The organism is Psychrobacter sp. Arc9 (genome assembly GCF_041431295.1).
Classification (GTDB): domain Bacteria; phylum Pseudomonadota; class Gammaproteobacteria; order Pseudomonadales; family Moraxellaceae; genus Psychrobacter.
The window spans coordinates 57,672-115,342 of record NZ_JASMRK010000005.1; the positions used below are offsets into that span (position 1 = coordinate 57,672).

A 57,671-nucleotide genomic window follows, 5' to 3' on the forward strand; every position below is an offset into this window, starting at 1 on the left:
CCCATGACTCGTCAAACCATCCAAACTGATAAAGCACCTGCAGCAGTCGGCACCTATTCTCAAGCTGTAAAAGTCGGCAATACTGTCTATATCTCAGGTCAGCTTGGTTTTGATCCTGACACGATGGAGCTAAAAGAAGGTTTTAAAGCACAGGCTGAGCAAGTATTTGAAAACATTAAAGCTATCTGTGAAGCAGCTGGTGGCAGTCTAAATGACGTGGTCAAATTCAATGTATCTTTGACTGACTTGAGTGATTTTGCTGTCTTGAATGAAGTGTTTGTCGCCAATCTAAGCGAGCCATATCCTGCCCGCGCTGCCGTCCAAGTAGCTGCCTTGCCTAAAGGTGGCGTGGTAGAAATTGAGTCTATTCTTTATATCGAATAAGATGATATTTGATGCTTAATATTAGGTGCTCATTATTAAGCGCTCATTATTAAGTGCTCATTTTAGCAACAGCCTATAAGTCATATCACAATAAGCTTAGCATCATGCTAAGCTTATTGGTCTCCGTTCTATTATTCTGATCTCATATTCACCTAATAAGACTGCGAAGCCGTTTATGTTGGTACAAGTTGCTCTGCCCGTTCCCCTTTATCGGGTGTTTGACTATAGATTACCAGCTGATATGCTTGCTTTGCCAAACAGTGCGATACCGCAAATCGGCAGCCGTGTTGAGGTTTCATTTGGTCGTCAGACTCTGATTGGTATTGTGATTGCTCATATTTCACAAGACGATAGCAGCGTACCTGTTAATAAAATTAAACCCATTAATAAATGTCTAGATGCTGAGCCGATTTTGGACTCGGACATGCTCAAGCTTGCCTATTGGTTAGCCCGCTATTACCACTATCCGCTTGGCGACGTGTTAGCAGTTATCCTGCCAAGCCTTGTCCGTCAAGGCAAACCATTAGACTTGCTGATTACCCATTGGCGCATTTTGCCTCATATCACTGATAATGATTTTCGAGCCAATGCTAAAAAACAAAAGCAGCAGTTCGACATGCTAAAGCTACATGGTCAGCATGGCGCAAGTGAAGATGTATTGCTACTAGAAGGGATGCAACGAGCCTTTTTAAAGACGCTAGAAGATAAAGGGTTAGTCGAGCGCTATATTCAGCCAAAACAAGCGCCTACTCCAGTTAAACTGGCAAAAATGCCACTTGATCTCAATGATGAGCAGAAACTTGCTGTCGACGCTATTATTGCTGCACACGAATCTGATACTTATACTGGTTTTCTGCTCAACGGTATTACTGGGAGTGGTAAAACCGAAGTTTATCTGCAAGCGATGCAAGCTGTACTAGAGGCTGGTAAACAGGTTCTTATTTTAGTACCAGAGATTGGCCTCACACCGCAAACACGAGCAAGATTTGCCAGTCGGTTCGCTGCCCACATTGTGTTATTGCACTCTGGCATGACCAATACTCATCGCTTACAAGGTTGGCAAGACTGCCGCACGGGTCATGCACAAATCGTGATCGGTACACGTTCGGCTGTGCTATATCCTTTTGCAGACTTAGGCTTGATTGTTGTTGATGAGGCGCATGATGGCTCGTATAAGCAACAAGACACATTACGTTATCATGCCGCTGATGTTGCTCTCTATCGAGGTTTGCAGTACAAAATCCCTGTCATACTCGGCACTGCCACACCTTCTCTTGAGCATTTAAAACTGGTCGATGATGGCAAACTAGTAGAATACCAACTGCTTACTCGTCCAGGTAATGCCAAGCCTGCAACCATGCAGCTGATTGATGCTCGCTTGCAAAGTACCCATCAACAGGCTCAAGATGACGGTGCGCGCTATGATACAGGGCTGACGGATGCCATGATCGGGGCGATACGGCAAACGCTAGAAGCCGGTGATCAGGTATTAATATTTTTGAATCGTCGTGGCTATGCGCCTGTTCTCTTATGCGAGGCTTGTGGCTGGCAAGCAGATTGTCCGCGCTGTGACGCGCACCTGACCGTTCACTATAACGGCCAATCCCAGCGAAACAGTTATTCAAGCAACTCTTATTTGAAATGCCATCATTGCGATTGGCAAGCCTATATACCTACCGTATGCCCTGATTGTGGCAGTCAAAACCTAGACGCTAAAGGTATGGGAACGACAAGGCTCAGCGAGAATCTACACGCAATCTTTGCCAATCCTCAAACCAGCAAAGAGCTCTATCCGATTATTCAAATAGACCGTGATACCACAAGACGCAAAGACAGCTGGGAAAATATTTACGAGCAAATCAACAAAGGCAACCCTGCCATATTGGTCGGTACACAGATGGTTGCCAAAGGTCATCACTTCCCCAACGTCACGTTGGTTTGCTTACCCAATGCCGATCGCGGATTTTTATCAGCAGATTTTCGCTCACCAGAGCATACCGCACAGCTCATGATTCAGGTGGCAGGCCGTGCTGGTCGAGGTGACAAAGCTGGTCGCGTATTGATCCAAACGTTGCAACCTGATAACGAGTTACTATTAAAACTGGTCAAAGACGGCTACTTGTCATTCGCGCGCGAGCTACTGCAAGAACGTCAAATGATGGGCTTACCTCCTCATCGACATGCTGCATTGATACGCTGTGAAGGCAAAACATTGGCAGCCACTACTCAAGCGCTCAAGGATGCTATTGCGCATTTGCCGAATGCTCATAACCTCGCTGTTCTCGGTCCTATTGATGCGCCCATGAGTAAAAAGAACAGCCGCTACCATGCACAGCTTTTGCTACTGGCTAAAGATCGTCGTCAATTGCACCATGTGTTAGGACAGTGGTGGCAGCCAGTGCTTGCCCTACCAAGCGCTAAATACCTTAAGCTCACTTTGGATATTGATCCTGTCGGTTGGTAGTTCTCACTCAGCTTTCAACAAATGGGTGAATATCTTTCTGCTCCTCTTCTCATCATGTTTACTTCGTCGTTACAGCTTCTCATGCTTGGCTATGTTAAATTTATAACCATCAAATGGTATGTGGTAAAGGCTCTACGCCTACTCTACCAATAGCAAGCATCACTTATTAGTAAACGTCACTTATTAGTAAACATCATCTATCGAACGCAACTATCAGCGAATTTGAGTATTATTATGAATCCAAATAATCCAAACTCTGACGAGCACAATCATAGCCAACAGTATGATAATACGGATGTGCCTAAGTACGTTCGCGAAGATGAAGAAAATAACTACACTCAAGAAAACCAAGGCCATCACGATCATGATGAGCATCTAGAGCAAACAACCACAGCACGAGATACCAAAGGCTATCAGCGCACCTTGCTGTTCAGCTTTATTATCATTACTGGTTATATGTTTATCGAAGCCATTGGTGGCTGGCTCACTGGTAGTTTGGCTCTGCTATCTGATGCAGGGCATATGTTGAGCGATGCGATAGCGCTTGGTGCCACTTTGGTCGCATTTAAAATCGGCGAAAAAGCGGCTACCCATCAGAAAACTTTTGGCTACAAGCGTTTTGAGATATTAGTTGCTACGGTAAATGGCGCTACCCTTGTGATAATCGCTTTGATGATTTTTTATGAAGCGATTAAACGCTTTAACTCACCGCCAGAAATTGCGACCCAAGGCATGCTTATCGTGGCGACTATCGGTATACTGATCAATATTTTGGTCGCTTGGCTAATGCACCGAGGTAGTCAAGGTGGCGAGCCACACAGCCATAATCATGGTACGGATGATGCCAAGGTCGCAGAGCAGAAACCTAATAATGAAGAACCCGTTAACCTTAATATGCAAAGCGCCTATTTGCACGTATTGAGCGATTTGTTAGGGTCAGTAGCTGCGATTATCGCTGCACTACTTATGATGGGTTTTGGTTGGGTATGGGCAGATGCAGTGGCATCAGTAATCGTTGCTGTGCTTATTTTAATCAGTGGCTACCGCGTTGTACGTGATTCTGTGCATATATTGATGGAAGGAACGCCTGCCAATATATCGCTCGTCGATGTAGAGCAAAAATTACTCGAAGACTCTCAAGTACAAAAAGTACATGACCTACATGTTTGGAGTATTACTAGCGGTCTCAATGCACTCTCTTGTCACGTGGTGGTCGATGGTGAAATGAGTATCCATGAATCAAATATTCTGATTACCAGTCTCGAACAAAGACTGCTAGAGCTTGGTATTCACCATGCTACTATTCAGGTCGAAAGCTCGCCTCACCCGCAGAATATCGCACATAGCGATGCATTGGTCTGTGATATTTCGGGACAGCTACCTGATGGTAATAGTCATATTGGTCATAACCATTAACGATACATTTTCAGCTAAGTGATTGAATAAAGAAGTCAATAAATTGAAACACGACCTAGAAAATACAAGTATAGGCATCTGATACTGGTTCATACTAAAAGTTACGTAGAATTAGAACTAGAATCTAGATCACATTAAGACAGTCGTGATTTGCGACAAACTTTTGCTTTATTCCATTCAAAAAACTTAAGTTCAAATCGGCTTATGTGGTTATAATAACTATTATAAAGTTTTGTTTAGCACCCCAGTTAATTTTTATAATCATACTTTTTGGTATTTTCACTCTATCTATTGATGATACAACACTATGTCTAGACGCTCAGCACCCTTTGTCGCCCCAGACTATATCGATGATCCTGCATCAAAAGATGGCAAAAAACACGCCAAAGTTTTGTTATCAACGCTGCAAGAAGACATTGCAAACTTTCGTAATGAACAGTTTCCACCTGATATTTTGCGCCAGATTCGTGATATGCCTATCTACGAAGGCAACTTAGCGGAGGTCCAAACCTATCAGCAACGTTGGCAAAATCTGCTTGAGCGTGCAAAGGATTTTTATCCAGCGGCCAATATGCCACCTGACTATCTGCCGCTCCCTGCCAGCCTTGAAATACCGCAATTCATCTATCACGTTCAGCGTCTACATTTAACTAAGACACGCGCCAAAGAATCTAAAAGCTTTGGATCAGTAGGCGCCCTGACTGATAAATGTGGTCAATATACGGATGATGAAATTGAGCGCATGACAGCGGTGCTAGATAACGACGAGGAAGCGCGACTGGTAGCGCATCGTGAATTTATCGATCTGCGTGCCTATGTTTTTTGTCGCGATAATAAGGGCGAAATGCTAGAGCCTGAGCGAGTACGCTTTTATCGTACGGGTCTTATTGTACATGCCCTGCCTGACTTTAAGATTGTAGATAGTCGCCAGACACCGCGTAAACGCCGCAACGATGCTTATAATAATCCGCTTGCAGACAATGGTGTGTGGAAAATTTATCGCAAAAAATAATAGATACTAGCGCGATATCGTTTTAGCCATACTGATTTTAGTCACGTTGATTTTATATCGTATATTTTATTCAAATTTTTAAGGAGCCCAGATGTTTGCTGCCGCCGCCGGCTCACCAAATCTTATGTTGCAAGCCACTATCTTTTTGGGAGCAGCATTACTCTTTGTCCCTCTCGGTAAACGCTTCGGCATTGCAACGGTTTTAGGCTACCTTATCACTGGACTCATACTGGGCCCAAGTGGCTTGGATGTGGCAGGCGACGCTGAAAGTCTATTGCACTTTTCAGAGTTTGGCGTGGTCATGCTGCTGTTCATTATCGGGCTTGAGCTCCAGCCTTCGCGGCTCTGGGCATTGCGCCGCTCTATATTTGTATTGGGCGGTTTGCAGGTCGGTTTGACTGGTACGCTACTGATGTGGCTCCTACATCAGTTTTTCTCCTTACAACTAGATACCGCCTTTATTGTTGGTTTTGGTTTGGCGCTATCCTCTACCGCGTTTGTACTACAGATACTGACTGAAAAGCAGCAGCTTTCGAGCACGCATGGTCGAGAAGCCTTCACTATCTTGTTATTCCAAGATATTGCAGTCATTCCGTTGTTAGCAGTCATTCCGTTCTTATCAGGGGTGCGTGAGCAAAGCTACGATTTGATTTATTTTGGTAAGGTATTTGCTGTCTTTGCCGGTCTGATTTTTGCCAGCCGTTATGTGGTTCGACCCTTCTTTAAATTTGTGGCTTCCAGTGGTGCGTCAGAACTACTGACAGCGGTTGCGCTATTTATCGTGATGGGCGTGTCTATTTTGATGGGCCAAATTGGTCTATCAATGGCATTAGGTGCATTTTTGACAGGTGTGTTGTTGGCAGATTCTGAGTATCGCCATGAGTTAGAAGCCAGTATCGAACCTTTTAAAGGGTTGCTATTAGGTCTGTTCTTTATGTCAGTCGGTATGCTTACCGACGTCAAACTCATTTTGGCAGAACCCATCTTTATTATTGGCTGTGCGCTCGCCTTGATGTTTATCAAATTTGCAGTGATTGCAGGTATTGCAAAAGTATCGGGCAATCGCTGGCCGACCAGTATTAGATTAGGCGTGACCTTAGCCCAAGGTGGTGAGTTTGCCTTTGTCTTGTTCAGTGTCGCTACTGCCCAAAATGTCTTGCGTCCCGAACTTGCCAATACTCTTAACTTAGTCGTTACCATCTCGATGGCGCTAACACCTCTGGCATTCTTGTTATTAGAAAAAGTGGGTGAGCCGCTATTTGCCAAGAGCAAGCCGAGCCGCGAATACGATACCATTCCCGATCATGAACATCAGGTCATTATTGCAGGCTTCGGCCGTGTCGGTCAGATTATTGGCCGTGTACTGCGCATGCATAATATCGAATTTACCGCCATTGAACGCTCTGCAAACCGAGTAGATTTTGTAAGAAAATTCGGTAACCAAGTCTATTATGGCGATCCGAAAAATCCTGAGATTTTACGAGCGGCAGGCATTCAAAAAGCGCGGGTGTTTATTCTTGCCATCGATGACTTAGAACGCTCTATCACCACCGCTCAATACTTGCGCAAAAACTATCCTGAACTGATTGTATTGGCAAGAGCACGTGATCGTCAGCATTATTATCGCTTGCGTGAAGTTGGCGTGCGGCACATTTGGCGTGAGACTTATTTGTCGTCTTTGGACATGTCACGCGAATCACTACAGTTATTAGGCATCTCACCAGAAAAAGCGCGAGAAACAGTAAAAACATTCCGTGATTATGATGATGACTTGATCGAACGCCAACAAGCAATTTACGATGATGAAGCTAGCATGATTGAGTCCGCGCAATCAGCAATGGCTGAGCTTGAAAGCTTGTTTGATGAAGATATTGGTAAAGCACGTAAAATGGATTTGACCGATTTTTATGAGGCGTTAAAGAGCCAAGCAACACCAGTTGAGGAAAAGAATGATACTGCAACGGACCCTAAGCATTAACCCTAAACAGTAGCTCTCAGCACTAGCAACATCTACAAGCACTCGTCAAATACAGCCCCTAATCAGCTATGCAGTTTTTAGGGGCTTGTTTTTTATTCAGTGAGCTGGTGCAATCCCAATTATCACTGTCTGGTATATGATAAAAGACCAGCGTCTGCTCGTTTAAATAGCGTATCGGAAACGTCACGTTCTGAATCGTTGCTACTACCGCACAGTCGGTTTCTGTTACGCCAGCGGCCTGAGTATCGACATGCATGCGTATTTGCTGCTGTTCGGTACTCAGGGGCAGGTTTACTGGACACTGCCCTGTCTGCTGATAAATCAACGCCACTCGATTTTGGGCATTCTTTGCAATATCATAAGCATCAAACAAAACTTCATTTGCTTTTGGCTTAGCAATAATCGGTAAAAACTGCACCTTAATTACCAATAGCGAAAACGCAAAAAAACCAAATCCTAATGCCAGTCCAAATAAGCTAACACCGCCTTCTCTTTGCAGATGTGCCTTCTGTGCTGCCTCATCTCGCGGATAGTCATTTATCGCATCAGCGATCTCACGCCTTGCCATTCGGTAGTAATACGCATCTGTCCAACGTGCCACCATAAACGACCAAAATAGCCAAATAACAGCGGCAATACCGATACGTGTTGCCATCTGATAAGCATCTGGGACATAGGACATCGCTACAAACTCAAAAGCGACTAGCACTAGTGCCACATTAAGCTGGATAAAAGACCACCCTGCGACACTATAGACAATCGCATCCATATAGCGCTTGCGATATAGCAGCCAAGGGAAAGTGATAAAAAATGCAGCCCAATGCCATTTTGGTGACAGATAACCTTGCTGATCAAACTGCTCAAAGCGTTTGAGATAATAACGCTGGCTACGATTACCGATGAACCATTTGTCTAACTGCTTACGTTTAGCAGGTGTTAACGATTCTTGATAAAATGGTGGCGGTGAATCTGTCTCGATAAATAACATGGCAACACGCTCTACTTGCTGACTCTTAGAAAAAGCATTTAAAAGATACCATTATATGATAACGCTAAAACCCGTGTGTAACATAGAGAAACCCCAGCACTGACCAGCAAATACGCGAAAATAGGATTGTCCGTTCACAGTTGTATGGATTTGACTTATAATAAGCAAACATCACCCACCTAATTAAGCCTTACGAATCCTATGAGTCAACATTCTGATATCAATGACAACGTCAATAGTACCGATACTACTGATGAGCAAACCCTTAATAGCACAAGCGAGCCTATCAATAACGATAACAGCACTAGCCAAGAGATAGAACCGACCTCTGACAAGCATATCCGCATCGTCAATACGTTTATGAAGCGCCGTACGCACATGAACAAAAATGCTGAGCTTGCACTAACTGCTCCAGAATTTTCTGAGTATTTGGTCAATAACAGTTTTGGGGATGGCGATCTTACCGGTATTGACAACCTACGTACGTTATTTGCTGATAGCCCTAACGGCGCAGATGCACCGCTTACGGTAGAGATTGGTTTTGGCTTGGGTGATTCGTTTATTGAAATGGCGGCCGCTGACCCTACTCGTAATTTTGTCGGTGTAGAAGTGCATGAGCCTGGTATTGGTAAATGCGCTTATATGGCTGGCACCCAAGATTTGAGCAACGTAAAAATCATCAACGGTGATGCCATTCAATTGCTCAAGCAGCTACCAGAAAACCATATCGACCGTATTCAGCTATACTTCCCTGATCCATGGCAAAAGAAGCGTCACTATAAGCGTCGTTTTGTCAGTCCTGAACGTATGACCATCGTTACGCGCAGCTTAAAACAAGGCGGCTGGTTCCATACAGCAACTGACTGGGAGCATTATGCATTTTGGATGGTTGAAGTATTGGATGGTTTCGCTGGATTGACCAACAAAGCAGGTACAGGTAATTTCACTGAGCGTCCTGACTTTCGTCCAATGACTAAGTTTGAACGTCGTGGCCTCGACCGTGGGCATGGTGTGTGGGATTTGATCTATATCAAAGACTGATTGATACAGCTCTATTTTTAAGTGTTTTGACAAAGCGGCTATCTGATGTAGCCGCTTTTTTGTGGCCTTCTATAGGCTATAGAAAATATCTCTAAAAATACTAGACATTCTATGCATAACTATGTCTTCTGACATCTTAGGTGTATATCTTGAGTCATACTCCTGACTTTTAATGCCTATAGTATGATTATGCGTAAAAAAAGATAAATTTATAATTTGTGAAACATAGCGCTCATAGCGTTGTTTGTAGACAAAATAGTACCTGTAAAGTGATGAAAAACGAGATATAGAACCCGTTCCCAACACTAATAATCTACGTAAACTTATGTATTATAAGGCTTTACAGAGTTCTCCCCATAAGCTGTGGATAACCCTGTGTATAAGTCACCACTTGACAAGTTTATAGCTAAGCAACTTAAAGGATAAGGTAAAATCGTTCATTTTTTGTACAATTTATAAAACATTTAAAATCAAATACTTATATTAAATTCACACACATAAAAAATTATTTTAAATAATTTTTAAAATAATTTAATTCTTCATAATGTTTCACAATTAGCGAAAATAAGCCTTTTATTTGTTGTGGACAACTCCTAAATCTATTGACAAGCATAGTCATTATCAGGTTCAAAACAACAGCGACCTATCGCATCATTTCTATAGATTTTCAGCGTCATACCATACGACAGATAGTGTCGTCTAGCATCCCTCAACGCTCATTATAGTGCTTTGCTTTTGTTATAATTACCTTATCAAATCAACAGCGTTAAGAAGTTGAGTCGAGTAATTAGCACGCCAAGTCTGACTCAAAAACAACGATAACGACAGTGTATTACGGACTTATTTTTACTTCTCTCGCTATTTAATTTTACTGTATAGTAGAACGATACATTCGATACTACTACCTATACCAGTCACGTGACAACCTATTTTTTGATAAAACAGCCAGACAATAATTGCCGACTTCATAACAGTCAGTATGCGTTTGCCAAAGGTTTTAACAGTACCAATATTTTATTTATAGCATCAACTTAACTACCGAAAACAAGGAATCCAATATGGACGACAATAAAGCCAAAGCCCTCAAAGCGGCATTAGGTCAAATCGAAAAGCAATTTGGTAAAAATACCATCATGCATCTAGGCGATGACTCAGCCATTATGGATGTCGATGTGGTCTCTACAGGCTCTCTAGGATTAGACATTGCGCTTGGCATTGGTGGTCTACCAAAAGGCCGTATCGTTGAAATTTACGGCCCAGAAAGCTCAGGTAAGACGACGATGACCCTGCAAGCTATTGCAGAGTGTCAAAAGCAAGGCGGTACCTGTGCCTTTATCGATGCTGAGCATGCGCTTGACCCTGTTTATGCACGCAAGCTTGGGGTAAACACTGATGACTTATTGCTCTCGCAGCCTGACAATGGCGAGCAAGCACTTGAAATTACCGATATGTTGGTACGCTCAGGCGCAATCGACATGATCGTGATTGACTCAGTAGCCGCCTTGACGCCACGTGCTGAGATTGAAGGCGAAATGGGCGACTCACACATGGGTCTACAAGCGCGTCTTATGAGCCAAGCCCTACGTAAAATCACTGGTAACGCCAAACGCTCTAACTGTATGGTGGTGTTTATTAACCAGATTCGTATGAAAATCGGTGTTATGTTCGGTAGCCCTGAGACTACGACTGGTGGTAATGCGCTGAAATTCTACGCCTCTGTACGTATGGATATTCGCCGTATTGGTGCGGTCAAAAACGGTGATGAAATCATCGGTAACCAGACCCGTGTCAAAGTCATCAAAAATAAAATGGCACCACCTTTCCGCCAAGCTGAGTTCGAAATTACTTACGGTGAAGGTACGAACCATTTAGCCGAAGTCATCGACTTAGGTGTAGAGATTGGAGCGGTTGGTAAAGCAGGATCGTGGTACAGCTATGGCGACGAAAAAATCGGTCAAGGTAAAGCCAACTCTGTGCTTTTCTTAAAAGAGAACCCTGCCATTGCCCAAGAAATCGAAGATAAGATCCGTGACGAAAAGCTTGGTACAAAGAAAAATAGCAAAGCCGACGAAACTGAAGAAGCAGAACAGGCTTCTGAACCTGTACAATAATGGTTTAACGATTAACCGTTGTCAGTCACTATGATTCATTATGAAAATTAAAACCTTAGCTGAAATCCTAGGTGAGTCGGGCGCCGACTCACCTAGTTCTGTTGATAGTAAACCAAAAAAACCGTCCAAAGATTCTTATACGAAAGAGCCTAAAAAACGAGAGAAATCCAGTAAACGGACTATCCGTTCAAGTGAAGATGATTCAGTCACGAACGACTCTACTATTGATACAGCGTTTTTCGAAGACTCCTCTCCTAACTCAAAGAAAACTTCTAAATCTAAAAAACGTAAAAAGCGTTTTCATCCAGCGGCTAATTTTACCGCTGAGCCTAGTGATACCCCTACATATCAGCCACCCGAAGCGCAAACCATTAAAGAGATGCTGGCAGAAGTCAAACTCGACATTCAGAACGACGAAATTAGTGATGGTTTGACAAATGGTACTAGTGATAGTACTAAGCCGCTATCCAAAAACTCAGAAAATGAAGCTGAGCTTTTTGCTATCAATGATAGTGAAACAGACAGCCAAAACGATAACATACCAGCCGCGCTCAAAGCCTACTTACGAACCCCTGAACAAAAACAAGCAGAAATCGATGCGATCAAAGCAGAAAGTCGATTGCGTTGGCTCGCATTTTATTACTTATCACGCCGTGAATACGGTAAGGCTGAGCTAAAGCAAAAGCTGATCGACAAAGAACAAGACCCAGAGAAAATTGACGCACTGCTCGATGAGTTTGAAGAAAAAGGTTATCAAAGTGATTACCGCACTACCCTAATGCTGATACGTGAGAATATCCGTAAAGGCCGCGGACGTGGTCGGATCAAACAAGAATTCTATCGTAAGAAAATCGCTATGCCAGGTAACATCGATGAGCTAATTGATATGGCAAATACTGAGTCTGATGAATTTAGTGAGTTTGTAGATGATGATGCAGACAACCTAGTCGATGGTGTAGATTGGCTAAAACTGGCGGTGATAGCACGTACCAAAAAATACGGTAATGACATACCAGTTGAGCAAAAAGAAAAAGCCAAGCAGTTACGTTTTTTACAGTATAGAGGGTTTAATACCGATATCTGCTTTGCAGCACTTAACCATACTACAGAGACGCTAGACGAGCGATTTTAAGGGCTTACTATCACTGTCGCTGCCAAACGGTATTTACCGACAGTCATGCTCTTGTGATAGACGTAAAAAAGAACACGTTATATAACGTGCTCTTTAATCAATACTATCAATTGTTTTAATCTACATGACTTTTAAGTATTCAATTAGAAATTTTCGAATTCTAAGCTGCCAAACTACTTAAAATTACCAAGACGGCTAGATAACTGGCTAATGATTTGATCTATCTCTTCATTGGCCTCAGACTCATTATCCAGATTACCATTAGGGGTTAGCTGATTCATTACCTCAGGTAACAGCTCAGCAAGTCCCTGTCTTACCTCAGTTTCATTAGCACCAGTATGAGCGGCCACTTGCTGAATTTCGTTTTCGTCAAATAAACGATTGATTTCATTTGGATCTAAATTATCGTTTGCTTCGTTATTACTCATCCAAGAGCGTGCTTGACCTTCGTAACCCATACCAGTGATTTTTGACAATGCACCGCTCAAACCACCATTACGTTTGATCCAGCTAAGTACCATAGGCATCAATGCAGCAACGAGCATACCTTTACCACCAAACCCACTATTAGTACGCTGGCCACCTAATACACTACCTAAAATATCACCTAGTCCACCAGCACCTGAACTCATACCGCCGCGCTGACTACCGCCAGTGAGACCACCAATGATATCATCTAAGCCAAAACCATTATCTGCTTGACGGCTATTTTGTTGAGGGCTATAACCACCTGCCTGACTGCCACCGCCCAGCACACTACCTAAAATATCACCTAGTCCGCCAGTCTGCCGTGTTTCAGTACGTTGGTTAACTGGATTGCGTTGAGCGTCGTCTGGATTCATTGCACTACGTGCCACTTGGCTCACTAAATTCCCTAATAAGCTCATTATCTATTCCTCTTTTTATCGTATTGTTTAGTACAAAAATACTGCTAAAATTTATGAAACATCATATCTGCCTACATGTTCTTTAATAACAGGACAGCAGACTTATGAGTTTTATTTTCTATTTTTAATATAACAGATTTTAATATAACAAACCTCTTTGTCCTTTGAGATAGCTATTTTGTTATGACGTGTAGAGATTTCTCATCGTAAAAGGAGAAATATAAGACCAATAAATACTCAGCTATCTAATATTACCCTTACTGATATTGGTTAAAATATTTAATTGTCGCCATTGCTCAGAATTTACTTGGTCGCGGAATATAGTAGTCGAAAACGATCTTTGATAAGGTTCAACGATATCGAACTCGATACTCATTGCCCACTTATAACAATTTATATCGACTAACTCTGCTTGCCATAACTCATCGCCGCGACCCGTTCGTATCAGTAACTGCCATTCTTTATCGACACGCTGACTGAGCGATGGCTGACTAATATGTAATAGGATTGGTCTCGATATAATCAGATAACTTGCAACTGCTGCCGAGACTATTAAGATTAGTAAATACTGCCACAAAGCCAAAGATGCAAACCATGCCAATATCATCATAACGCCAGTCAAGCCTACATATAGCAGCGCGCGTAAATAACTGGCAGGCTTGATAGCTGTATCAATACGTAGCGAGGTTACTGGCGTCATATAAGCGTACCATGGGAAACGTTAGATATTGTGCTGACCCGTTCCTTAAGAGCTAAACCAAATCTTTGGTATGGCGCCATGTTTTAATCTTATTGACCAATGCCCAGATATCATCCTCTTCTGGACGATTTTGATTGGTAAAATAATCTAATAGATCAGGGTCTTCATGAGTCAGCATTTCTGCAAAGGTTGCTTGCTCAGTAGCATCTGCTGTCAGATACAGCTCTTTGACGTAAGGATCAATATAAAAATCCAATTCTTTTAATCCGCGGCGAGCTTGATAAATGATGCGGCGCTGTTCATTGGTTGGTTCTGGCTGAGTTGTACTTGTCATAGATTTACTCTTGTTAATTTGGATAGCTTTGTGGGTTTAGATAGTTTAAAAGTAGACGTTAAGCATAGCGTATAGAATATTTATAGTCTTGAAACCTCACTATGCATTCGGACATGTAGAATGAAATTAACAACGATATGCTGACAGTTGACTCCATAAGGCCATTGCTTGCTGCATCATTGCCACGTTATGCGTACGAATAATACTTGCGCCTTGTTGTAGCGCAAACAACCCAGCAGCGGTTCCTGCCGAATCACGCTCTACCGCTTGCGTCATACTTACGGATTGCACCCCACTTTTGGTCAATACTTCTGCCAAGAAACGCTTGCGAGAAATGCCAAACATCATCGGCAGCCCTAATGTCTGCAAGCTACTCAGCTGATTTAATAGCGCGCAATGATGTTCATAGTTTTTGGCAAAACCAAAACCTGGGTCGATAATGATATTGCTTCGTTTGACGCCGATGCTCACTACTTCGTTAATACGGTCGAGCAGCTCTGTACGCACTTCATCGATCACATTGTCATACTGTGCCAGATTATTCATTGTCGTTGGCTCACCGCGCATATGCATTAGCATAACAGGTATATCAAGCTTAGCCGCTAGCTCTGGCGCACCAGTACGTTTCAGTGCTCGTACATCGTTCCAAATGTCAGCACCTTCATTAAATGCTGCCTGCATGACTTCAGGACTGCTAGTATCAATCGATAACCAAATGGCATCACCACAGTGCTGACGAATGGCTCGGACCACTGGTACAACTCGTTGTATCTCATCATCAGTCGCCACAGTTTGCGCATTTGGACGAGTAGACTCACCACCGATATCGATAATAGTAGCGCCTTCATTTATCATCTGCTGACAATGAGCGACGGCTTTATCTACTGCGTTAAACTGCCCACCGTCTGAAAATGAATCTGGCGTTACGTTTAAGATGCCCATGACATGTGGCTGCGACAAATCTAAGGTTTTATCACGGCTAGACATTTGATATTTGGGTAAAGGTTGGAAAAATGACATGAATAATCCATCACAAGTAAAATTTATAATGCAGCTTTAGGTCGTATTGAACATTCGACCATGGCACTGATAGAGACTATTTTTTAGACAGTTCGACGTTAAAAATAGTAAGTTTAGTCATTCTAAGCGTGTATTTTTAACAATGAAATGGCAAAAAAGAGTCCTGTCTCCTTCTGTTAATATTAGAGCTGAGCCTAAAACTGCCGCCAGATCCATACAAGCAGTACGTTGCAAACCTAGTTAAGGCTGGAGCATTACCGTCACTTTATGCCTTGTCTGGAACAGTTTTAGCGATTAGCAGTGCCTATTTGTGAATGTTCAACACGCCCTATTTATTGTTATCTATGCTTATGATACCAGTAAATCCTGTGGGGTTCTAAATCCTTCATAAAATGATGACAATAAAAAAGCCCTTTATCATAAAGGGCTTCTTATTAAACATGAATCAGTTAGAGCCTACATCGCTGGTAATGGTGGCGGTGTAGCACCCGTTGTTTTAACGTCGTTCTTCGACAAGTTTACTTCGTTATGCTGGTAAACTCTTGGTGGACGAGGTTCTTCACCTGCTAAGATATCTTGCAGTTGGTCACGATCAATGGTTTCCCAGTTCATAAGTGCATCAACCATCGCATGCATTTTGTCTTGGTTGGCTTCAATCAATTCACGAGCGATATCATACTGCTCTTCTAGCATACGACGCACTTCTTCATCGACCTTCTGCTGCGTAGCTTCAGAGATAGTACGACCGCCACCGCCGAAATATCCTTGCGAGTTGTCGTCATCTTCGTACACCATGATACCAAGTGCATCAGACATACCGTACTTCGTGACCATCGCACGTGCCATTTTAGTAGCGCGTTCAAAGTCGTTCGAAGCACCCGTTGACATCTGATTAATAAATACTTCTTCAGCGATACGACCACCAAACAAAATAGCAATGTCGCTCAGCATTTTCGACTTATACATACTAGTCTGATCATGCTCAGGCAACTGCCAAGTCACACCAAGGGCAAAGCCACGCGGCATAATAGTAACCTTATGCACCGGATCTGTACCTGGTAATAGCTCAGCTACTAACGCATGACCCGCTTCGTGATATGCAGTTGCACGGCGTTCTTCTTCGCGTATGACCATGGATTTGCGTTCAGGACCCATATATAGCTTGTCCTTCGCATCTTCAAAGTCATTCATATCGACGCTGGTCTTGTTGCGACGCGCGGCAAATAATGCAGCTTCGTTTACAAGGTTAGCAAGCTGTGCACCACTAAATCCAGGCGTACCACGAGCAAGAGAGCTTGCGTCTACACTGATTGTGTTTGGCAGTTTCTTCAAATGAACTTTCAATATTTGTTCACGGCCTTTGATATCCGGCAAACCTACTTGTACCTGACGGTCAAAACGACCTGGACGCAATAATGCTTTATCAAGTACGTCAGCACGGTTGGTTGCGGCAATAACAATAACGCCTTCATTACCTTCAAAACCATCCATCTCAACCAATAGTTGGTTCAATGTCTGCTCGCGTTCATCGTTACCGCCGCCCATACCGGAACCACGGTGACGACCGACTGCATCAATCTCATCAATAAAGATGATACAAGGAGCACTTTTTTTCGCCTGTTCAAACATATCACGAACACGAGATGCACCAACACCGACGAACATCTCAACAAAATCAGAGCCTGAGATTGAGAAAAACGGCACTTTGGCCTCACCAGCAATAGCTCTTGCTAACAACGTTTTACCTGTACCTGGAGGACCTACCATCAAGATACCACGAGGAATCGTTGCACCCAACTTGGTAAATTTGTCTGGATCACGTAAGAACTCAACCACTTCAACGACTTCTTCTTTGGCTTCTTCACAACCAGCCACATCTTCGAAGTTAACGTTGATTTGATCTTCGGTCAGCATCTTCGCTTTCGATTTACCAAAGCTCATTGGGCCGCCGCCTTTACCGCCAGCGCCGCCCTGCATATTACGCATAAAGAATAAGAACAGACCAATAATCAATAGAATTGGGAAGCTGGCTATCAGTAGTTGCATTAATACGCTTTGGCGCTTTGGTGCAGTTCCTTGAACTTCGACTTGGTTCTCACGTAGCATTGGCATGAGCTGGTCATCTGACACAGCTGGTCTAATGGTCTCAAAAGATGAGCCATTTTTCTTTTCGCCGGTGATCTGTTCGCCGTCGATCTCGACACTGGCTACTTGATTTTCTGACACTGCGGTCACAAACTCAGAGTAGTTAAGGTTATCCGGCTCAGAAGATTGATCAAAGCCGCTAAACACCAGTACCAAAACGCCGATTACCACCAGCCACAATAAGGTATTTTTTACCATGTCGCTCACTAGTTATTCCCATCCCTTACTTATTGGTGTGTTTATTAAACACGTGACGTCTATAAACGCATTGCTCATTTTTAACGAATATCCCGATAATAAAAAGCTGCTAAATTAAACTTATATGATTTACAGGTAGCATAAAAATTGTTTTTATAAATAATCAGTATGAGATAAACATAGATATACGATCATTGAGCTTGTAAAACGCTTATTATCAGACGACTTTGCCTAAAACGTATGCTAAAAACAAAGGTAATATACCATGATATGTGGTGCTAACCCGCATAATTCAAGCAGGTTTCACGATTATTCATTTAACAATTGACGCAGCTTTTATATCGCGATAATAACACTTTATGGTGGTTTACTCTCACGCTTACAAGAGCAGCAACCTATTGATGTTAAAACTATTTAATCGCTATCCAAAACATCTCTTTTGAGCGTGGTCGTGACGCACCTGGCTTTATACTACGAATCTTACTAAAATCCTGCTGCATCTGCTTGCGTAATTCTTGTGTACCCTCGCCTTGAAACACTTTCATAATAAGTGCGCCACCTTCTGGTAAGGTTGCAAGCGCGAAGTCTACTGCCAGCTCACATAAGTACATCATACGTGGCTGATCGATAGCACTATTCCCAGCCGTGTTGGGTGCCATGTCAGACAATACGACATCGACTTGTCTATCACCCACTTCTGCCATAATGGCATCAAACACTTCGGCTTCACGAAAATCACCCTGAATAAAGGTCACATCAGGCAAAGTATCCATCGCCAAAATATCAGAGGCAATCAAGATACCGTCGTCACCAACCAACTGTCCCGCTACTTGAGACCAACTGCCAGGCGCACTGCCCAAATCTACGACCGTCATGCCTTTTTTGATCAGGTTGGTTTTTTCATTAATCTCTAATAATTTATAAGCGGCACGGGCACGGTAGCCATCTTTTTGAGCTTTTTGTACATAATGATCATCAATATGCTCTTTCATCCAAGCACTGCTGCTCTTTGATAGTTTTTTGTTTTCGATACGCGTGGCCAAAATACCTGCTCCTATTGCTTTACTAAATCTAGCTGCTTTAATTGCGCTATCACTTACAAACTGATATTAATCCGTTGCGGATTATTCTAAATACGGTGTTAATCAAATTTTTTATTCATGGTTGGTTGCAAACTGACCAAATTCTATTGGTTAAATAACTGTTTTATAAGGCAGTAGCGTTTATAATGTACCAAACATTCAGTTTAACATTTTCGTCACGTAAAATCGTGCAAAATCCTGCTGATCTCATGCAAGATGGTCACAGATTATCTATAATGATCAATAACTGTTTTTGACAGTACCATTTTTATTTTTACCAACACTTAGGAATTCTATGCAACTCGATAACGCTACCATTAAACGTCTAAAAGGCATCGGTCACGAGCTAAAGCCTATCGTTATGATCGGCAACAAGGGTATCACCCCGACCATCACTGAAGAAATCGATCGCGCGCTAACAGATCATGAACTTATCAAGGTGAAATTGCCTGCTGGCACGAAAGAAGAGCGTGACATCGTTGGCGCTGAACTTGCTAAAGCGGCTAATGCATCTTTGGTTCACTCTATTGGTCGTATGGCATTATTACTACGCAAAAACCCAAATGCCAACCCAAAACTGTCTAACCTAGCACGTCACGCGCAGTAATATGTCATACCCGACTAGACTTAAGTGACTGGGTTTTATGCTCACTTATATCATAGCCAAACGATAACGAAATACAAAGGCCGCGACGCTTCTTGCTCGCGGCTTTTATGTTTTCCGATAGTCTCGGTTATACTTATCATATAGTATTAGTGTCCTTTAGTATTAGTGCTCTTAGCCAGTATGATTTCTCTTGTCACTATCACCTCTTTATTATTACCATCGAGATGTACTTATAATGAACCAATCTTTTAACCTCTCTATAGCCACCGAGACGATAGCGAAAGACGCTCAGCAATTAGGCGTGTCTATAGAAGATCTTGAGAATATCTCTATCGAAGTAAGTACAGAGATCATCCAACAGCCAGCTTTGCAACTAATGCTGACCTATCAAGTGACTCTGCCTAGCCAAATTCTAGCAAACCAACTCAATTGGCGAACATGGCAACAAACTCAAGTAAATTTCACTGATTACCTATGGGAAGAGACGTGCCTTGAATGTTTTATTGCTGGCAGCAAGATTGCAGGCTGTAAGAATGATGACGAAGATATCGTAGCAATTCACCATCCAGAACCTCACAAGATACCACTTCAGCAAACAACTGCTTATATAGAGATTAATGCGAGTCCTGATGGTCGTTATGCACTTTATCAATTTGAGAGCTATCGTAACCCTGCGGCACTACCGCCAGTACCGTTGTATGAAACTGATGGAACCACACGCGCATCTGTTGGTTGGAACAACCATAAGGATTTGACAGCCTTATCAGTAGCAAGCCTACTATCTAGCACTTCAACGGTAGTGCAGACACCTGCTCATTATGAGCGCAGCTTTAGCCTACCTATAACGCAGCTACCGAATCAACAATACGCTATTGCAAACATGAAGATTGAACAAATACATCCTTGTGTCATCTTATGGTTTGGCAAAACTGACTTATATTTTGCCTCGGGCCATGCATCCCCGCCTGATTTTCACAATCGCGACTATTGGCCAAAGTTTGAGCTTTGATTTGGTTGTATGAGCTGTACTCATTTAAATACAGCTATTCTTAGATATAATTATTTAAAGTACAAAAAAAACCCAGTAATGTCATAAAGAGCATTACTGAGTTTGGAGAAAACTTTAGTCTTATTTAACTGATGCTTACTTCATTTAACCGATGTTTATTTGTCAGCCATCGCAAGGTAGATACCACGATCTGATGCATCATCAACATACTGCGAATCACGCCATGTCGTATAGCTGTATGTACCGCTATAAGGGCTAATGCTGTTTTGACGGAAGTCAGATACCCAGTCATTGCCATCAAAAATCTGAATATGACCATGTGGACGGCTTGACGTGCGGTTATAGACAACGACATCACCAACTTGTGGTGCCATGTCGTTACTGATCTTGGTAAAGCCGGCTTGGGCTAGCGTGCCACGAGAGGCGTACTGATAGGCTGAAGGGTTAGGCGTAAATTCGTAACCTGCTGATTGTAATGCTTTACGTACATAGCGAGCACAGTAGCCAGAGCTTCTAGATAGAGCGACGCGAGAGGCATTTGCTGCTGCAATAGCAGGAGCAGAGTTGCGGTCAGGTACGCGGCTTGCTTGCTGCTGACGCTGCTCGTAAGACAAACGACTGGTCAGTGAAGCGAGCTGATATTCTTTTTGCTTAGCATGAGCGCTTAGGTTGTCAATTGCTTGACTGATCTCATCGTTGCTATATACATGGGCACCACTGTTAGTGCTATAGATATTGCGACTAGAACCATAGTTCGCAGAAGTAGAAATATTTGTGATGGTATGACTCAAGGTATTATTTGGTTGAAAGGTTGTTTCGGCAGCACCACTCGTCTGTGCGATACCCATTCCCAATACTGACAAGATTAATAAAGCTTGTTTCATAAATTTACTACCTATTGTTAATACAAGTCTGCTCGTCATCCGTAACGAAGCATCAATTAATTTAGAGGATATAATCATCAAATAGACGTGATAAAATCCCTATTACAACGGTTCATTCTTTTCAAATAGTGACTAGTGCCAGTAGTACTTCCCACCTAGTCAACTATCTTATAAGCCATCTGCTATATATTGCTTTTAGCATGTCTGTTATGAGTATCGAGTTTGTCACCTATTAGATGAGTACTTACGATGTCAAAAAAACAGCCTAATCGGCTTGCCCAGCTTATAGATCATCAAGCATTTGCTGGTAGCGCGCTACCTCAAACCCTTGCTAACAACATGCGACTATATATAGAAGCAACCAACGAGATAAAAGAGCTATTGGTAGACTGTCTACCTGAAGAAATACTCAATACCTGTTGGGTTGTAGGCTTATCACCTGAGCAGTTGATATTAAGTGTTAGCTCAATGACAGCAGCAAATCATATTCGCTATTTACATAGCTCGTATTTGCAAATACTAACAGAGCAGTCAATTACATTTAAACAACTCAAGCAAATTCGCGTCGTTGTGGCTAAAAACTCTACTGATAATTATTCATCTAAACAATCATCAACATCATCACTGCACTTACCAAATTCTCGTAAAGCCAATGAAAATCAGGCGCTTAGCCAGAACACAAAACGGACTATATCACAGGCCGCAGAGCATGTCACCACTGATGAAAATCTCAGAAAAGCCCTTTTGCGTTTGATTAATCATTAAAAATACCGACCATTAAATGTAAAGTTATGTAAATAAGAGCAGGTGATGGCATTGATAAAGATGGATTTTTGTAATGTATCAGATAAAAAAAATCCTCCGTTAGTTACATCCAGATTATGGATATAACTAACGAAGGATTAGAAAACCATCTACAGCTTTTGTGTTATGTGCCTTAACGGAAAATTCATATATTCATATAGATGATATATTCAAAATATAGAATATTATATAAATGTAATTATGAGCCTACTATGTAATATTGCGTAAATGTTTCGATACTTCCTGTATATTCCTGTATTTATCCTTCAATAACCAAATCGTTAAGCGGTAAATACTCGATAGGACAGGTTACATTGTCATCAAAAGTTACAATTTCAAAGTTATCTTCGTCAGACAGTATTTCACGTACCAATAAATTATTCAGAGCATGACCAGACTTATAGGCATTAAAACGACCTAAAATTGGGTAGCCAATCAAATGCAAATCTCCCAAAGCATCTAAAATTTTATGACGGACAAACTCATCGTTAAAACGTAAGCCTTCGGCATTAAGTATGTTGGCATCATCGATAACGATAGCATTATCCATACTACCGCCAAGTGCTAAGTTATTTTGACGTAGCGCTTCTATATCATGTAAAAATCCAAAAGTACGCGCAGTGCTTAATTGTTCGATGAAGTTCTGTGTAGAGAACTGCAACTGTGCATGCTGAAAGTTCTTATCAAACGCAGGATGATCAAAGTCAATCTCAAAGTTTAATTCATACCCTTCATAAGGACGTAGCTCTGCCCATTTATCTTCTAGCTTTACTCGTACTGGACGTATAATTTTAATAAACTTTTTGGCCGCTTCTTGCTCACAAAACCCTGCATCAAGTAAGAGCGCGACAAAAGGCGCAGCGCTACCATCCATAATTGGTATCTCTGAAGCAGAGACACGAATCAATAGGTTATCCACGCCTAGACCAGCGATGGCACTAAGCAGATGCTCAACCGTGCCCACGCGCGTACCACCAAACACCAAATTCGATGACATCATCGTGTCTTGTACTAAAAACGCACTCGCTGGAATTGGTTGACTACCTTTTATATCAGAGCGCTCGAAAACAATACCAGTGTCAATCGGCTGTGGATGAAACTCCAAGTCAACAGGCTGACCACTATGTAGACCAGTACCCGTAACGGCTATTGCTGTTTTTATGGTTCTTTGGTTCATGGTTGTCTTCTCACATATTTTGTTACAATTGACATAGTGTACCATTACCGACCCCTTATTCGCTATATATAAAAAGCGCTAATTTTCTTATCTCCTTGATTGATAACACTTATCGTCAGTATCCTATTGCTTATTTTTACTTTATATAGCCTATTTAATGCTATAAAAAAGTGAGACTCATATAAGTTTCGACAGCCATATACATATAGATTACATAGAAAACTGTCATAATTTTTCTTATAGAAAACGGTTCACCTTTGTTTAAACACAAAAAAGCCAGCATTAAAACGCTGGCTTTTTCTTACTTACAGTAAATTAGAAGTACTATTTATTCTGTTGGCGCTTTAAATAGTCTTGGATACTGTTTGTTTTAGTCTTAGGCTGCTCTTGAGGTGCACTTGCGCTAGGACGTGCAACGCTATCTTGATACTGCTGAGCTTGTGACTGCTTCTGACTGTTTAAAGCACTAGTATGCACGTTAGGATCAACAGGTTGTGTGCTATTAACAGAAGGTACTGGCTGCTCTACTACTTCTGGCTCTTGTCCAGCATTCTCATCTAACGTTAAGCCAGTTGCGATGACGGTTACATGTAAGTCGTCACCCATTTTTTCATCAATCACAGAACCGTAAAAAATGTGAGCGTCGTCGATATCAGTAATTTCTTCGACTATTGCACTGATTTTGCTCATCTCATCTAGTGACAATGACTCTGAAGAAATAACGTTAACAAGTAGACCTTTTGCATTTTCTAAACGCAAATCATCAAGTAGTGGTGATCTGATGGCTTTTTCAGTGGCTTGACGCGCACGATCATCGCCGCTGGCGCGACCAATACCCATCATCGCATGACCTTTGGCAGTCATTGCCGTACGGATATCGTTAAAGTCAATGTTGATCATACCTTCGCTAGCGATGGTTTCCGCAATACCTTGAACGGCATGCAGCAATACATCATCCGCTTTTTTAAAAGCATCTTGCATAGAGATGTTGCCGTATACACTCATCAACTTATCATTCGGAATCGTGATAATTGAGTCGACAAAGTTGGTCAGCTGCTCAATACCTGCTTTAGCAGCTTTGATACGCTTACCACCTTCGAATTTGAATGGCGTGGTCACAACAGCAACTGTTAGTACTTCCATTTCTTTCGCAATACGAGCAACAACTGGCGCTGCGCCTGTGCCAGTACCGCCGCCCATACCAGCAGTGATAAATACCATATCTGAGTGCTCAAGCAATGCGCGAATCGCTTCTTCTTCGCTCTCTGCTGCTTCACGACCCACTTCCGGATTTGCGCCTGCCCCTAGACCACGGTTCGTTTTTGCACCTAATTGCAGTTTGTGCGGTGCAGTAAGACGATCTAGCGCTTGTTTATCTGTATTGGCACAAACGAACGTTACACCTCTGATGCCTTGCTGTACCATATGTTCAACTGCATTACCGCCGCCGCCACCAACACCGAATACAGTGAAGCTTGCTTGGCCATTGTTTTGAAGCTGATTATCATCTGGCATGGTGTATTTTGACATAAAAAAGATTCTCCAGTTGCAGATAGCGTGTAAGTCGATACATAGTAACGCACTCATGTGGCGCGCTATCGACATACTATATATAAATGTATTTAAATAAAACAGGGTATGGCTAAAATCGATCAGTATAAACAATAATATGTCATTATCACTTAATACTTTATTTTTAAAACTAATTTATTCGAAATGTTACTTTATTTTTTGCTTAATCAACTTAGAGGTATTCCATAATGTATGGATGCTCTAGATACCATGTTAAACAGATCTATAATATTTTCTTTAAAACGTTTGCAAACCGTTGACCCGCACTCCGAAATACACCTGATACTCGATTGTTTTGAATCGCTTCAGGTTCGCTTTTTTCGCTACGGCGGAATTGCTCACTTTGACTATATAGCAATGTGCCAAAAGCCGTCTGATAAGCACGGTCATTCACTTGACTATTTAGTAGCTTAAATGATTCATCATTATCAAAATGATTATAAGCACTGATAGCAGGATGAGTATTGGTCAGTACAACAGGCATTTTTAGTAGCTTCTTGGCAAAGGGTATCATACCTTTAATCGTACTACCGCCGCCAGTCAACACAATCCCTTTATCGATATAGCCTATCAAACCTGCTTCGTGTAGTTGACGTGCTACTTCAGTAAATATCTGAACGTAACGAGCTTCAATAATACGTGCCAAGTTATAAATACCAATATTGATTTCGTCACCCGAGCCTTGAGGCTTGAATAAAAAGAATGCGCTTGGATCGACACTATTAACATCAGCTGTACCATGAGACTTCTTCAGCTTTTCAGCTTCAATCATGGAAATACCAAAATCAGCTGAAATATCCATTGTCACTTCATGACTACCTGTTGCTATACAATGTGTAAAAATCAGCTTATTTTCTTTATACACACAAATGCTAGTCGTACTAGCACCGATATCTACTAAGCAAACGCCTTGCTGGCGTTCCTCAGTCATCAAACTATACTCAGCACTGGTCACTGCATCGAAAACAATATGATCAATGCCGACGTCACAACTTTGCAATAGTTTTTGAATATTCTGACGGCTGGCAACAGGCATCATCATCATGTGGTACATCACGGTGATATTGTGTGCCATCATCTCGATGACATCATCCACCATAAAGTCTTGCTCATCAACATAGATACCTTGCTGACAGCAATGCATCAAATAATAGTCAGATGATAAATCACGCGACTTTGCATTGGCCAATGCTTGTACCATATCTTTGGCACGTACAACTTCATCTTCTACTTTGACCTCTCCAGCACTGTTTTTGCTAGATAGCTCAGGGGTCGCAAGCGTTAACCAAACACTATGTACACGGCAGTTAGCGGTGTCTTCTGCTTCTTGGATAGCTTGTTTGATAGCACCTTGCAGACGTTCACGATGCTTTATTTGACCTTGATAAAAATCGCTGTTTTTAACTTGTCCTACGCCCAAAATACGAATGTCTTTTGCAGAGACAACATTGCCTATGACGACATATACTGCCGTGGCACTTAGATGGACAACAACCAGATTTTCATTATTTTTCATGGTACCAGACAAATTATCGCTAAATAGAAGAGCAAGTGATGCTCTTCTATTAAATCATTAAAAAAAGCGTTACTAATACGCTATGATGTTGTACATATTTTCTTCAAACTAAATAAACCGTATTAGCTCACATCGGTTATGCATAGATGTAGTACTTACTTAGGCTATTCTGATTCAGCACTCTGTGTCACGTTCCAAGCAATGGTAAAGCCATTTTTGTATCGTAAATCTACAGACTGCATGTCATCTCGACGCGTACGTAACTGATTGCCAAGCAGCTGGCTTAAATTCAGTAGTTTTTGCGCCGTATTTTCATTGTCTACAATCACACGTAATCCATTGTCAAAGCGGATTAGCCAAGTCATTCTCGGTGACAGAATGATATCTTCGACCTGCATACCAAGCGGTGCATACCAATCATTGACCTGCTGCATTTGTTGCATAATAACTGGCGCTTGAGACATCTCACCCTGTAAGGTCGCAAAACGTTCTTGTGTTAAATCCCTACTATCAGCAGGAACAAATACAGCGCCTTTTGCATCGACCAAACGTTCTGTACCAAAATTAGCAACTGCTTGCTTGGGTAATGCATTGATGACGATGCCGCGTTGCCAATCACGAGAGATACTCACTTGGTCTACCCAAGCTAAGCCCATCGTAATGTCGCGTAATGTTTGCAAATCAGAAGTAAAAAAGCTACTTACTTGCTGTTGCTCCATCACGTCTTGTAATGAGCGATATTGAGCAGCAGACAAACCTTGATTACTGACATAAATATTTGCTGGCGGTGCATCACGCAGCGCTTTGCCGCCCATCATTAATATTAGCACTAGCAAACCTAAGACCAGTACCATAAATAGATACTTTACCGTTGCCGGTATTTGGATCTTAGATTTTGGGCGACCGGCTTTATCACTCATCAAGTCAGTTACCTCGTTGACAGTTTGAGCCATAACGACCTTTGTCCCTATATTTGCATAAAACTGATCATGCTATTTATTGATATAAATCTGCGTATTTTTGGCAGAAGCTTATTAAGTCGATATGTTATCAAATTTTATTAAAAATATAGCTTATATACAGCGATTACGTTGATTTAAACGTAACATTTTTCTTAAATTATGAATAAGTTATCAGCTGTATTCACAAAACAACATAAATATCGCCGAAATAGACCTATTCTTACAATATTAACGTATTTTATGGTTAAACAATAGCCAAACACCAACCAGCAGCAGCGAATTTACACAAGTTTACATGAAGCTGTGGTATAGCAGCTCTAGTGACACAAAGAGTCATCACTATCTTCTCAATTTAGTTGATTTGACAGTTATAGTGTTTGCGCCAAAATGTGCCAGCATAGTGCATCAAAATCTAGTCCACGAGCTTTGGCCGCCATCGGAACCAAACTGTGACTGGTCATACCTGGTACGGTATTGATTTCGAGCAACCAAAAATTGCCTGCTTCGTCTTGCATGGCATCGATACGTCCCCAGCCTTTTGCATCTACTGCACGAAATGCCGCAAGGCTTAAATCTTGCAAGTGCTTTTCATCAGCCGCGCTCAATCCACAAGGGATATAGTAACTGGTATCGTTACGATTATATTTGGCTTCAAAATCATAGAAATTAGTGATATCAGCTGGTTCGAGACGAATAACTGGATAGGCTTCGTCATCGATAATTACAATTGTAAATTCGCGACCTGTAATCCAGCGCTCAGCCATCACCGCATCACCACATTCCACTGCAGTTGCATAAGCGGCAGGCAGCTCATCAAGATGATTAACCTTGGTCATGCCAATGCTTGAACCTTCATGAACTGGTTTAATGATAAGTGGCAAACCTAGCATGTTGACCACTTGCTGCCAGTCAGTATCAGCCGTCAATAGTGAAAATGGTGCAGTTGAAAGGCCGCAACCTTGCCACAATTGCTTGGTACGTACTTTGTCCATGCCCAGTGCAGAAGCTAGAATGCCTGAACCAGTTTGCGGTATATCAAACCACTGTAATACGCCTTGTAGCAAACCATCTTCGCCGCCACGACCATGCAACACATTAAACACGCGGTCGAATTTGCGTAGCTCAGTGATGTCTTGGTGCTTTGGATCAAAGTGAGTGGCGTCAACGCCTTGGTTTTGGAGCGCTTGCAATACTGCTGCACCACTGTCCAAAGACACGCTGCGCTCATTGCTACTGCCACCATAAATAACGGCTACTTTGCCAAACTGACTGGCATCTTTTGTATGAGTCATCGTGTCTAAAGATGTATCGTTAATAGCTGCATTTCGAGTACTATTATTGTCTTTATTATCAGTTGTCATGAGGATCGTCCCTAAATTTTAGCTTACTTAATATAAAGGTTATTGGCAGCCAAATCGATAGCAATTTGCCCGACATTACCAGCGCCTTGGGTAATCAGCATATCGTTGGCTTTTAACAAACGCTGCATAACAGGGGCTAGATTGTCTTTATCAATAATAGTCGGTTCAACTTCACCGCGCAAACGGATACTACGCGCTAGTGACTTGGTATCAGCGCCCGTAATCGGACTCTCCCCTGCTGAATAAACATCTAATAGTAATAGCTCATCAACACTCGATAGCACTTCTACAAAATCATCGTAGCAATCACGGGTACGGCTGTAACGATGCGGCTGAAATAGCATCACTAAACGACGATCAGGGAAGCTTTGACGAGCGGCTTTGATGGTCGCATCGACTTCTTTTGGATGATGACCATAATCATCAATCAATAAGACATTGCCATCATCGATATCGACAGAAGCATGCTGCTCAAAACGACGACCCACGCCTTCAAATTTCTGCAGGGCACGCTCAATTGCTGCATCATCAACGCCTTCATCGGTCGCCATAGTGATGGCAGCAAGCGCGTTATAAACGTTATGTGTACCAGGAATGTTCAATGTCAGGCGTAATGGCTCACGGTCACGGCGCAATACGGTAAAGTGAGTTTTGGTTCCTTCTGTCACCAAATCTACAGCTTGTACATCATTGAACGGCTCAAGACCAAAGGTCAATACTGGACGACCGATATCATCGATCATTGCATATAGTTCAGGGTCGTCACCGCAGACCACTGCCAAACCGTAAAACGGCATGTTTTGTAGAAACTGGATATAAGCGGCTTTTAATTTATCAAAGCTGTTTTCGTAGGTTTCCATATGGTCTTGGTCGATGTTGGTCACAATCGCGGCCATCGGATGCAATGACAAGAATGATGCATCAGACTCATCAGCTTCTGCTACTAAGAAACGGCTGCTACCCAATGCCGCGTTTTTGCCTGACGCATTTAACTTACCGCCGATAACATAAGTAGGATCTAGCTGTCCTTCTGCCATCATCGTGGTGAGCAAACTGGTTGTCGTCGTTTTGCCATGCGCGCCAGCAACTGCGATGCCATGACGATGGCGCATTAGCTCACCAAGCATATCGGCGCGGCGTACCACCGGCAGACGAGCTTCAAGCGCTGCTTTTACTTCAGGATTGCTACGATCAATCGCTGAAGAAACAACGATAACATCGGCATTGGCGATATTTTTGGAGTCATGGCCTATCGATATCTCGATGCCAATCTGCTGTAGACGCTTAGTCACCAAGCTTTCTGCGATGTCAGAACCACTGACCTGATAGCCTTGATTGTTCATTACCTCAGCGATACCGCACATGCCTGAGCCACCAATACCGATGAAATGCAAATGCTGGATACGGCGCATTTCTGGTATTTCAATCAAACGCTTAGGTAGAGCTTTCGCAGAGGTAGGCATAAGGATCTCTCTTTATTAAAGGTCAATAAAACTTAGTAAATTCGAATAAGGGGTATAGATGACAGACTATAGTGCTTGCCAAATGATATCAGCAACTTGCTTACTCGCACTACGGTTGGCTAAGGCATGGCCTTTTTTTGCCATGGCTAAGCATTTCTCTCGATTGAGTACGCCAAGCTCGTCACTTAGACTCTTGGCAGTTAGCTCTGACTGCGGTAATAGAATTGCCGCATCATGCGAGGTCAACGTGCGTGCATTAGCTGTTTGATGGTCATCCACTGCATGTGGCAATGGTACAAAAATAGCGGCAATTCCGACGTTTTGGATTTCGGTCACGGTCAACGCACCTGCGCGGCAAACAATGATGTCTGCCCAGTTATAAGCTGCAGCCATATCATTGATAAAAGGCTGTACAGTAAACTGATGGTTGTTTAGGTTTTGTGCGCTATAAGCTGCTTGCGTGGCTGCTTCATTGTTGCGTCCACACTGGTGTAGGACTTCAAATGGTTGATCTAGTAATGCTAACGCTTTTGGTACTGTATCATTTAATACCTGAGCGCCAAGTGAACCACCTACTACCAACAGCTTAAGCGGTGAACTGTCATTTACATCGTAGCGTACCGTTGGCTCTGCGACACCAGTAATGGCGTTACGCACAGGATTGCCCACTGTCTCAAGCTTGGCATCTTGCTGACTATTAGCAAAGGTATTCTCGAACGCTTGTAATGTTTTGGTCGACAGTTTAGATAGGTAGCGGTTGCTCATGCCAGCAATGGCATTTTGCTCATGGATAATCAATGGTGTGTTGGTCATGCGCGCAGCGATACCGCCAGGTGCAGTCACATAACCACCGAACCCAATGACCACGTCAATCTGATTACTACGAATCACTTTTACGGCTGCCATCGTCGCCGATAGCAGAGTCACAGGCAGCTTCAATAGGCGACCAACGCCTTTGCCACGAAGCCCTTGCATATTAATGGCATGAAAGGGATAACCTGCCGGCTCAACCAACCCATTTTCCATACCGTTTGGCGTTCCCAACCAATGAATCACCGCACCGCGCTGGGTCAGCTCATCGCTCACTGCAAGCGCTGGAAAAACATGCCCGCCCGTACCAGCTGCCATCATCAATATATGCGGTGTTTTCATGAACGCCTGCCTATCTTTACTTTATTTATATGAAGGGTTTATCTCACTGCGGCGGTAACAATTATGAAAAATAATGACCTAGCCAAAGCCCGCATAGTATAGAGGAAATCATTGTCTTATATACAGTACTTTATGCAGCAAAAATAACAAAAATCCAAGCCATGATCGGTCACGGCTTGGCGTCGCGTAATACTAGTAAAAGGTAAGAAAATCCAATGACTAACAATGCCTCAAAATATGGGTTTTACGTAGTCAGAATACTCCTGAACTCAAAGCATTCCTGAACATAGCGAAAGCTACGCAGTAAATTTATTCTCAATCGCCATGATAAAGTCGGTCGCGATATCTGTACCGCATTGGTCATCAATCTCACGTACGCATGTTGGGCTAGTAACGTTAATCTCAGTGATGCGCCCACCGATCAAGTCTAGACCAACGAACATTAGGCCTTTTTCTTTGACAATTGGCGCTACAACTTCTGCTACTTGGCGTTCGATATCAGTCAATGGCATAGCAACGCCACTACCACCAGCTGCTAGATTACCACGGGTCTCGCCTTTGGTTGGAATACGAGCCAAACTATAATCTACCACGACTCCATCGACGATCAATACGCGTTTGTCGCCTTCTTTAATCTCCGGCAAATAACGCTGCGCCATGATGGGCAAAGTCTCAAGCTCAGTCAGTATCTCTAACGTCACTCCAATATTTGGACTATCAGCAGTTAAGCGGAAGATGCCAGTGCCGCCCATACCATCTAATGGCTTGACGATGACATCCTGCTGTTCAGCGATGAACTTACGAATGTGTGCTTGTTTGCTAGTCACAATCGTTGGGCTCATATAATCGCTAAACCACGTCGCAAATAGCTTCTCATTACAGTCGCGAATCGCCTGTGGGTCATTGACCACGAGTACGCCTGCTGCTTTGGCATGGTCTAGCATATAAGTGGCATAAATAAAGCGCATATCAAACGGTGGATCTTTGCGCATCAAAATCACGTCATAGTCGCTGACTGGCCCTGTGCCTTTCTCACCCAACGTATAGAAATCTGCAGGATCACGCTTTACTGTCAGTGGCTGCGTATCAACCATCAACTGACCACGGTTCAACCACAAGTCATGAATCTGACAGTAACCAAGCTGATGGCCACGGTCTTGAGCGGCCCACATCATAGCAAGACTGGTGTCTTTTTTATAATTGACTCGCTCGATAGGATCCATAATAACGAGTATTTTTAGCGATTTTTCTTGTTTTTGTTGGCTCATGATAAAACTCACTTACGTTATATTATTAATATGAAACACACCTACTAAACAACATCAGTGCCCAACTATACGCCGTACTGCTCACGGTAGTGTTGCATTTTGGCTAACTGGGTCGCGTCTTTATGCTGGCCGTTTCGTGCACCATGGTCATCGGCCAAATAACTGATCAAATCATCAATATCAACCAATGCACGTACGGGCACTTCTAGTGTCGCGGCAAGCTCTTGAATAGCAGAGTGATCTGCTTGACCTTTTTCTTTACGATCAAGTGCGACGAGAATACCAGCAACGCTTGCGCCTGCTTGCTCTAAAATATCGACCACTTCGCGCATGGCTGTACCCGCTGTGATGACATCGTCGAGCACCCAAACGGCCTTGCCAGTTACGTCAGCACCGACCAAATTGCCGCCTTCGCCGTGAGTTTTGGCTTCTTTACGGTTATAGCCCCATTTGGCATTGATGCCATGATGTAGCCATAACGCTTGCGCCGTCGCTGCGACAAAAGGAATACCTTTGTAAGCCGCACCAAAGATGACCAGCTCTTGCTCATTATCGCCGTTATGTGCACTCATTTGTTCAGCCAAGGCATCTGCATAACCACGTGCTAGCAGTGACAACATCTCACCAGTCGCAAGCAAGCCTGCGTTAAAAAAGTACGGACTGATACGACCAGACTTTAGGACAAACTCGCCGAATTTGAGCACTTGGTTGTCGAGAGCCAGTTGAATAAATTGATGAGATGAAAATGTAGGGTCTTGAGGGCGTGTTACATGAGACATTATGACATTCCTATCAGCAAAAAGAGGGGGCAAAAAATTTGCATTATTGTACGCATTATTGATCAGCTTGACCAACCATTGATCTCATAATCCTGCATATTGGCATAGCGAGTCAGCAAACCACTACGCGATGAGATATTAAAATAGCTTTGTCCATCTGCTCGGACTTGTATCTCCCAGCCCAAATGATAAGCGGCAACAATAATATGACCAGCAAATAGTCGAATCTGACGATAAGCGTGGCGCTGCGACGGCTCACAAACGATCTGACTGAGCAAATAGCTACGCACATGCTGACATATTTCTGCGGCGCTATAACTATGATTGATACTCTTACGGGTACTACATTGCTTTAGCGCATGGACGGCCACGCTACATGTCATGATATCCGTGGCCAAACTGCCCTCACCTGTCTCAAACTGCTGCGGTTGTAGTATCACTTGCCAATCGTCGGCATACAGACTGTTGAGTAGCTCATCAGGATTATAGCGTTTGGTCAATGCGCGCATAGATAATGCAGAATTTTGAGCCCTGCTGTCATTATTTGAGTCATTATCTGAATCGTTGTTTGACTCAACCACTGTAGAGTTATCAATAGGCAAAAACCCATAACGGTTCAGTTTTGGATAAGCGCGAATCGCCTGTTGAATATCCGACATATCTAATAATGTCATATCTGATAATGTCGATATTAACGGCTGCTCACTATGATTCTGATAAAAGCTGTCCGGCAATTCGATAAGCTGTGCCGCATTCAGCAATGATAAATGCTCAGCCAGTGCTTCTGAAGCAATCAGCGACCACTTCGATAAGCTGTCTGCATTGGGCTGATAGAACCGAGTCGAATTGCCATAAAGCCTGCGCAATTGACCATTTAGGCGACGAGCAGGCTCAGGTATATCACTTAATGGTCTGGCAGGATCAAGAGGAGATTGTTTGGGATCAAAGTTAGGATGTACGATCGCAGGTTGCTGTGAATCAGCTAATATAGACGATTGACCAGCCTTTTTTTGGACGTGACCTTCTGCCAGCTGCCCGCCCTCTGTTGCCAGATTAGCATGAGACAAACGGTCATCAGAAGTAGAAGGCTGGGACATGAAATCTCCATAGATTAGAAAATAAATAAGAACGATTATACCAAGGGCTATTTTACTCTTTAAGGCTTAACTCTAAAGGCTTACTCTTGATGATTTAAAATATCTCGGTAACCTGTCTGCCAATCAGCATAATCAAGCCAAGCTAACGGAATGTTGCTATGCAAGCGCTTTCCTGTCACTGAAGTTTTTGTATTATCAATAGTAGGAGGTGTCTCGCCAACCTGCTCACTAAGCCAAACCTCTAGCTCAAACGTAGTAACAGGTCGATAGTCCGTCGCTAAATAGACAGACTTTGGTGTCTCTATCGTCAACACTTTGGCGATGATATTGACCAAGTCGCGATCCATAATGCGATTGCTCCAATGCTCAGCTGGCACTGGATCTTTATTTGACTCACGAGCCTTGCGTAGTCGCATTAAGCGCTCGCGACCGTAGATACCACTGGGGCGAATAATAATGGCTTTATCACCAAAGCCTTGTTGCAGCGCTTGTTCTGCTTGCAATATGAATTTCGAGGCTTCACGCGCAGGCGTAACAGGTGCAGTATGCTCATCAATCCATTCGCCATTATCCTGACCATAGACACCAGTAGAAGAAATAAATACCACACGTTCAAGTTTAATAAGCTGTGGAGCAAGCGTTGCTAAATGCTGACTAATCGCTAGATAACTGTCGTGATAACCGCTGGTTGAATACTCGTCAGGGGTGACGATAATCGCAATATGAGTAAATGCTTGTAGCTGCTCAGCCGTCAAAGTCAACGCATTAGTCTGCAAAAAACCTGCACTATCTACCAAATCATAGTATTCGCGCTCACTACGAGCCAGCCCAGTCACACAATAGCCATCTTGGGCAAGTTTGTTGGTCACTGGTAGGCCGATATCACCTTGTCCAATAATTAGTAAATTTTGCGTACTCATAAAGCCTGTTTTCCTTTATACAACTTTCTTTATACAACCATTACAGCGCTTAGAAGCCATTTTGTTCAAATTAATGCCTAAACCAATGTCTAAATCAGTGCCTAAAAATACCGTCTGTACGATAGCTGTATATCATCATTGGCATCGATACGATCTTGCCATTCGTAATTGGCATTAATACGTAATGCTTGTTTTTTATCAATGTCGTATTGCAGCCCTAGGTTTGAGATTGGTTGCCAATAATGACCACGGACGTTGGTTTCATCGCTGTTGCCATGATACCAATATGGCAATTGCAATTCAGCTTGCGCGCGTAACTGATTGTTAATCTGATAACGGCAGCCTGCATTGATACCTGCGCCTAGACGAAAGCCTTTATTGATACCTCGTCCTACTTGCCCTGTACCTGCCAAAAACGTATAGCACAGTTGCGGCGGCATCTCACCAGTACCTGAGGCTGGTGTACCAAATGCCCATGACCAGCCTTTTTCGTAACCCACGCTGCCGACCAAATGATCCGTACCTGCCTCTTGCAATCCATCGTTTACTCGCGTCACCTCGATACTGGCACCCCAAGTATTGCCTTTTTTGGCAGCATTGACAGGGTTAAAAGAGCGGCCACGAATCAAAGTGACGTTTTGCAAGGTCACACTATCTGGCTGGTTGGGCTTACTGTTATCTGTGTCATACAGTCGTAATGTCGCAGCCAGCCCTTCTAAATTAAAAAACTGTGGATACCCTGAGGCGTGGTCAAGCGTATCATGAAACCCCGCTCGAAACCCAATATCTATATAGTCATCGTCACCACGCTGCCCTATACCTATCGTGCCCAATTGTAGCGGATGCCTGTCTATTGGATTATTATCCGATACGTCGATTTGACGCTTGAGCAGTGTTTGCCCATCAGCTGACATGCTCGATACAGGGTTGAGCTGCGCAGACTTGATCTCATTCACGGTTTGTTTGGCACTATTGTGATAGCCCAACTGCGCGCGCTGTTGTTTTTTCTCATTGAGCTGAGATTGACGTAAGGTATTATCAGCAGGTGTATAAATCGTACTTGCCAACAACTGCTCATCATTTAATAGTTGAATCACATCAGAAGGCACGACTGCATAAGACAATTGACTCAGTAGGTTTTGCTGCGGACGGACCACATCAATAAGACGTAGAATCTCAGAAGCACAATTGTCCGTGGTAAAGTAATACGGCATCTTTAACGCTTTGGTTTCCCAAACGTGGCGCATAATCTGCTGAACTTCCGCTGGCGTCAGACTCAACTGATATGTCCACGTATCACGTTCATCATCTTGCAGGTATTTCGCTAGCATTTCTGGATATGGGTCGATTTCGATAGCGCTGTTGTAGCTACCAATCATTGACTTAGTAGCATATATCGGGAAACTGTCGTTTGGATCACCGTCTACCGTATAGTTCAGCGCATAAGCCTTATCAATTTGGTTTGGATCGGCGATACTCGCTTTTGAGTCAATGCGTAACAGCGTATGAGCAAACGCAGAGAGCGGATTGTCCAAATACTCCTGCGCAAACATGATAGATAGCTGCTCAGGCGCCAATGTCGACATCCATTCATCCAATTCTGGACAGTCAGCAGATAGACTTGCAGCATCGATCGATAGCACCTCTGTCAACCATGCCACTCGCGCTGGGAAACGACATAAGACAGAATTATTATTGGCATCAGTTTTGGCTTGGTCGTTACCAGTCGCTGATGATGGCACCAACTCTTGTGTGAGTGCCACAAGCATCGCATCTAACTCTGCACCTGAATCTCGTTGACCATTTTTACTTAAAAAAAAGCTCGGATCATCAACCAAACTCTCGGTTTTCTTTTTACCCAATACACTGTTTTTATCATCGTAAAAATACAACAAGCGTCGCCATGTTGTATGCTGTGCCAACTTGTCGGCTTTTACTTGCTGCCGCCATGTTGATAGTAGCTGCTCTGTCGCTAAGCTTGATTCAGATAAAGTACTATTTTGAATATTAGGTTCAGCATTACTGATATTACCCGACTCAGCTAATACATCCGAATTAGAATAAGTAGGTGCTGTGCTAGTAGGTGCTATGCTAGATGCATCAGGTGACAATGTATCTGATTCAAGGACAGACAGGGGCGTTGGTAGAAATGCCTGTGTTTGAGCCGAGAGCAATAACCCTACTACAGCCAATGGTAAACGTGCTCGCAGGCCAATGGTCATTAGCGTACAATCGATAGGTATGGACGTCAGTTTTATAGACATGAGGTAAAATCTCGCACGTTATTATTCATACGCTATCAGCGTTATTAAAGTTGCTGGGTCAAAAAATCAAACACATCGCCTACTATCATTTAGCTACTTAGATAGATTGTCTATCACACCATTATCAATACTAGTATAAAAAGAGAGCATTATGCCTGCATCATTGCCAAACTCATCATCTACGTCACCAATGACCATCAAAGACGGTCTACTATCAACAGCTACTTGGTTGGCTTCACCCAATTACAATGTAAGGCCAAAAGATTTAAGTATTGACGCTATTGTCGTACACAATATTAGTCTACCACCGAATGAATTTGGTGCCTGCGACGCTAGTGGCACGCATTATGTAAAAGCATTATTTACCAATCAATTAGACTGGGATGCTCATCCTTATTTTCAAACAATTAAAGGCGCAGAAGTATCAGCGCACCTATTTATCGAGCGTGATGGCGCTATCACTCAGTTCGTCAATTTCAACGAACGGGCGTGGCATGCTGGGCGGTCTAGCTACTTGGGTCGACCTGAATGTAATGATTATAGCATTGGCATCGAGCTCGAAGGGTCGGATTTTGTGTCCTTCACCTCTGCTCAATATGAGAAGCTAGCCGACGTAATTGCCGCCATTTATAAGGCCTACCCCAAAACACGTCGCCACTTAACAGGTCACAGTGATATCGCGCCTGGGCGTAAGACTGACCCTGGTGATTATTTTGAATGGGCAAGATTGCGCCAGTTAGTGGCTGATGCAACGAAAAACGGTGTACCGTCACATAAGTGATTTCCACACTCAATCCATTTATCTCAATGGTGAAAGTGATATAATTTGTCAGTTTTTTATCCATATCACATCAGCACATAACTCAATATACAACTTAGCAAGATAGGTTCTCATGGCAAAAAGTCGGTTATTTCGTTCAACCATGGTGGTCAGCAGTATGACCATGTTATCGCGTATTTTAGGTTTGGTACGTGATGTTGTATTGCTAGGGGTTTTTGGTGCAGGTGGTTTGATGGATGCCTTTTTAGTCGCCTTCAAAATCCCAAACTTCTTACGACGACTGTTTGCAGAAGGTGCGTTTAGCCAAGCTTTCGTGCCGGTACTGTCCGAATACAAAGAAAAGTACAGCTTGCAACAAGTGCAGATTTTGGTCAGTCGAACCTCGGGTGCATTATTGCTAGTGTTATCGATGCTTACGGTGGTGGTCATCTTAATCGCACCTTGGGTGGTGACATTGTTTGCCCCTGGATTTGCCGATCAACCCAACAAGTTTGCCATCACTGCTGAATTACTGCGTCTTACCTTTCCGTATTTGCTATTCATCTCTATGACAGCCTTTGCGAGTGGTATTCTACAAAGCTACGGTCGTTTTGCCGCACCCGCCTTTGCGCCCGTGTTATTGAACCTGTGTATGATTGGTGGGGCGCTGATTTTTGCGCCAATGTTTGATACACCCATCATGGCGCTTGGCTATGCCGTTGCTATCGCAGGTTTGCTACAGTTTTTGATTCAACTGCCGCAGCTCTGGCAACAAAAGCTGCTTGTCGCACCAAAGATTGATTTTCAGCACGAAGGTGTTCGTCGGATTTTAAAGTTGATGTTACCTGCTATCTTTGGTGTTTCTGTTACTCAGATTAATTTACTATTAAACACCATCTTTGCCTCGTTAATGATTGGCGGTTCCGTCTCTTGGCTCTATGCAGCTGAACGTATGAGCGAGCTACCATTAGGTCTGATTGGTGTGGCAATTGGTACCGTCATATTACCAAGCCTATCAAAAAGCGAAGCTCAAAAGGACGATGTCAGTTTCAAAAAGACCATCGACTGGGCAGCACGTCTTATCATCTTGGTCGGTGTGCCTGCCTCGGCTGCCTTATTTGTACTGGCAGATGTATTGATGCAAGCACTATTTTTACGCGGTGAGTTTACCTTACGTGATGCCCAAATGAGTTCACTGGCCTTACGTAGTATGGCAGGTGGTATCTTAGGATTTATGCTCATTAAGATTTTTGCCCCTGCATTTTTTGCGCGTCAAGACACCAGAACCCCTGTAAAAATCGGCATCATTTCTGTCATCGCTAATATGATTTTTAGTGTTATTTTTATCGGGATATTTTACTTTTTAGAGATACCACTACATGGTGGTCTGGCATTGGCTACGACTGGCGCTGCTTTTGTAAACGCAGGCTTGCTATATTACTTCTTACATAAGCGTGATATTTTCCGTTTCGGTCCACATTGGAAAAAGCTATTTACGCAATTTGCTATCTCGACTGGCTCTATGATTGGCGTGCTTTATTTTATGCTGCCTTACTTTCCTACCGATGAGGCTCAGTGGCAACGTATCGTCGCACTGATCATTATGTGTGCCATCGGAGCGCTGGTTTACGGTGTTGTATTGCTAGCAACTGGGTTCCGTCCGCGTCAGCTAAAGCACGGCTAGGATAAAGTATAAGCAAACTCATGGCAGGCTTACGAAACCAAAACAAGCCTGTTATGAGAAATGACAATGCTCGCTGCTGATAATTGTCATAATAGATCATTAATGAATAAATGACATTTGAGGTTTGATATGACAACGAAACAGCCAATCTTTCAGCGCTTACCAATTTTGCTAGCAACTGGTGTACTAAGCACTGGATTACTTATTAGCGGCTGTAGCAATAATGAGTCGGCTGAAACTGCTACCGATAATGAAGATGTGGCAGCGACTGTTGATACCTCGGAAGACGTTTCATTGGACAATGATACGACTGACCAAGCAGAGATTGCTGAAAGTGCTAGCGAAACAGGCGAAATTACAGATAGCGCTGAAAATAAGACAGCAATTGATAGTGATAACATTAATCCAGTCACCGATGCGACCAAACAGAAAAGCCTAGTGACTAATCCGACTCAAGCCGGTACGCCAGAAGATACTGTCAAGCAAGCCCTAAACAGCTTATATTACGGTGACGTGAAAGATGCGGCGTCATATTACCAAGTCGATATGGCAAACTTCGAAGAAGAGCTTGCCAATACTCAGTCTGCGTTTCAGCAAACGGTGGATGGCGTTACGATTACTGATACCAAATACAATGATGACAAAACTCGTGCCACCATTACTGGCGAGCTGATGCTAAAAAGACAGAGCGAACCTGCACCACTGACCTACCAGCTACAGAAGATAGAAGGTCAATGGAAGATTTTAGGTTAGAGCGTTTTAAGTTAAATTGTTTCAGGTGCTTTATCTAAAATATCGTCTGACGTGACTGCTTTGCCAAGCATCACAACATCAGCGATAAACCCTTCCATATCGCAAACTTCGGGCATATAACCCCATTGTTCAAAGCTAAGCTTACGGAACAATCCTAAGCTTGGATGGTTATGAGCAAAGACAAGGGCGATGATATTTCGAATACCTAGGCTTGGTGCTTGCGTCAACATCCAACGGGTCAGCAAACTGCCTAACCCTTTGCCTTGATAATCTTGATTTAGATAGATGCTAATCTCGGTACTGATGTGATAGGCCGTACGTGCGTACAAATCGCTAAAGCTGCCCCATGCGACTATCGGTGCCTTTGTTTGATCTACATCATCTGATGATAGTGCTTTGACTACATATATCGGTCTGGTTGTGCTATCCAAATGCTCTTCAAACCAAGCGGCACGCTCCTCTAGCGTAACCAATGCAAGATTGGCTGTTGCTTGTTTGCCCGGTATGCTTTGATTATAAATGGCTAAGACTTCTGCTAAATCTTCTTTACTTGCACGCTGCACAACGAACTGATCGGTAAGCTGATATGTCGATAGGTCGGTTGGTATGGTATTCAAGGCAGCAGCAGACATAAGATCTCCATCGTTGTCGAGATTGTTGTTAGGATTACTATTAGCATCATTGGCAATAAAGAATAGCTACCCTACGTGCCATACTTGCATTACACGTAGACTATAGGATGTTAGTGTGGCTATTTTACTTTATAATGGCTGGTTTTAGACACATCAATTTTAAGCATAGATGTGTTTTTTCGTTTTTTATTTGGTCTCATCATAGCTGAAAACTTATGAAAACCTATTTTCTTGAGCAACTGATTTCGTCGCCACATTCTTCATCTACGGACACTGTCCCAGTAGAGTTGGCATCTTGCGTGCTCACTATCGGCAATTTCGACGGTGTGCACCTTGGTCACCAAGCCATGCTAGCCCAAGTTCGTGAGATTGCACATACCCAAAATTTGGGTGCGGCGGTCATGATATTTGAGCCGCAGCCACGCGAGTTTTTTGCACCTGCTAAAGCGCCTGCACGCCTGACCAATCTGGCAGAGAAGCAAGCACTGCTGGCAGAATATGGTGTTGAAACATTGATCGTAGCAGGTTTTGATACAGAATTTCGCTCGCTATCAGCACAAGCATTTGCCGATATATTAGCCAAGCGTTTGAACGTAAAAGCGTTGGTGCTGGGCGATGACTTTCGCTTCGGCCATGACCGTACTGGCGACAGTCAGTTTTTGCGTGATTATGGTTTGGATGTGACTAACCTGCATACGGTCACTGATGGTCATACTAATAACGATCGCATTGATAGCGGCAGTATCGATATTATCGATAACGACGCTGCACGTATCAGCTCTACTCGCGTTCGTGATTTATTATTGGCAGGCGACATTCAAGCGGCAAACAGGTTACTTGGTCGTGACTATGCCATCACAGGAACCGTCGTCCGTGGCGATCAGATAGGTCGTACTATGAACTTCCCTACCGCCAATATCGATTTGCAGCGAATAAAACCGGCTTTGCACGGTATCTTTGCAGTCGATGTGGTCAGCCTAGACGACGATGGAAATGTCATAGCGAATGGTTTGAGCAAGCATGCAACTGACGACAAGATAGGTATTGCAGGGCTGCGAGCACATAGTTTGTTTGGAACCGCCAGTGTCGGTATCAGACCTTCGGTGAATAAAGGCAGTGATTGGCGCTTAGAAGTCCATTTCCCAGAACTGCAAGCTGATTTATATGGATTGAATTTGCAAGTACGCTTCTTACACTTTTTGCATGGTGAGCGCCGTTATGAAGGCTTAGAGGCGTTAAAGGCTGGTATTCATCAAGATGTCGCAGATCTACTTGAGTGGCGCGAAAAGCAAATTTGATTTTTAGTGTTACTCCAGACATAAAAAACCCCGCGATATTAAGACTATTGCGGGGTTTTTTATCTCTTGATAAACTTTTATGCATCAGGATGTAAACGGACATTTAGCTCATCGATGGTTTCTACCCATGCGGCATCTTTTTGCCATTCTTCTTGCAGGAACATACGCTGATTGTCCGTCCAAATGCTAGCCTCTGTCAGTTTTTCTTCGCTAGCTAGTTGGTTTGCTGCGATAAAATTATTAATTGCTTCATCAGAGCTGTCTAGACCTAACTGAGCAAATAATTCATTCATACTGTATTCTGGTTCACCCAACATAACTTTCTCCTTAAATGATACTAATATGATCGTACTTATTGTTTAATGTGCTTGTTATTCAAATTGACATATTCATTGTAGCAAGCTTTATTTTAATAGCTGTTAATCAACGTTTATCTAACGTTATCAATTGTATTAACGGTAAACTGCTTTTATCCATTTAAGACAGTAAGCTAAATTGCTCTCATTTGCCTATTTCTTATAGACATAAAAAAAGCCCTCATATTTCAGAGGGCTTTTTTTACTACTTATCTTTACTACTTAAATCATAGCTTACTGGATAGCAGCTTAGATTTACGGTAGTAAATGTGCTACTGCATCACGCTCTTCACTAAGCTCTTGCTCAGTGGCAGCCATTTTCTCTTTCGAGAAATCTGATGATACATCAACGCCGTCTACGATAGACCAGTCGCCGTTAGTGCATGTGCATGGGAATGAGTAGATCAAACCTTCAGCAATACCGTATTCGCCGTTTGAGTAAACGCCCATAGATACCCAATCGTTTTCATCAGTACCTAATGCCCACGTACGCATATGTGCGATAGCAGCGTTGGCAGCAGAAGCCGCAGATGATGCACCGCGAGCTTTAATGATCGCAGCACCGCGCTGTTGTACTTCTGGGATATAAGTCGCTTCGTACCATTCGCGATCAACTAAATCTAGCGCAGGCTTGCCGTTTACTGTACAAGCGGTTAGATCTGGATACTGAGTTGACGAATGGTTGCCCCAGATGATCATTTTTTTCACGTCATTTACAGTGCTGTCAGTCTTGCCAGCCAACTGTGCCATAGCACGGTTGTGGTCTAAACGAGTCATTGCTGTGAAGTTGCGTGGATCAAGATCTGGTGCATTGCGCTGAGCGATAAGTGCGTTGGTGTTGGCAGGGTTACCGACTACCAATACTTTTACATCACGGCTAGCGACTTCGTTCAATGCTTTACCTTGTGCTGAGAAAATCGCAGCGTTGGCTTCTAGCAAATCTTTACGCTCCATACCTGGGCCACGAGGACGTGCACCAACCAGTAAAGCATAATCGATATCTTTGAATGCGACATTAGCATCGTCAGTTTGGACGATACCAGCCAACAATGGGAATGCACAGTCTTCTAGTTCCATGACCACACCCTTTAGGGCGTCAAGAGCTGGCGTAATTTCAAGTAATTGCAAAATAACTGGCTGATCTTTACCTAGCATCTCGCCAGATGCAATACGAAATAGCATCGCGTAGCTGATATTACCAGCGGCACCAGTGACGGCAACACGTAAAGGCTGTTTCATTGACATTGAATACTCCCTAATTAATTATTAGATAATTCTAATGAACGATTATCATTTTAGATATCGACTTGTTTGCCGCATAGCAGCATGTATAAACCGAGAGCTAGTGTAGCACTTCATCGCAGTGACCGTCTAGATACAGTCATAGACCCGTCAGGGATTATATTGTTACATTTTATACGAGAGGATTTCTGCAGAGGCTAAGCGCTTACGGATAAGGCGCTAGAGGGCTTTAGCACATAACAACTCAAGCACATTTTCACTATGCTATACGTAGATATAATGGTCAAAATAGGCAGTTTTCACTATTAGATTGAACTAAATGAAATGAAAAATGGTATCAAAAAAGAGGTTTAAGCAGATAACTAAGTGAAGATTATCGCCCACCTGAAATGATAAATTTACTGCCACAGCTGTCTACAACGTCATGACAAGTCCCAAAATCACTACCCTCATAACACACGTGTATATCAGTGAGTATCGATTGGCGACGGCTGCCTTCTTGACAGATGAGGTCCACACTATTTGAAGACATACCACTATTGAGGCGGGTCATTTGACTGATAAATCGTGATTTGGAAACGGTATAACTATTACCCGTATTTAGCTCATTCGGTAGTTTTAATCCACCTGCATAGTTAGTAATCTGCCGAAAGTAACTGCTGGCGCTAAGCGGACTACAGGCTCCATAGCGTTGCCACGTTTGGCTACGTACCGTTGTGTCAGGCATGATACGGTTGACAACTTTTAGTTGTAGCGGTGTAAGGCGTGGCTCACTACCACGACCGCAGCGCTCACCATATCCCATATCCAGACCAGATACAGTCAACGAATACCCTTCTAAACACTGGCGCATACGTGCCCGCGTCGGCTGCATATTACATAATGCTGGGGTCATCTCAATCATCAATACGCGCTGACCAGTCTTAACCGTGCTAGCCGCCTGTGCTGGTAGCAGCATAACGCCTTGTATAAGCAGTAAAGCGCCAAAGCTCATCGTCGCTTTGACACTGCCTACGCTATGTTTACTAGCCAAACCTGCACGCAATTGCACCATAGAGTTAGCGACCTTATTGCTCAGGTCTGTATCCGTCTTTGTATTTGCCTTCGATAAAAAGCATATCCGATTAGATAACGAATATTTGGTTTTTGGCGACGTAGACAGACTAAAATATTTTTTGATCATAGGACTGAAGGCAGTTAGTTAGCAATGATAAGACATAGGCTATAACTTAAATCATTAGACGCGATACATAAAACACGCATTGACCTAAGAACAAGACTGAAAAATAGGGTTTCTCATTAAGGCAATGGTAACAAAACGTTTTTTTTAATCTATAGCAAAAACGTAAACGTTGACGACATCGTCAGGAATCTCGATAAATGTTGATAAAGCACTGAAGGATAACGGCCGTGAAATTTACCTTAGCTAGATGAGTGCTGCTTGAGCAAATCAGAGTTGATCAATTGACAAAGCAAATTAGCAGATAAAAATAAACCACTAACAATAAATCATTAGTGGTTTATCAAATGCAAGTTCAGTGATTAAAATCCAGCTGGCACCGTACCCATACGCTGAGTAATCGGCTGACCACGACCCAACAGACTGCTATAAATAGTGGCGTTTTCCATCACGTGTTTGACATAGTTACGTGTCTCAGGGAATGCAATCGACTCTACATATTGATCTGCGGCAAGTGAGCCATAAACTGGCTGCCAGCGTTTGGCATTATTAGGTCCAGCATTATAGCCTGCGGTTGCCAATACTGGTTGATAATTGAGTTTGCCCAAGATATCACCCATATACCACGTACCATAGCGGATATTGGTATCACCGCTATTGGCACGGCTCGCACTATACGTCTCGCCTAGGTTACGAGCGATATATTTTGCGGTATCAGGCATGACTTGCATCAGTCCACTCGCGCCTACGTTTGAGCGCGCAGAAGATACGAAACGGCTTTCTTGACGCATAATACCGTACGCCCATGCTGGATCAATACCTGCTGCCTCACTATAACGTACGACTGCGCTTTGATGCGGCATTGGATGCGAGAGTGCTAAGCTATCCACCCTATCAGTATTATCAACCGCATAAATCGCTCGATCGAGCCAGCCCATATCATAGGCTTGACGAGCAGCGGCAATAATTAAATTGTCATCACGATTGTCACGAGCTTGCTTCACTGCCCAGTTCCACTCGCGGTTGGCATAAGCACGACTGGCTTCAGAGTTGTATAACGCAAACGCACGGGCAAAGTTGGCATCTTGCATGACGCGCGCGCGGTCAGCAGTACTGACATTGGGCAAATTACTACCACCTAAACGGCTAGCATCAAAACGCTGCCCTATTTTATCTTTTGCCATCAGGCCATAGTAGTCATTACTCTTTGCTAGGTTCTGATACATTTTTTTGGACGTATTACGCTTGCTACTATCGCTTGACTGCTCATAGGCACGAGCTAGCCAATACTGCCACTGGGCTTCTTTTTGCGTTTCGCCGTCCATTTTTGAGATGGCTTCCACCACATCATCCCAACGACCGAAGCGAATCGCTGCCATAGCGTAATCTTCTGCTTCTTCAAAATTAAAGTCATTGTCCAAACTATTGCGGAACCAATCCACTGCTTCAGCGTTAAAGCCATCGTCAGTGTTGTGATTCATACGCTGCACGCCAAGCGTACGATAAGCATAGCGCCGGGTTTCGTCATTCAACAATTTGACCGCGCGCTGATTGTCTTGTTTGATATCAAACTCTAACTGTAACGCTGCCTCACGATAAGACTTGTCAGCCATACGGCCGATTGCGTACATATATAGGTATTGATTGGTTTGGCTTGCAGGCTCACGACCAAAACGGCTAAAGAAAGAAGACGGATTAAGCTGAATTTCACTGAGCGCCGAATAAGCAATTGGCGTACCAAGGCGTGAGGACAATGCCATAATATCACCGGTCTTGCCTTTACGTAGCATACGTTTCAGACGAGCAGCACGATCTTGATTACTAATCAGCGCGTTGTTGTTCATCTCCATCGCTAACTGATCGCACAATGCTGGTTGCTTTTTAGTGGTTAGCCACACATCAGATTTGGCTGCCATAGCACGCATAGTATCACCGCCATTATTAAACCCAAGCGCAACGGCACAGCGCTCACTGGCATCGGCATTGGTAATTAAATTCGCGACTTGACGTACTGATGCATAATCATTTGACCCCGCTTTGGTCTCCGCAAAATCCGCAACCAATTTCTCAGCCATGACCGTATCTGGATACTGACGCACAAACTGCGAGACGGCCGCTGAACTCTGTGAATTGAGATCTAGATTCATACGCCAATAGGTCGGATACATCGCAAACAACCCACCGCTCATGACTTGCTCATAGTTATAGAGCTCGCTTACATCACCGCGGTCTGCGGCGATAGCGGCTGCCATAAATGAGTCAATACTACTGTCTTGTTGATAGTTACCTTCTTGTTGGTAGCTTTCCTCATCGCCCCACGTCAACTCGGCACAAGCGACTTGTGACACACCAAGTGCACTGACCGCTGTTGCCACGCTCAACGCGCTCAACCGTAACGTACTGGCTGCGATCCGCTTCGACGCGCGCTTTTGACTGATTGATTCTTCATCCTTGATGCTATGCGCAACACGCAACTTTGTCATACTGACTCTCTTTATGATATCTCTACAAATATATGAATAACGGTTCGCTAAGTACCGCCAAGGGTATAGCAATCATCATACTATACTCATTGTGCTTTCAACTATCTCCTTTACCTTTTGTTAATAAATAGGACAGCACGGTGTAACATAGAAGTGATAACGAGCCGCAGTTTTTATGAATAGTAATATGAACGACAGTAAATAATTGATACTGCTATGAATTATTTATCATATTGATACCCCATCGCTCGTGCTAATTTTTCACATTGGCACAGGGTTGTGATAAAATACGCCACCTGTTAATCGGCTACTCCGCTATATTTTTGGTCAATCATGGACTTATCCTTATGAGTGTTACTGTATTCAATCCCCGCATCGATGACGATGCTGTTGCTGAGACGACTGTCACCGCACGTGCTGTCACTGCACTCAAAGAAGCAAGTTCAGCCCAAGCGCCCGTCGAAAAAGCAGCGACAAAAAAGGTCTTTGTCACGACACAAGGCTGTCAGATGAATGTCTATGACTCTGGCAAAATGCTAGACGTGCTCGGCGATTCGCATGGTATGGAAGTCACTCACGATATCGATGAGGCCGATGTACTACTGATGAATACCTGCTCTATCCGCGAAAAAGCGCAAGAAAAAGTCTTTTCGGAATTGGGCCGCTGGCGCAAACTAAAAGAAAAACGCCCTGACCTTGTCATTGGCGTTGGTGGCTGCGTCGCTTCACAAGAAGGCGATAATATTCAAAAGCGTGCGCCTTATGTCGATATGGTATTTGGCCCGCAAACCTTGCATCGCCTGCCAGAACTATATGACCAATCAAATGAGCAACGTGAAATTGCGCCTAAAAATCGTATTGGTACGATTGATGTGTCGTTCCCTAGCATTGAGAAGTTTGACTTTTTGCCAGAGCCAAGAGTAGAAGGCTACAAAGCGTTTGTCTCTATAATGGAAGGCTGTTCAAAGTATTGCTCATTCTGCGTTGTTCCTTATACCCGCGGTGAAGAATTGTCACGTCCACTCGATGACGTATTGGCTGAGATTGATAGCTTAGCAGCGCAAGGCGTGCGTGAAATCAACCTCTTGGGTCAAAACGTCAACGGCTATCGCGGTGAAAAAGATGATGGCAGTATTTGCCGTTTTGCCGAGCTATTGCATTATGTCTCGCATGTCGACGGTGTCGAGCGTATTCGCTATACGACTAGCCATCCGCTAGAGTTCACTGATGACATCATTGACGCGTATGCACAATTGCCAGAGCTAGTATCGCACTTACATCTACCGGTTCAGAGTGGCTCAAATGCTATTTTGGCAGCGATGAAGCGCAACCATACAATCGACGTTTACATCAATCAGATTAATAAGCTAAAAGCCATTCGTCCAGACATTCACTTGTCGAGTGACTTTATCATTGGCTTCCCTGGTGAGACCGATCAAGACTTCCAAGATACCTTGAACTTGGCGAAAGAGTTGAACTTCGATCACTCTTACAGCTTTATCTACTCTAAACGTCCTGGTACGCCAGCGGCAGAGCTTCCGGATGATGTGAGCTTCACGACTAAAAAAGCTCGCTTGGCTGAATTCCAGAAAGTCATCATTGACTCAACACTTGCTAAAACCCATGAGATGGTCGGTACGACGACACGCGTCTTGGTTGAACAAGTTGCCAATCGTCATCCTGACTGCTTAATCGGTACAGCAGATAACACTCGTACCGTTATGTTCCCTCATGATGTCGAGAAAATGGATGAGCTATTAGGTAAACTTGTGAGCGTACGTATTACTGATTTCGTCAGCCCACACATGGTAAAAGGTGAGCTGATCGAAGTATTGGCCTAGTAGTTAAGGTAGCAATGGTTAAGTTATAAATTTGAGTAAGAATAAGAAAGCCGTTCACTAGTATAGCGAACGGCTTTTTTGTGCGTGAATATTAACTATCACTATTCTGATAACCAATCTGTCTTCCGTAACTGCTGCTTGGTCTCGCGGCGGCGTTTTTTGCGGACGATATCGATATTTTCTTTCTCATGAATACCACCTTTTCTTAACAGTGGATCCAGTGCCAAATAATTACGCGATTTGACAGTACCTAGCGAGTGCTGTGCACCTGTTTCAGCTTGCCGCTCTAACTGCCGTTCAATCTGTTTGGCCTTTTTTAAGGTTTGTTTTAAGCTCATGTTTTTACCTGTTCTTTGATTTTCCTGAGGTACCAATGCCGAAAATCATCTTAGCGAGGAAAAGGAGTGCTAATTGTACATTCAGTACATTAAACGAGTTTGACGATGCTAAGATGATTTACAGGCTTGGTATTAGCCTTTAATACACATGACTTGCTTAAGCGTATGCACCACTTCGACCAAATCCGTTTGATTGGCCATCACTTCATCTATGTCTTTATACGCTCCAGGTATTTCATCGATGACGCCTTTGTCTTTGCGACACTCGACGCCATCCGTCTGCGCTTTTAGCTCATCAATGGTGAACGCTCGTATCGCTTTACCACGGCTCATCTGCCGACCTGCACCGTGCGAGCACGAGCAAAACGACTCTGCCGCGCCAAGACCACGTACGATAAAGGATTTTGCGCCCATAGATCCTGGGATAATCCCAAGCTCACCTGCATAAGCACTGATCGCACCTTTACGCGTCACATAGACTTGCTCACCGAAATGCACCTCTTCATTGACATAATTATGATGACAATTGATGGCTTCTTTGGTCAGCTGAAATCGTGGCAACATCGCTTGTGGCGACTGCAATGACTTAATGACGAGACGCATCATCTCACGGCGGTTCTCTAACGCGTAGTCCTGCGCCCAGCCTACCGCTTCGACATAATCGGCAAAGCTATCAGACCCTTCGGCAAAATAAGACAAATCTCGATCTGGCACATGACCAAAGCGTGATTGACGTTCTTTTTTGGCAAGGTTAATAAAATAGCGACCGATACAATTACCGATGCCGCGGCTGCCAGAATGCAGCATGACCCAGACATCATTTTTCTCATCCAAGCACAGCTCAATGAAATGATTGCCACCGCCGAGTGTTCCCAACTGCTTCGCCCAAGTACGCTCAAAACCTTTCAGCATTTTAAGCAAACCCGGATGTTTATCAGTAATCGGTTTTAGGCGTTTACCTAGTGGATCAAGCGTTGAATTTTTGGCTTGGATTTGCTTATGCATATTGAAGCCGACTGGCACTTGTTGCTCAACGATCGATCGTAACGACCGTAAGCTATCAGGCAAATCACTTGCCGTCAGGGACAAACGTACTGCGTTCATACCGCAGCCAATATCTACCCCAACTGCGGCAGGAATGATGGCGGACTTGGTCGGAATCACGCTGCCGACTGTTGCGCCTTTGCCAACGTGCGCATCGGGCATCACTGCAATGTGTGAATGCACAAACTCTAGCTGAGCTAGATTACGTAACTGCTGCATCGCACCTTGCTCAACATCCGAGGTATAAATCTTGACGGGTACACCGTGTCTTCGATTTTCATTTATAACTAGTTGAATGCTCATAATTTATTATTTCCATTTTATTATTTTAATAACCATACATTTTTTATCATTACCAGTTTTTACAATTTTTAGATATTACTTATCTATCTCAATTAAACGAAACGTTTAATAAGAAATGAAATTAATAAATTATAAAATCTAGGCAATGAAAAACCGTATTCTTATTAATTAAAAAATTAATAAGAATTCATGGTTAATTTATTATAGACATTTTAAAGAAAGATAATATAGATCAGAACCGTCGGCCACAGCGTAAATATTATACGCATAGAAAAGCTTTAGCTAAATCATAGCCTGAGTCGCTTTATTAGCAATAACGGTAAAGAAAAATGTTAGGCAAACAGATAACAGCATGCGCAATATGGCTTAGCGCAATCGCAGAGCAAATTTGGCACAGTACACTTAGAAAAGAGATAGCGCAAGTAGATACAGAAAGCTATTCGTTGATATCGATAGATGGGATATCACTCAATAGCTTATATAAAAATTTAGCCAAACCTTTTCGAAGGTGTCATTGCTGTCATGTGGTTTACACATTTAATCTTTAAAAACGTCTTGGTAGTTATATAGGACACGATGATTCCTCCATAGGTTGTGGCTAATGTCAGGGCGACAATAGCAGATTAATTGAAACGATTTATCGCTTATGAAAAACAAGCCATATAAATCAATGAGCCAATAATAACGATTTAAAAATTAAAGTCAATAATTAATTTGGCTTGTATAGAAAATAATTTAATAAACGTGTGTTTAGTTAATCACTTTAATTTGAAATCTTATCGGTAGTTTTTATACCATAAAACTATTTATCACTTCAGCCAATAAGGCGGTAGCGATAATTATAAATATCACCCCACAACCACGATTGAGCCACGCTAAGCGATTACCCACATCGAGCCAACTTGCTAGCTTTTTGCCACCTAGCGTATATACGATTTGCCAAATCGTTTCACTCAAAAACAAGCCGATGGTCAGTAGGACATATTGTGGCCATAGTGGCGCGCTAAAATTGATAAATTTAGGGAAAAATGCCGCAAAGAACAAGATAGCTTTCGGATTAGATAATGACACCCAAACACCAGTACGAAACAAGGTCATGTTGCTCGGCGCTATTTTAGTAGCAGCACTAGAGAGCGAACGCGGCTGTGGTGTACTGGGTACGCCGTCAGTGGCAGCATAGTCTGCTGCTACCTCGGCACTCAACTTTTTAGCATCACTCATCAAGCTACTGTCACCAGCATCGCGCCAAGAGCTGATACCCAAATAGATTAAGTATGCCGCACCCACGGCTTTGATAATAGTCAGTAGCCACGGTGACTGGCGACTGATTACGTCCAAGCCAAGCAGTGTCGATAGCAGTAATACAAACAAGCCAAGGCTCAGACCTGCTAGCGTCCATAAGGTTCGTTTGACGCCATAGTTCATGCCGTACTGAAATGCCAGCAGCATATTAGGACCAGGGGTCGCTGAGATAAAAAACGTACTTGCGAAAAACACTGCAAACAGATGCCAAGACATCAACCCACCCCTACTTTGTCATGTGTAAATGGTTCTAAGACGAACGGCTATACGACTTAAATACGCGACTAAAAAATAAACACCGCCATTAAGACGGTGTCACTTATACCTATATATCAAAAAAGTCTCGCAAAAATTCTTAAAGGAACGACACGCCTTTTTCTGAATAATTATGACTGCATGGACGGCTGAGTCGTACAGCTATCTAATAGCTTCTTTAAAAACGCATCGCAGCGTTCAATTTCGCTAAGCTCCACATATTCATCCGCTTTGTGCGCCTGCTCAATACTACCAGGGCCGCAGATAATCGTTGGGATACCTGCATTGGTAAACTGACCGCCTTCAGTCGCATAAGCCACTTTATGACGCTCATCATCTCCTGTCAGCGCAGCGATTAACGATTGCAACTCAGCACTATCGTCATCTGTCATTGCTGGGACGCTTTCTTCTTGCATCAGCTTAATACCAGTCTCTGGCGCGCGTGCTTGCATTTGAGCGTTTAGCTCAGCGACTTTGGCTTGAATGGGCGCTAGTATATCGTCTTGCGTCATGTGCGGCAGGTTACGATAGTCAAAGGTGAACTCGCACAGATTGGGCACGATATTAGTCGCTGTACCACCATGTATGGTACCTACTGACAATGTCGAGTATGGCACTGTAAATAACGCATCGTTGTCATCACGAGCGCTCAGCTCTTCAGCAAGCGTGTCGACATAGCCCACCAATCTGCTTGCATAGCTGATCGCATTGACCCCTTGTGCAATCAGTGACGAATGCGCCGACTTACCATGTACACGGCAGCGATAAACTGCGATGCCTTTATGTGCAACTACCATAGCCATGTTAGTTGGCTCACCAACGATACAATAATCAGGCGTGATACCACGTGCTTTTAGGTCTGCCAAAATCAATGGCGCACCCAAACAACCAACCTCTTCATCGAACGACAATGCCAAATGCAACGGACGACGTAGCTGACCGCTATTCGATAACTGCACGGCTTGCGGCAATATCGTTAGCGCACAAGCGATAAAGCCCTTCATATCACACGCACCGCGACCATATAGCTTATCACCACGTATCGTCGCGGTAAACGGCTCTGAAGACCATGCTTGCCCATCAACTGGCACAACGTCGGTATGACCTGATAAGACCAGACCGTTATTAATAATATCAGCGTTTTCACCAGCTGGTACGGTCACAAACAAATTGGCTTTGGTCTTAGCTTCATTAAAGGTCAAATCTACCGTCAAACCCAACTGCTCACAGTACGACTTTACATCGTTAATCAAAGCCAAATTAGAATGGCGACTGACCGTATCAAAGGAGATGAGACGTGTTAGCCAATCGAGACTCTGAGTAGGGTGCTCAGCATTTTTCAGCTGGACATCGCTGCTACTATCAACATTATCGCTATTACTGACATTGTCGCTATTACTACTGCTATTTTGGATCATAAAATATCCTTACTACAATTTTCAGAACTATGATGTATCAGAGCTGCCTTACGATGGATTGTTATGGTTCATCACATCAACCACTGGCGGCATTGGTTTTGGTAGCTTACCTTCTGCCTGTAGCTCTTTGGTTGTTTTGGCATCGATAGACAAACCTGCGATGAGCGCGATATCTTTGACAGCCTTGCGTTTACGTGTGGCAAAACTTACGGGTACCATACGAGCAAATTCATAGATATAAAGATAAGACTCTTCGCCACCTTCAAAATCCTCATCATCTTCGAGACGAATTGCGCCAATCTTAGCCAAATCAGATAGCATCTCGTTTTCTTCACTGGTCAAACCACAATCAGTAATACCAAAACCGGTCATAAAACCGTTTGCCCACTGTTTCAACGCCATCACGCGCTCGTATAAATCATGTTCATCATCTGGAATGAGCGGCATATACGCGTAGGCATCATCTTTGTCTTTTAGCTGAAACACGATGTCTTCCGCTTCTTCTGTCAGCAAGGTCAATGCAGGCTCTGGTAATGGAGCAAAGCTGAGCTCCTCAAACACCTTAGCCCAAGTTGCTTCGTCAGGTGCATTACAAGCCGTCATAAGCCCTGTCATCATGCCATGCACTTCGCTGATAGACACGTCAGTCCAATCATCAAACGCGGTTAGCCAAGTATTCCAGCCAGAGATATTATCATTCATAATAGATGTCCTAGTAGTTGATTACTGTTCAAAAAATAAAAATAGTCACGACAAAATGTCTGGGACAAATCATCGATAGATAAAAGTAAAAAGACAAAGCCTCGTACTTGTAATTACTTTGTTGATATAGATATTATGCGGTCACCTATGGCATTATTAAATGCAGCGAAAAAAATTCATTCACGCTTACTTGTTAAGGATAAAAACTGACTATGTATGATCAACTTAGAATATTAGAAAAAATGGTACTCGACATCAAAAAACAGTATCAGCTTGTCAGTGCTGAACTTAGCAGCCTCAAACAACATCCTGTCACCGACTCTAAAGAATTTGCCGACCTAAAGACCAAGCTCGATAACAGTCATAGCGAACGTGACGGTGCCAAAAAGCAACTGAACGATCTCGACAAGCGCTATCAGAGTCTCGCAGAAGCGCACCATATGATTGGTGAAGAACAAGACAAATTGCAAAAACAAATCAGCCAATTACAACAACAAAATAGCGAGCTGCAAAAACACAATAATGAATTGAAGCAGCAATACAGCGATATCAAACAACAGAACAATGAGCTGCAAAAAAAGAATCAGTTGGCAGCGGAGCGCACGCAAGTCGTCTTGCAACGCTTAACCCGCATCGATCAAGCAGAAAGCTAATCTGTTGCGGCAACCAATAGCAAAAACGGGTGGTTTATGAAACACCCTAACGCGACTTCTATCACTCATTCCACTGACCAAACATTGTAGGATGTATCATGACCGATAACCAAAGCAACGCTATAGAAAAACAGCCAAAAAATAACCCATCACAAAATACTCAAGTACCGAATAAAGACGTAGCCGTACAAAAATCCACTCAATCGGGGGCGAGCACATCCAGCACATCGTCTCAAGCCAATGGTAAAGCGGCTGAGCCCCAGATCAAAAAAGTAGATATCGCGATTGCAGGCGTGACTTATCCAATTTTTTGCCCAGTACATGAGCAAGAAGAGCTACTATCGGCGGTATCTTATATCAATAATTATGCGCTTGATCTAAAGCGAGATGCACCAAGCCTCAGTCAAGAAAGCATACTGGTGCTGTGCTGCTTGAATTTATACGAAAAAATCCATGCCAACCAAAGAAGTGATGAAGACCGCTTGCAAAAAGATAAGCAATCACAGGCATTGCTAAATAAAATTATGAAAGACGCCCACTCTATTCTTTAAGTGAGCAGTGTTTTATAAGCAAACAGGTTATTCGAAAAGATAGACAGTCTGATAGAGAGCCGTTCAGCCTGTTAGCGCTTAGTTCATCCATACTAAGCGCTTTTTTATGGTCACTCGTTTTTATCTATCTGCTTACGCATAAGGTTTGTAAGTCTTGCCTGCGTGAAAGTCTGCCTGATGCTCATAATTACAAAAGAACAGTTCTTGATTGGCATCGATAGCGTTATCACTATTGGCAGCGACATTCGGTTTGGTTTCAAGGACACCGCGATACTCCGCCAAACTGTTACCACAAAAATTGCACTGACGCGGTGTGGTGACATCACCCTCTTTTGGCATCATGCTTTTGGGTGGACGTGGGTACATAAACTTATAAAAAGCCCACATTGAAGCCCAAATAATGAGAATGACAATAATAACGGCAAACACGGCAGCGCTCCTTCAATGACAAATAAACGTAATGAATAACAAAAGTGATGACACTTACCATGATCCAATACGCTCGAATGCCTAAATTTTACCGTCAATAATGGTAATGGCACAATGCCTTTACGGTTAATTGTTGATTATGCTGGATTGTCATTAATAGCACTGACGAATAACCAAGTGCTATGGCAACAAAAAACTGGCCACATTGAGCCAGTTTTTATATCAAAATTTAAAATTAAAGGCTAGCAGAACTAAAGCTGTAGCTCGCTGATATCTGCCACAGTCAAGAACAAGGCGCGTACCTGCTTGAGCAATGCCAAGCGGTTATTTTTGAGCGCCGCATCTTCACTATTAACCATCACATTATCAAAGAACTGTGTCAATGGCTCATCTAAGCTCGCCAGCGTTTGCAATACTTGCGTATAGTCCGCTTGCTCCAGCAATGGTTGCACGCTTGTCTGTGCTTGCTTCACATTCGCATATAAATTTTGCTCAGCAGGCTCAGACAGTAGCGTCTCATCAACTGTATCAGCAACGCTCACTTCTGATTTGGCCAATATATTGGCAACACGCTTGTTTGAATCAGCCAACATCGACGCTTGTGACAGCTCGCTAAACGCTTGTACGGCGCGAATACGCTGATCAAAATCAAGCGGCATATGCGGGTTAATCGCTTGTACGGCCTGAATTGTATCGACGCTGACACCTTGCTCTGTATAC

At 43.2% G+C, this 57,671-nt stretch carries 50 protein-coding genes (1 of these 50 only partly in view); 18 read left to right on the forward strand and 32 right to left on the reverse strand.

The genetic code is table 11. From position 1 onward, the window contains the following. The first annotated feature begins 3 nt into the window (after positions 1-3). From QO187_RS04245 to QO187_RS04265, 5 genes are all read left to right on the forward strand, one after another. Positions 4-384, forward strand: a complete 381-nt coding sequence (locus QO187_RS04245; RefSeq protein ID WP_160022297.1) for a RidA family protein — start codon at positions 4-6, stop codon at positions 382-384. Positions 385-559: 175 nt separating this feature from the next. Beyond that, positions 560-2,848, forward strand: a complete 2,289-nt coding sequence (locus QO187_RS04250) for a primosomal protein N' (protein ID WP_371547468.1) — start codon at positions 560-562, stop codon at positions 2,846-2,848. 234 nt (positions 2,849-3,082) lie between these two features. Then, a complete protein-coding gene (locus QO187_RS04255; RefSeq protein WP_102092780.1) occupies positions 3,083-4,264 on the forward strand; it encodes a cation diffusion facilitator family transporter in 1,182 nt (393 codons plus the stop codon). 307 nt (positions 4,265-4,571) lie between these two features. Then, positions 4,572-5,276 (forward strand): hypothetical protein, encoded by a 705-nt coding sequence (locus tag QO187_RS04260; protein WP_102092779.1) that lies wholly within the window; start codon positions 4,572-4,574, stop codon positions 5,274-5,276. Between the two features lie 91 nt (positions 5,277-5,367). Further along, the gene (locus QO187_RS04265; protein WP_102092778.1) at positions 5,368-7,254 is read left to right on the forward strand and encodes a monovalent cation:proton antiporter-2 (CPA2) family protein; all 1,887 of its coding nucleotides are present in this window, start codon (positions 5,368-5,370) and stop codon (positions 7,252-7,254) included. A 58-nt stretch (positions 7,255-7,312) separates the two neighbouring features. On the opposite strand, the gene QO187_RS04270 is transcribed toward QO187_RS04265, so the two are convergent. Continuing rightward, entirely contained in the window at positions 7,313-8,242 is a 930-nt protein-coding gene (locus QO187_RS04270) for a DUF2628 domain-containing protein (RefSeq protein WP_160022303.1), read from the reverse strand. Between the two features lie 201 nt (positions 8,243-8,443). On the opposite strand from QO187_RS04270, the gene trmB reads away from it, so the two are divergent. The 3 genes from trmB to QO187_RS04285 all read left to right on the forward strand — a co-directional run bounded on the left by trmB (position 8,444) and on the right by QO187_RS04285 (position 12,526). Next, on the forward strand, positions 8,444-9,283 hold the full coding sequence (gene trmB / locus QO187_RS04275; protein WP_290176360.1) for a tRNA (guanosine(46)-N7)-methyltransferase TrmB: 840 nt from the start codon (positions 8,444-8,446) through the stop codon (positions 9,281-9,283). Positions 9,284-10,341: 1,058 nt separating this feature from the next. Further along, complete coding sequence (recA, locus tag QO187_RS04280) at positions 10,342-11,394, forward strand: recombinase RecA (protein WP_101205782.1); 1,053 nt, start codon at positions 10,342-10,344, stop codon at positions 11,392-11,394. 40 nt (positions 11,395-11,434) lie between these two features. Continuing rightward, positions 11,435-12,526 (forward strand): regulatory protein RecX, encoded by a 1,092-nt coding sequence (locus tag QO187_RS04285; protein ID WP_371547474.1) that lies wholly within the window; start codon positions 11,435-11,437, stop codon positions 12,524-12,526. A gap of 173 nt (positions 12,527-12,699) precedes the next feature. Here the strand turns inward: QO187_RS04285 and QO187_RS04290 are convergent, their stop codons facing one another. The 6 genes from QO187_RS04290 to QO187_RS04315 form a co-directional block, all read right to left on the reverse strand. Next, positions 12,700-13,413 carry a YidB family protein gene (locus QO187_RS04290; protein WP_102092773.1) on the reverse strand — a complete coding sequence of 238 codons (714 nt, stop codon included), beginning with the start codon at positions 13,411-13,413 and terminating at the stop codon, positions 12,700-12,702. Between the two features lie 241 nt (positions 13,414-13,654). Next, a complete protein-coding gene (locus QO187_RS04295; RefSeq protein WP_102092772.1) occupies positions 13,655-14,113 on the reverse strand; it encodes a hypothetical protein in 459 nt (152 codons plus the stop codon). Between the two features lie 52 nt (positions 14,114-14,165). Beyond that, positions 14,166-14,447 (reverse strand): succinate dehydrogenase assembly factor 2, encoded by a 282-nt coding sequence (locus tag QO187_RS04300; RefSeq protein ID WP_057761419.1) that lies wholly within the window; start codon positions 14,445-14,447, stop codon positions 14,166-14,168. A 126-nt stretch (positions 14,448-14,573) separates the two neighbouring features. Then, positions 14,574-15,467 carry a dihydropteroate synthase gene (gene folP / locus QO187_RS04305; protein WP_102092771.1) on the reverse strand — a complete coding sequence of 298 codons (894 nt, stop codon included), beginning with the start codon at positions 15,465-15,467 and terminating at the stop codon, positions 14,574-14,576. A 456-nt stretch (positions 15,468-15,923) separates the two neighbouring features. Then, positions 15,924-17,819: an ATP-dependent zinc metalloprotease FtsH gene (gene ftsH, locus QO187_RS04310; RefSeq protein WP_057761422.1), complete on the reverse strand. Its 1,896-nt coding sequence runs from the start codon at positions 17,817-17,819 to the stop codon at positions 15,924-15,926. A 401-nt stretch (positions 17,820-18,220) separates the two neighbouring features. Further along, on the reverse strand, positions 18,221-18,853 hold the full coding sequence (locus QO187_RS04315) for an RlmE family RNA methyltransferase (RefSeq protein ID WP_371547479.1): 633 nt from the start codon (positions 18,851-18,853) through the stop codon (positions 18,221-18,223). Positions 18,854-19,187: 334 nt separating this feature from the next. On the opposite strand from QO187_RS04315, the gene QO187_RS04320 reads away from it, so the two are divergent. Together QO187_RS04320 and QO187_RS04325 are read left to right on the forward strand one after the other, a co-directional pair. After that, positions 19,188-19,499, forward strand: a complete 312-nt coding sequence (locus QO187_RS04320) for a YhbY family RNA-binding protein (RefSeq protein ID WP_057761426.1) — start codon at positions 19,188-19,190, stop codon at positions 19,497-19,499. Between the two features lie 235 nt (positions 19,500-19,734). Then, entirely contained in the window at positions 19,735-20,508 is a 774-nt protein-coding gene (locus QO187_RS04325; RefSeq protein ID WP_201548763.1) for a hypothetical protein, read from the forward strand. A 155-nt stretch (positions 20,509-20,663) separates the two neighbouring features. Here QO187_RS04325 and QO187_RS04330 read toward each other — a convergent pair whose 3' ends face one another. After that, positions 20,664-21,392: a CHAP domain-containing protein gene (locus QO187_RS04330; protein WP_160022325.1), complete on the reverse strand. Its 729-nt coding sequence runs from the start codon at positions 21,390-21,392 to the stop codon at positions 20,664-20,666. A 249-nt stretch (positions 21,393-21,641) separates the two neighbouring features. Between QO187_RS04330 and QO187_RS04335 the strand changes: the two genes are divergently transcribed. Next, complete coding sequence (locus QO187_RS04335) at positions 21,642-22,157, forward strand: hypothetical protein (RefSeq protein ID WP_201570632.1); 516 nt, start codon at positions 21,642-21,644, stop codon at positions 22,155-22,157. Positions 22,158-22,455: 298 nt separating this feature from the next. Here the strand turns inward: QO187_RS04335 and lpxC are convergent, their stop codons facing one another. The 12 genes from lpxC to QO187_RS04395 form a co-directional block, all read right to left on the reverse strand. After that, the gene (gene lpxC, locus QO187_RS04340) at positions 22,456-23,373 is read right to left on the reverse strand and encodes a UDP-3-O-acyl-N-acetylglucosamine deacetylase (RefSeq protein WP_371547484.1); all 918 of its coding nucleotides are present in this window, start codon (positions 23,371-23,373) and stop codon (positions 22,456-22,458) included. Positions 23,374-23,697: 324 nt separating this feature from the next. Beyond that, positions 23,698-24,903: a cell division protein FtsZ gene (gene ftsZ / locus QO187_RS04345; protein ID WP_057761433.1), complete on the reverse strand. Its 1,206-nt coding sequence runs from the start codon at positions 24,901-24,903 to the stop codon at positions 23,698-23,700. 265 nt (positions 24,904-25,168) lie between these two features. Next, positions 25,169-26,461, reverse strand: a complete 1,293-nt coding sequence (gene ftsA / locus QO187_RS04350) for a cell division protein FtsA (protein WP_057761435.1) — start codon at positions 26,459-26,461, stop codon at positions 25,169-25,171. Positions 26,462-26,625: 164 nt separating this feature from the next. Next, positions 26,626-27,414 (reverse strand): cell division protein FtsQ/DivIB, encoded by a 789-nt coding sequence (locus QO187_RS04355; protein WP_371547487.1) that lies wholly within the window; start codon positions 27,412-27,414, stop codon positions 26,626-26,628. A gap of 377 nt (positions 27,415-27,791) precedes the next feature. Continuing rightward, entirely contained in the window at positions 27,792-28,715 is a 924-nt protein-coding gene (locus tag QO187_RS04360; RefSeq protein WP_371547597.1) for a D-alanine--D-alanine ligase, read from the reverse strand. Between the two features lie 92 nt (positions 28,716-28,807). Then, positions 28,808-30,247, reverse strand: a complete 1,440-nt coding sequence (murC, locus tag QO187_RS04365; RefSeq protein WP_371547490.1) for a UDP-N-acetylmuramate--L-alanine ligase — start codon at positions 30,245-30,247, stop codon at positions 28,808-28,810. 66 nt (positions 30,248-30,313) lie between these two features. Then, positions 30,314-31,399 (reverse strand): undecaprenyldiphospho-muramoylpentapeptide beta-N-acetylglucosaminyltransferase, encoded by a 1,086-nt coding sequence (gene murG / locus QO187_RS04370; protein WP_160022335.1) that lies wholly within the window; start codon positions 31,397-31,399, stop codon positions 30,314-30,316. 296 nt (positions 31,400-31,695) lie between these two features. Beyond that, a complete protein-coding gene (gshB, locus tag QO187_RS04375) occupies positions 31,696-32,667 on the reverse strand; it encodes a glutathione synthase (RefSeq protein ID WP_371547493.1) in 972 nt (323 codons plus the stop codon). A 65-nt stretch (positions 32,668-32,732) separates the two neighbouring features. Further along, the gene (pyrE, locus tag QO187_RS04380; protein ID WP_371547494.1) at positions 32,733-33,446 is read right to left on the reverse strand and encodes an orotate phosphoribosyltransferase; all 714 of its coding nucleotides are present in this window, start codon (positions 33,444-33,446) and stop codon (positions 32,733-32,735) included. Between the two features lie 62 nt (positions 33,447-33,508). Then, the gene (locus QO187_RS04385; RefSeq protein ID WP_102092757.1) at positions 33,509-34,543 is read right to left on the reverse strand and encodes a hypothetical protein; all 1,035 of its coding nucleotides are present in this window, start codon (positions 34,541-34,543) and stop codon (positions 33,509-33,511) included. A gap of 80 nt (positions 34,544-34,623) precedes the next feature. Then, positions 34,624-35,463 carry an SDR family oxidoreductase gene (locus tag QO187_RS04390; protein WP_102092756.1) on the reverse strand — a complete coding sequence of 280 codons (840 nt, stop codon included), beginning with the start codon at positions 35,461-35,463 and terminating at the stop codon, positions 34,624-34,626. A gap of 101 nt (positions 35,464-35,564) precedes the next feature. Next, entirely contained in the window at positions 35,565-37,727 is a 2,163-nt protein-coding gene (locus tag QO187_RS04395) for a DUF4105 domain-containing protein (RefSeq protein ID WP_102092755.1), read from the reverse strand. 151 nt (positions 37,728-37,878) lie between these two features. Here QO187_RS04395 and ampD point away from each other — a divergent pair, with 151 nt between their 5' ends. From ampD to QO187_RS04410, 3 genes are all read left to right on the forward strand, one after another. After that, complete coding sequence (gene ampD / locus QO187_RS04400; RefSeq protein WP_102092754.1) at positions 37,879-38,508, forward strand: 1,6-anhydro-N-acetylmuramyl-L-alanine amidase AmpD; 630 nt, start codon at positions 37,879-37,881, stop codon at positions 38,506-38,508. Positions 38,509-38,620: 112 nt separating this feature from the next. Beyond that, a complete protein-coding gene (gene murJ, locus QO187_RS04405; protein ID WP_101205764.1) occupies positions 38,621-40,171 on the forward strand; it encodes a murein biosynthesis integral membrane protein MurJ in 1,551 nt (516 codons plus the stop codon). 129 nt (positions 40,172-40,300) lie between these two features. Then, on the forward strand, positions 40,301-40,924 hold the full coding sequence (locus QO187_RS04410; protein WP_101205763.1) for a hypothetical protein: 624 nt from the start codon (positions 40,301-40,303) through the stop codon (positions 40,922-40,924). 11 nt (positions 40,925-40,935) lie between these two features. Here QO187_RS04410 and QO187_RS04415 read toward each other — a convergent pair whose 3' ends face one another. After that, positions 40,936-41,556: an N-acetyltransferase family protein gene (locus QO187_RS04415; protein WP_371547497.1), complete on the reverse strand. Its 621-nt coding sequence runs from the start codon at positions 41,554-41,556 to the stop codon at positions 40,936-40,938. A 215-nt stretch (positions 41,557-41,771) separates the two neighbouring features. Here QO187_RS04415 and ribF point away from each other — a divergent pair, with 215 nt between their 5' ends. Further along, positions 41,772-42,854, forward strand: a complete 1,083-nt coding sequence (gene ribF, locus QO187_RS04420) for a riboflavin biosynthesis protein RibF (RefSeq protein ID WP_371547500.1) — start codon at positions 41,772-41,774, stop codon at positions 42,852-42,854. Between the two features lie 77 nt (positions 42,855-42,931). Here the strand turns inward: ribF and QO187_RS04425 are convergent, their stop codons facing one another. From QO187_RS04425 to QO187_RS04440, 4 genes are all read right to left on the reverse strand, one after another. Then, the gene (locus tag QO187_RS04425) at positions 42,932-43,171 is read right to left on the reverse strand and encodes a DUF2789 domain-containing protein (protein ID WP_371547502.1); all 240 of its coding nucleotides are present in this window, start codon (positions 43,169-43,171) and stop codon (positions 42,932-42,934) included. 294 nt (positions 43,172-43,465) lie between these two features. Beyond that, positions 43,466-44,449, reverse strand: a complete 984-nt coding sequence (locus QO187_RS04430) for a malate dehydrogenase (RefSeq protein ID WP_101205831.1) — start codon at positions 44,447-44,449, stop codon at positions 43,466-43,468. Between the two features lie 376 nt (positions 44,450-44,825). Then, the gene (locus QO187_RS04435) at positions 44,826-45,506 is read right to left on the reverse strand and encodes a hypothetical protein (protein WP_228153137.1); all 681 of its coding nucleotides are present in this window, start codon (positions 45,504-45,506) and stop codon (positions 44,826-44,828) included. 488 nt (positions 45,507-45,994) lie between these two features. Further along, positions 45,995-48,115, reverse strand: coding sequence for a transglycosylase SLT domain-containing protein (locus tag QO187_RS04440; RefSeq protein WP_371547504.1), 2,121 nt, complete (start codon positions 48,113-48,115; stop codon positions 45,995-45,997). A gap of 347 nt (positions 48,116-48,462) precedes the next feature. On the opposite strand from QO187_RS04440, the gene miaB reads away from it, so the two are divergent. Further along, positions 48,463-49,956, forward strand: coding sequence for a tRNA (N6-isopentenyl adenosine(37)-C2)-methylthiotransferase MiaB (gene miaB, locus QO187_RS04445; RefSeq protein ID WP_102092748.1), 1,494 nt, complete (start codon positions 48,463-48,465; stop codon positions 49,954-49,956). Between the two features lie 101 nt (positions 49,957-50,057). Here the strand turns inward: miaB and QO187_RS04450 are convergent, their stop codons facing one another. The 5 genes from QO187_RS04450 to QO187_RS04470 all read right to left on the reverse strand — a co-directional run bounded on the left by QO187_RS04450 (position 50,058) and on the right by QO187_RS04470 (position 55,318). Continuing rightward, positions 50,058-50,294 (reverse strand): hypothetical protein, encoded by a 237-nt coding sequence (locus QO187_RS04450; RefSeq protein ID WP_371547507.1) that lies wholly within the window; start codon positions 50,292-50,294, stop codon positions 50,058-50,060. A gap of 132 nt (positions 50,295-50,426) precedes the next feature. Further along, a complete protein-coding gene (locus QO187_RS04455; protein WP_371547508.1) occupies positions 50,427-51,641 on the reverse strand; it encodes an RtcB family protein in 1,215 nt (404 codons plus the stop codon). Between the two features lie 789 nt (positions 51,642-52,430). Further along, positions 52,431-53,159 (reverse strand): LysE family translocator, encoded by a 729-nt coding sequence (locus QO187_RS04460; RefSeq protein ID WP_371547511.1) that lies wholly within the window; start codon positions 53,157-53,159, stop codon positions 52,431-52,433. Positions 53,160-53,329: 170 nt separating this feature from the next. Next, complete coding sequence (gene argE / locus QO187_RS04465) at positions 53,330-54,616, reverse strand: acetylornithine deacetylase (protein WP_371547514.1); 1,287 nt, start codon at positions 54,614-54,616, stop codon at positions 53,330-53,332. A gap of 48 nt (positions 54,617-54,664) precedes the next feature. After that, positions 54,665-55,318 carry a UPF0149 family protein gene (locus QO187_RS04470; RefSeq protein ID WP_057761477.1) on the reverse strand — a complete coding sequence of 218 codons (654 nt, stop codon included), beginning with the start codon at positions 55,316-55,318 and terminating at the stop codon, positions 54,665-54,667. A 212-nt stretch (positions 55,319-55,530) separates the two neighbouring features. Between QO187_RS04470 and QO187_RS04475 the strand changes: the two genes are divergently transcribed. Together QO187_RS04475 and QO187_RS04480 are read left to right on the forward strand one after the other, a co-directional pair. Next, complete coding sequence (locus tag QO187_RS04475; protein WP_371547516.1) at positions 55,531-55,971, forward strand: hypothetical protein; 441 nt, start codon at positions 55,531-55,533, stop codon at positions 55,969-55,971. Between the two features lie 98 nt (positions 55,972-56,069). Then, positions 56,070-56,522: a cell division protein ZapA gene (locus tag QO187_RS04480; protein WP_071003029.1), complete on the forward strand. Its 453-nt coding sequence runs from the start codon at positions 56,070-56,072 to the stop codon at positions 56,520-56,522. A 132-nt stretch (positions 56,523-56,654) separates the two neighbouring features. Here QO187_RS04480 and QO187_RS04485 read toward each other — a convergent pair whose 3' ends face one another. Both QO187_RS04485 and glyS read right to left on the reverse strand, forming a co-directional pair. Further along, positions 56,655-56,951, reverse strand: coding sequence for a hypothetical protein (locus QO187_RS04485; protein WP_238037862.1), 297 nt, complete (start codon positions 56,949-56,951; stop codon positions 56,655-56,657). Positions 56,952-57,202: 251 nt separating this feature from the next. Next, a protein-coding gene (glyS, locus tag QO187_RS04490) for a glycine--tRNA ligase subunit beta (RefSeq protein WP_371547519.1) crosses the window boundary here: on the reverse strand, positions 57,203-57,671 show its 3' portion. Its footprint extends 1,625 nt past the window's final position; the window shows 469 of its 2,094 coding nt (coding positions 1,626-2,094); the start codon falls outside the window, past its right edge — the gene reads right to left on this strand; the stop codon is at positions 57,203-57,205.

Bases quoted from the DNA above. Each gene is read 5' to 3' on its own strand.
- QO187_RS04245 (WP_160022297.1), top strand. From the start codon at position 4: ATGACTCGTCAAACCATCCAAACTGATAAAGCACCTGCAGCAGTCGGC.
- QO187_RS04250 (WP_371547468.1), top strand. From the start codon at position 560: ATGTTGGTACAAGTTGCTCTGCCCGTTCCCCTTTATCGGGTGTTTGAC.
- QO187_RS04255 (WP_102092780.1), top strand. From the start codon at position 3,083: ATGAATCCAAATAATCCAAACTCTGACGAGCACAATCATAGCCAACAG.
- QO187_RS04260 (WP_102092779.1), top strand. From the start codon at position 4,572: ATGTCTAGACGCTCAGCACCCTTTGTCGCCCCAGACTATATCGATGAT.
- QO187_RS04265 (WP_102092778.1), top strand. From the start codon at position 5,368: ATGTTTGCTGCCGCCGCCGGCTCACCAAATCTTATGTTGCAAGCCACT.
- QO187_RS04270 (WP_160022303.1), bottom strand. From the start codon at position 8,242: ATGTTATTTATCGAGACAGATTCACCGCCACCATTTTATCAAGAATCG.
- trmB (WP_290176360.1), top strand. From the start codon at position 8,444: ATGAGTCAACATTCTGATATCAATGACAACGTCAATAGTACCGATACT.
- recA (WP_101205782.1), top strand. From the start codon at position 10,342: ATGGACGACAATAAAGCCAAAGCCCTCAAAGCGGCATTAGGTCAAATC.
- QO187_RS04285 (WP_371547474.1), top strand. From the start codon at position 11,435: ATGAAAATTAAAACCTTAGCTGAAATCCTAGGTGAGTCGGGCGCCGAC.
- QO187_RS04290 (WP_102092773.1), bottom strand. From the start codon at position 13,413: ATGAGCTTATTAGGGAATTTAGTGAGCCAAGTGGCACGTAGTGCAATG.
- QO187_RS04295 (WP_102092772.1), bottom strand. From the start codon at position 14,113: ATGACGCCAGTAACCTCGCTACGTATTGATACAGCTATCAAGCCTGCC.
- QO187_RS04300 (WP_057761419.1), bottom strand. From the start codon at position 14,447: ATGACAAGTACAACTCAGCCAGAACCAACCAATGAACAGCGCCGCATC.
- folP (WP_102092771.1), bottom strand. From the start codon at position 15,467: ATGTCATTTTTCCAACCTTTACCCAAATATCAAATGTCTAGCCGTGAT.
- QO187_RS04320 (WP_057761426.1), top strand. From the start codon at position 19,188: ATGCAACTCGATAACGCTACCATTAAACGTCTAAAAGGCATCGGTCAC.
- QO187_RS04325 (WP_201548763.1), top strand. From the start codon at position 19,735: ATGAACCAATCTTTTAACCTCTCTATAGCCACCGAGACGATAGCGAAA.
- QO187_RS04330 (WP_160022325.1), bottom strand. From the start codon at position 21,392: ATGAAACAAGCTTTATTAATCTTGTCAGTATTGGGAATGGGTATCGCA.
- QO187_RS04335 (WP_201570632.1), top strand. From the start codon at position 21,642: ATGTCAAAAAAACAGCCTAATCGGCTTGCCCAGCTTATAGATCATCAA.
- lpxC (WP_371547484.1), bottom strand. From the start codon at position 23,373: ATGAACCAAAGAACCATAAAAACAGCAATAGCCGTTACGGGTACTGGT.
- ftsZ (WP_057761433.1), bottom strand. From the start codon at position 24,903: ATGTCAAAATACACCATGCCAGATGATAATCAGCTTCAAAACAATGGC.
- ftsA (WP_057761435.1), bottom strand. From the start codon at position 26,461: ATGAAAAATAATGAAAATCTGGTTGTTGTCCATCTAAGTGCCACGGCA.
- QO187_RS04355 (WP_371547487.1), bottom strand. From the start codon at position 27,414: ATGGCTCAAACTGTCAACGAGGTAACTGACTTGATGAGTGATAAAGCC.
- QO187_RS04360 (WP_371547597.1), bottom strand. From the start codon at position 28,715: ATGACTCATACAAAAGATGCCAGTCAGTTTGGCAAAGTAGCCGTTATT.
- murC (WP_371547490.1), bottom strand. From the start codon at position 30,247: ATGCCTACCTCTGCGAAAGCTCTACCTAAGCGTTTGATTGAAATACCA.
- murG (WP_160022335.1), bottom strand. From the start codon at position 31,399: ATGAAAACACCGCATATATTGATGATGGCAGCTGGTACGGGCGGGCAT.
- gshB (WP_371547493.1), bottom strand. From the start codon at position 32,667: ATGAGCCAACAAAAACAAGAAAAATCGCTAAAAATACTCGTTATTATG.
- pyrE (WP_371547494.1), bottom strand. From the start codon at position 33,446: ATGTCTCATGTAACACGCCCTCAAGACCCTACATTTTCATCTCATCAA.
- QO187_RS04385 (WP_102092757.1), bottom strand. From the start codon at position 34,543: ATGTCCCAGCCTTCTACTTCTGATGACCGTTTGTCTCATGCTAATCTG.
- QO187_RS04390 (WP_102092756.1), bottom strand. From the start codon at position 35,463: ATGAGTACGCAAAATTTACTAATTATTGGACAAGGTGATATCGGCCTA.
- QO187_RS04395 (WP_102092755.1), bottom strand. From the start codon at position 37,727: ATGTCTATAAAACTGACGTCCATACCTATCGATTGTACGCTAATGACC.
- ampD (WP_102092754.1), top strand. From the start codon at position 37,879: ATGCCTGCATCATTGCCAAACTCATCATCTACGTCACCAATGACCATC.
- murJ (WP_101205764.1), top strand. From the start codon at position 38,621: ATGGCAAAAAGTCGGTTATTTCGTTCAACCATGGTGGTCAGCAGTATG.
- QO187_RS04410 (WP_101205763.1), top strand. From the start codon at position 40,301: ATGACAACGAAACAGCCAATCTTTCAGCGCTTACCAATTTTGCTAGCA.
- QO187_RS04415 (WP_371547497.1), bottom strand. From the start codon at position 41,556: ATGTCTGCTGCTGCCTTGAATACCATACCAACCGACCTATCGACATAT.
- ribF (WP_371547500.1), top strand. From the start codon at position 41,772: ATGAAAACCTATTTTCTTGAGCAACTGATTTCGTCGCCACATTCTTCA.
- QO187_RS04425 (WP_371547502.1), bottom strand. From the start codon at position 43,171: ATGTTGGGTGAACCAGAATACAGTATGAATGAATTATTTGCTCAGTTA.
- QO187_RS04430 (WP_101205831.1), bottom strand. From the start codon at position 44,449: ATGAAACAGCCTTTACGTGTTGCCGTCACTGGTGCCGCTGGTAATATC.
- QO187_RS04435 (WP_228153137.1), bottom strand. From the start codon at position 45,506: ATGGTGCAATTGCGTGCAGGTTTGGCTAGTAAACATAGCGTAGGCAGT.
- QO187_RS04440 (WP_371547504.1), bottom strand. From the start codon at position 48,115: ATGACAAAGTTGCGTGTTGCGCATAGCATCAAGGATGAAGAATCAATC.
- miaB (WP_102092748.1), top strand. From the start codon at position 48,463: ATGAGTGTTACTGTATTCAATCCCCGCATCGATGACGATGCTGTTGCT.
- QO187_RS04450 (WP_371547507.1), bottom strand. From the start codon at position 50,294: ATGAGCTTAAAACAAACCTTAAAAAAGGCCAAACAGATTGAACGGCAG.
- QO187_RS04455 (WP_371547508.1), bottom strand. From the start codon at position 51,641: ATGAGCATTCAACTAGTTATAAATGAAAATCGAAGACACGGTGTACCC.
- QO187_RS04460 (WP_371547511.1), bottom strand. From the start codon at position 53,159: ATGTCTTGGCATCTGTTTGCAGTGTTTTTCGCAAGTACGTTTTTTATC.
- argE (WP_371547514.1), bottom strand. From the start codon at position 54,616: ATGATCCAAAATAGCAGTAGTAATAGCGACAATGTCAGTAATAGCGAT.
- QO187_RS04470 (WP_057761477.1), bottom strand. From the start codon at position 55,318: ATGAATGATAATATCTCTGGCTGGAATACTTGGCTAACCGCGTTTGAT.
- QO187_RS04475 (WP_371547516.1), top strand. From the start codon at position 55,531: ATGTATGATCAACTTAGAATATTAGAAAAAATGGTACTCGACATCAAA.
- QO187_RS04480 (WP_071003029.1), top strand. From the start codon at position 56,070: ATGACCGATAACCAAAGCAACGCTATAGAAAAACAGCCAAAAAATAAC.